The sequence below is a fragment of the Pontibacter sp. YIM B11418 genome (assembly GCF_059278805.1).
The window spans coordinates 57,672-113,573 of record NZ_JCAEMH010000007.1; the positions used below are offsets into that span (position 1 = coordinate 57,672).

General features: G+C 49.6%; 59 protein-coding genes and 1 tRNA gene (2 of these 60 running past the window's edge). 28 read left to right on the top strand and 32 right to left on the bottom strand.

Features of this window, described 5'->3' with window-relative positions:
• From AC4QZR_RS17000 to AC4QZR_RS17015, 4 genes are all read right to left on the bottom strand, one after another.
• Positions 1-1,617, bottom strand: the 5' portion of a protein-coding gene (locus tag AC4QZR_RS17000) for a CHU_0125 family OmpA-like outer membrane integrity protein (protein ID WP_494481999.1). 321 nt of this gene lie to the left of the window's left edge; only the first 1,617 of its 1,938 coding nucleotides appear in the window; its start codon is at positions 1,615-1,617; its stop codon lies beyond the left edge, outside the window.
• A gap of 25 nt (positions 1,618-1,642) precedes the next feature.
• A complete protein-coding gene (locus AC4QZR_RS17005) occupies positions 1,643-2,125 on the bottom strand; it encodes a hypothetical protein (protein ID WP_494482000.1) in 483 nt (160 codons plus the stop codon).
• A gap of 172 nt (positions 2,126-2,297) precedes the next feature.
• Positions 2,298-3,116, bottom strand: coding sequence for a (Fe-S)-binding protein (locus AC4QZR_RS17010; protein WP_494482001.1), 819 nt, complete (start codon positions 3,114-3,116; stop codon positions 2,298-2,300).
• A gap of 105 nt (positions 3,117-3,221) precedes the next feature.
• Positions 3,222-4,595, bottom strand: coding sequence for a 4Fe-4S dicluster domain-containing protein (locus AC4QZR_RS17015; RefSeq protein ID WP_494482002.1), 1,374 nt, complete (start codon positions 4,593-4,595; stop codon positions 3,222-3,224).
• Between the two features lie 167 nt (positions 4,596-4,762).
• Between AC4QZR_RS17015 and AC4QZR_RS17020 the strand changes: the two genes are divergently transcribed.
• Positions 4,763-4,838: transfer RNA gene (locus AC4QZR_RS17020), tRNA-Phe, on the top strand.
• Positions 4,839-5,116: 278 nt separating this feature from the next.
• On the top strand, positions 5,117-5,623 hold the full coding sequence (locus AC4QZR_RS17025; RefSeq protein WP_494482003.1) for a TlpA family protein disulfide reductase: 507 nt from the start codon (positions 5,117-5,119) through the stop codon (positions 5,621-5,623).
• On the opposite strand, the gene AC4QZR_RS17030 is transcribed toward AC4QZR_RS17025, so the two are convergent.
• Positions 5,620-6,717, bottom strand: a complete 1,098-nt coding sequence (locus AC4QZR_RS17030; protein ID WP_494482004.1) for a J domain-containing protein — start codon at positions 6,715-6,717, stop codon at positions 5,620-5,622. The genes AC4QZR_RS17025 and AC4QZR_RS17030 overlap by 4 nt on opposite strands.
• Before the next feature lie 152 nt (positions 6,718-6,869).
• On the opposite strand from AC4QZR_RS17030, the gene AC4QZR_RS17035 reads away from it, so the two are divergent.
• The 3 genes from AC4QZR_RS17035 to AC4QZR_RS17045 are packed head-to-tail and all read left to right on the top strand — an operon-like array spanning position 6,870 to position 8,627.
• A complete protein-coding gene (locus AC4QZR_RS17035; protein WP_116545028.1) occupies positions 6,870-7,244 on the top strand; it encodes a phage holin family protein in 375 nt (124 codons plus the stop codon).
• The gene (locus tag AC4QZR_RS17040) at positions 7,241-7,885 is read left to right on the top strand and encodes a hypothetical protein (RefSeq protein ID WP_494482005.1); all 645 of its coding nucleotides are present in this window, start codon (positions 7,241-7,243) and stop codon (positions 7,883-7,885) included. The genes AC4QZR_RS17035 and AC4QZR_RS17040 overlap by 4 nt, the downstream gene beginning before the upstream one ends.
• On the top strand, positions 7,863-8,627 hold the full coding sequence (locus AC4QZR_RS17045) for a phosphoglycerol geranylgeranyltransferase (RefSeq protein ID WP_494482006.1): 765 nt from the start codon (positions 7,863-7,865) through the stop codon (positions 8,625-8,627). The genes AC4QZR_RS17040 and AC4QZR_RS17045 overlap by 23 nt, the downstream gene beginning before the upstream one ends.
• Here the strand turns inward: AC4QZR_RS17045 and AC4QZR_RS17050 are convergent.
• The 6 genes from AC4QZR_RS17050 to panD all read right to left on the bottom strand — a co-directional run bounded on the left by AC4QZR_RS17050 (position 8,610) and on the right by panD (position 13,590).
• Positions 8,610-9,533: an AraC family transcriptional regulator gene (locus tag AC4QZR_RS17050; protein WP_188500711.1), complete on the bottom strand. Its 924-nt coding sequence runs from the start codon at positions 9,531-9,533 to the stop codon at positions 8,610-8,612. The genes AC4QZR_RS17045 and AC4QZR_RS17050 overlap by 18 nt on opposite strands.
• A gap of 158 nt (positions 9,534-9,691) precedes the next feature.
• Positions 9,692-10,831 (bottom strand): acyl-CoA dehydrogenase, encoded by a 1,140-nt coding sequence (locus tag AC4QZR_RS17055; RefSeq protein ID WP_494482007.1) that lies wholly within the window; start codon positions 10,829-10,831, stop codon positions 9,692-9,694.
• Between the two features lie 192 nt (positions 10,832-11,023).
• Positions 11,024-11,704 (bottom strand): zinc metallopeptidase, encoded by a 681-nt coding sequence (locus AC4QZR_RS17060; RefSeq protein WP_188500713.1) that lies wholly within the window; start codon positions 11,702-11,704, stop codon positions 11,024-11,026.
• Positions 11,705-11,717: 13 nt separating this feature from the next.
• Positions 11,718-12,206 (bottom strand): D-glycero-beta-D-manno-heptose 1-phosphate adenylyltransferase, encoded by a 489-nt coding sequence (gene rfaE2, locus AC4QZR_RS17065; RefSeq protein ID WP_494482008.1) that lies wholly within the window; start codon positions 12,204-12,206, stop codon positions 11,718-11,720.
• Positions 12,190-13,233 (bottom strand): lysylphosphatidylglycerol synthase transmembrane domain-containing protein, encoded by a 1,044-nt coding sequence (locus AC4QZR_RS17070; RefSeq protein ID WP_494482009.1) that lies wholly within the window; start codon positions 13,231-13,233, stop codon positions 12,190-12,192. The genes rfaE2 and AC4QZR_RS17070 overlap by 17 nt, the downstream gene beginning before the upstream one ends.
• A gap of 9 nt (positions 13,234-13,242) precedes the next feature.
• On the bottom strand, positions 13,243-13,590 hold the full coding sequence (gene panD, locus AC4QZR_RS17075; RefSeq protein WP_116545020.1) for an aspartate 1-decarboxylase: 348 nt from the start codon (positions 13,588-13,590) through the stop codon (positions 13,243-13,245).
• 224 nt (positions 13,591-13,814) lie between these two features.
• On the opposite strand from panD, the gene AC4QZR_RS17080 reads away from it, so the two are divergent.
• Positions 13,815-14,399: a hypothetical protein gene (locus AC4QZR_RS17080; protein ID WP_494482010.1), complete on the top strand. Its 585-nt coding sequence runs from the start codon at positions 13,815-13,817 to the stop codon at positions 14,397-14,399.
• A 332-nt stretch (positions 14,400-14,731) separates the two neighbouring features.
• Here AC4QZR_RS17080 and panC read toward each other — a convergent pair whose 3' ends face one another.
• Positions 14,732-15,586 carry a pantoate--beta-alanine ligase gene (gene panC / locus AC4QZR_RS17085; protein ID WP_253401360.1) on the bottom strand — a complete coding sequence of 285 codons (855 nt, stop codon included), beginning with the start codon at positions 15,584-15,586 and terminating at the stop codon, positions 14,732-14,734.
• 137 nt (positions 15,587-15,723) lie between these two features.
• Between panC and AC4QZR_RS17090 the strand changes: the two genes are divergently transcribed.
• From AC4QZR_RS17090 to glmS, 3 genes are all read left to right on the top strand, one after another.
• Entirely contained in the window at positions 15,724-16,539 is an 816-nt protein-coding gene (locus tag AC4QZR_RS17090; protein ID WP_188500717.1) for a glycogen/starch synthase, read from the top strand.
• A complete protein-coding gene (locus AC4QZR_RS17095) occupies positions 16,523-17,902 on the top strand; it encodes a DUF4270 domain-containing protein (RefSeq protein ID WP_494482011.1) in 1,380 nt (459 codons plus the stop codon). Before AC4QZR_RS17090 ends, AC4QZR_RS17095 begins: the two co-directional genes overlap by 17 nt.
• Positions 17,903-17,996: 94 nt before the next feature.
• Positions 17,997-19,832, top strand: a complete 1,836-nt coding sequence (gene glmS, locus AC4QZR_RS17100) for a glutamine--fructose-6-phosphate transaminase (isomerizing) (protein ID WP_253401364.1) — start codon at positions 17,997-17,999, stop codon at positions 19,830-19,832.
• A gap of 53 nt (positions 19,833-19,885) precedes the next feature.
• Here the strand turns inward: glmS and AC4QZR_RS17105 are convergent, their stop codons facing one another.
• Positions 19,886-20,569 carry a 3-hydroxyacyl-CoA dehydrogenase family protein gene (locus AC4QZR_RS17105; RefSeq protein WP_494482012.1) on the bottom strand — a complete coding sequence of 228 codons (684 nt, stop codon included), beginning with the start codon at positions 20,567-20,569 and terminating at the stop codon, positions 19,886-19,888.
• 48 nt (positions 20,570-20,617) lie between these two features.
• On the opposite strand from AC4QZR_RS17105, the gene AC4QZR_RS17110 reads away from it, so the two are divergent.
• The 4 genes from AC4QZR_RS17110 (at position 20,618) to AC4QZR_RS17125 (ending at position 23,185) form a co-directional block, all read left to right on the top strand.
• A complete protein-coding gene (locus tag AC4QZR_RS17110) occupies positions 20,618-20,998 on the top strand; it encodes a RidA family protein (RefSeq protein WP_253401368.1) in 381 nt (126 codons plus the stop codon).
• Positions 20,999-21,327: 329 nt separating this feature from the next.
• Positions 21,328-21,690, top strand: a complete 363-nt coding sequence (locus tag AC4QZR_RS17115) for a hypothetical protein (RefSeq protein WP_494482013.1) — start codon at positions 21,328-21,330, stop codon at positions 21,688-21,690.
• Between the two features lie 185 nt (positions 21,691-21,875).
• Positions 21,876-22,526, top strand: coding sequence for a hypothetical protein (locus tag AC4QZR_RS17120; RefSeq protein ID WP_494482014.1), 651 nt, complete (start codon positions 21,876-21,878; stop codon positions 22,524-22,526).
• 215 nt (positions 22,527-22,741) lie between these two features.
• Positions 22,742-23,185 carry a hypothetical protein gene (locus AC4QZR_RS17125; protein ID WP_494482015.1) on the top strand — a complete coding sequence of 148 codons (444 nt, stop codon included), beginning with the start codon at positions 22,742-22,744 and terminating at the stop codon, positions 23,183-23,185.
• A gap of 301 nt (positions 23,186-23,486) precedes the next feature.
• On the opposite strand, the gene AC4QZR_RS17130 is transcribed toward AC4QZR_RS17125, so the two are convergent.
• Positions 23,487-24,509: a YihY/virulence factor BrkB family protein gene (locus tag AC4QZR_RS17130; RefSeq protein WP_494482016.1), complete on the bottom strand. Its 1,023-nt coding sequence runs from the start codon at positions 24,507-24,509 to the stop codon at positions 23,487-23,489.
• A 165-nt stretch (positions 24,510-24,674) separates the two neighbouring features.
• Here AC4QZR_RS17130 and gltX point away from each other — a divergent pair, with 165 nt between their 5' ends.
• The 5 genes from gltX to AC4QZR_RS17155 all read left to right on the top strand — a co-directional run bounded on the left by gltX (position 24,675) and on the right by AC4QZR_RS17155 (position 28,116).
• A complete protein-coding gene (gltX, locus tag AC4QZR_RS17135) occupies positions 24,675-26,216 on the top strand; it encodes a glutamate--tRNA ligase (RefSeq protein ID WP_494482017.1) in 1,542 nt (513 codons plus the stop codon).
• Positions 26,217-26,350: 134 nt separating this feature from the next.
• The gene (locus AC4QZR_RS17140) at positions 26,351-26,719 is read left to right on the top strand and encodes a hypothetical protein (RefSeq protein ID WP_494482018.1); all 369 of its coding nucleotides are present in this window, start codon (positions 26,351-26,353) and stop codon (positions 26,717-26,719) included.
• Between the two features lie 44 nt (positions 26,720-26,763).
• A complete protein-coding gene (locus AC4QZR_RS17145) occupies positions 26,764-27,531 on the top strand; it encodes a TIGR00266 family protein (protein WP_494482019.1) in 768 nt (255 codons plus the stop codon).
• A gap of 49 nt (positions 27,532-27,580) precedes the next feature.
• Positions 27,581-27,958 (top strand): hypothetical protein, encoded by a 378-nt coding sequence (locus tag AC4QZR_RS17150; RefSeq protein WP_494482020.1) that lies wholly within the window; start codon positions 27,581-27,583, stop codon positions 27,956-27,958.
• A 20-nt stretch (positions 27,959-27,978) separates the two neighbouring features.
• Positions 27,979-28,116: a hypothetical protein gene (locus AC4QZR_RS17155; protein WP_494482021.1), complete on the top strand. Its 138-nt coding sequence runs from the start codon at positions 27,979-27,981 to the stop codon at positions 28,114-28,116.
• A gap of 233 nt (positions 28,117-28,349) precedes the next feature.
• Here the strand turns inward: AC4QZR_RS17155 and AC4QZR_RS17160 are convergent, their stop codons facing one another.
• The 4 genes from AC4QZR_RS17160 to lptB form a co-directional block, all read right to left on the bottom strand.
• Positions 28,350-28,859 (bottom strand): hypothetical protein, encoded by a 510-nt coding sequence (locus tag AC4QZR_RS17160; RefSeq protein ID WP_494482022.1) that lies wholly within the window; start codon positions 28,857-28,859, stop codon positions 28,350-28,352.
• Positions 28,860-29,007: 148 nt separating this feature from the next.
• Positions 29,008-30,525, bottom strand: a complete 1,518-nt coding sequence (locus tag AC4QZR_RS17165; RefSeq protein ID WP_494482023.1) for a GH3 auxin-responsive promoter family protein — start codon at positions 30,523-30,525, stop codon at positions 29,008-29,010.
• 18 nt (positions 30,526-30,543) lie between these two features.
• Positions 30,544-30,849 (bottom strand): four helix bundle protein, encoded by a 306-nt coding sequence (locus AC4QZR_RS17170; RefSeq protein WP_494482162.1) that lies wholly within the window; start codon positions 30,847-30,849, stop codon positions 30,544-30,546.
• A gap of 123 nt (positions 30,850-30,972) precedes the next feature.
• Positions 30,973-31,704: an LPS export ABC transporter ATP-binding protein gene (lptB, locus tag AC4QZR_RS17175; protein WP_253401385.1), complete on the bottom strand. Its 732-nt coding sequence runs from the start codon at positions 31,702-31,704 to the stop codon at positions 30,973-30,975.
• Positions 31,705-31,904: 200 nt separating this feature from the next.
• On the opposite strand from lptB, the gene AC4QZR_RS17180 reads away from it, so the two are divergent.
• The 3 genes from AC4QZR_RS17180 to AC4QZR_RS17190 all read left to right on the top strand — a co-directional run bounded on the left by AC4QZR_RS17180 (position 31,905) and on the right by AC4QZR_RS17190 (position 33,583).
• Complete coding sequence (locus AC4QZR_RS17180) at positions 31,905-32,768, top strand: glycoside hydrolase family 25 protein (protein WP_494482024.1); 864 nt, start codon at positions 31,905-31,907, stop codon at positions 32,766-32,768.
• 87 nt (positions 32,769-32,855) lie between these two features.
• Positions 32,856-33,140 carry a hypothetical protein gene (locus tag AC4QZR_RS17185; protein ID WP_494482025.1) on the top strand — a complete coding sequence of 95 codons (285 nt, stop codon included), beginning with the start codon at positions 32,856-32,858 and terminating at the stop codon, positions 33,138-33,140.
• A 47-nt stretch (positions 33,141-33,187) separates the two neighbouring features.
• Positions 33,188-33,583: a hypothetical protein gene (locus AC4QZR_RS17190; RefSeq protein WP_494482026.1), complete on the top strand. Its 396-nt coding sequence runs from the start codon at positions 33,188-33,190 to the stop codon at positions 33,581-33,583.
• Positions 33,584-33,680: 97 nt separating this feature from the next.
• Here AC4QZR_RS17190 and recJ read toward each other — a convergent pair whose 3' ends face one another.
• From recJ to AC4QZR_RS17245, 11 genes are all read right to left on the bottom strand, one after another.
• Positions 33,681-35,396 carry a single-stranded-DNA-specific exonuclease RecJ gene (recJ, locus tag AC4QZR_RS17195; protein ID WP_494482027.1) on the bottom strand — a complete coding sequence of 572 codons (1,716 nt, stop codon included), beginning with the start codon at positions 35,394-35,396 and terminating at the stop codon, positions 33,681-33,683.
• Between the two features lie 674 nt (positions 35,397-36,070).
• Positions 36,071-37,906: a tetratricopeptide repeat protein gene (locus AC4QZR_RS17200; RefSeq protein ID WP_494482028.1), complete on the bottom strand. Its 1,836-nt coding sequence runs from the start codon at positions 37,904-37,906 to the stop codon at positions 36,071-36,073.
• 140 nt (positions 37,907-38,046) lie between these two features.
• Complete coding sequence (locus AC4QZR_RS17205; protein WP_494482029.1) at positions 38,047-40,152, bottom strand: peptidylprolyl isomerase; 2,106 nt, start codon at positions 40,150-40,152, stop codon at positions 38,047-38,049.
• A gap of 74 nt (positions 40,153-40,226) precedes the next feature.
• Entirely contained in the window at positions 40,227-41,525 is a 1,299-nt protein-coding gene (locus AC4QZR_RS17210) for a hemolysin family protein (RefSeq protein ID WP_494482030.1), read from the bottom strand.
• Positions 41,526-41,538: 13 nt separating this feature from the next.
• Complete coding sequence (locus tag AC4QZR_RS17215) at positions 41,539-41,712, bottom strand: hypothetical protein (protein WP_253401401.1); 174 nt, start codon at positions 41,710-41,712, stop codon at positions 41,539-41,541.
• Positions 41,712-42,248: an LPS export ABC transporter periplasmic protein LptC gene (gene lptC, locus AC4QZR_RS17220; protein ID WP_494482031.1), complete on the bottom strand. Its 537-nt coding sequence runs from the start codon at positions 42,246-42,248 to the stop codon at positions 41,712-41,714. Before lptC ends, AC4QZR_RS17215 begins: the two co-directional genes overlap by 1 nt.
• Before the next feature lie 95 nt (positions 42,249-42,343).
• Entirely contained in the window at positions 42,344-43,639 is a 1,296-nt protein-coding gene (bamG, locus tag AC4QZR_RS17225; RefSeq protein ID WP_494482032.1) for a BamG family beta-barrel-assembly machinery protein, read from the bottom strand.
• Positions 43,632-44,351 (bottom strand): type III pantothenate kinase, encoded by a 720-nt coding sequence (locus AC4QZR_RS17230; protein WP_494482033.1) that lies wholly within the window; start codon positions 44,349-44,351, stop codon positions 43,632-43,634. Before AC4QZR_RS17230 ends, bamG begins: the two co-directional genes overlap by 8 nt.
• Positions 44,352-44,355: 4 nt before the next feature.
• The gene (locus AC4QZR_RS17235) at positions 44,356-46,173 is read right to left on the bottom strand and encodes a pseudouridine synthase (protein WP_494482034.1); all 1,818 of its coding nucleotides are present in this window, start codon (positions 46,171-46,173) and stop codon (positions 44,356-44,358) included.
• A gap of 91 nt (positions 46,174-46,264) precedes the next feature.
• On the bottom strand, positions 46,265-46,825 hold the full coding sequence (gene scpB / locus AC4QZR_RS17240) for an SMC-Scp complex subunit ScpB (RefSeq protein ID WP_494482035.1): 561 nt from the start codon (positions 46,823-46,825) through the stop codon (positions 46,265-46,267).
• Positions 46,826-46,837: 12 nt separating this feature from the next.
• On the bottom strand, positions 46,838-47,227 hold the full coding sequence (locus AC4QZR_RS17245; protein ID WP_188500744.1) for a TraR/DksA family transcriptional regulator: 390 nt from the start codon (positions 47,225-47,227) through the stop codon (positions 46,838-46,840).
• A gap of 343 nt (positions 47,228-47,570) precedes the next feature.
• On the opposite strand from AC4QZR_RS17245, the gene AC4QZR_RS17250 reads away from it, so the two are divergent.
• Positions 47,571-48,167 (top strand): DUF3575 domain-containing protein, encoded by a 597-nt coding sequence (locus tag AC4QZR_RS17250; protein ID WP_494482036.1) that lies wholly within the window; start codon positions 47,571-47,573, stop codon positions 48,165-48,167.
• 94 nt (positions 48,168-48,261) lie between these two features.
• Here the strand turns inward: AC4QZR_RS17250 and ribH are convergent, their stop codons facing one another.
• The 3 genes from ribH to pdhA form a co-directional block, all read right to left on the bottom strand.
• On the bottom strand, positions 48,262-48,738 hold the full coding sequence (gene ribH, locus AC4QZR_RS17255; RefSeq protein ID WP_188500746.1) for a 6,7-dimethyl-8-ribityllumazine synthase: 477 nt from the start codon (positions 48,736-48,738) through the stop codon (positions 48,262-48,264).
• A 173-nt stretch (positions 48,739-48,911) separates the two neighbouring features.
• Entirely contained in the window at positions 48,912-49,631 is a 720-nt protein-coding gene (locus AC4QZR_RS17260; protein ID WP_494482037.1) for a tetratricopeptide repeat protein, read from the bottom strand.
• A gap of 117 nt (positions 49,632-49,748) precedes the next feature.
• The gene (gene pdhA / locus AC4QZR_RS17265) at positions 49,749-50,795 is read right to left on the bottom strand and encodes a pyruvate dehydrogenase (acetyl-transferring) E1 component subunit alpha (RefSeq protein WP_494482038.1); all 1,047 of its coding nucleotides are present in this window, start codon (positions 50,793-50,795) and stop codon (positions 49,749-49,751) included.
• 132 nt (positions 50,796-50,927) lie between these two features.
• Here pdhA and recF point away from each other — a divergent pair, with 132 nt between their 5' ends.
• The 6 genes from recF to AC4QZR_RS17295 all read left to right on the top strand — a co-directional run.
• Positions 50,928-52,034: a DNA replication/repair protein RecF gene (gene recF / locus AC4QZR_RS17270; protein ID WP_494482039.1), complete on the top strand. Its 1,107-nt coding sequence runs from the start codon at positions 50,928-50,930 to the stop codon at positions 52,032-52,034.
• Between the two features lie 370 nt (positions 52,035-52,404).
• Complete coding sequence (sigZ, locus tag AC4QZR_RS17275) at positions 52,405-52,947, top strand: RNA polymerase sigma factor SigZ (RefSeq protein ID WP_494482040.1); 543 nt, start codon at positions 52,405-52,407, stop codon at positions 52,945-52,947.
• Between the two features lie 174 nt (positions 52,948-53,121).
• A complete protein-coding gene (locus tag AC4QZR_RS17280) occupies positions 53,122-53,490 on the top strand; it encodes a DciA family protein (RefSeq protein ID WP_494482041.1) in 369 nt (122 codons plus the stop codon).
• A gap of 22 nt (positions 53,491-53,512) precedes the next feature.
• Positions 53,513-54,169 carry a hypothetical protein gene (locus tag AC4QZR_RS17285; RefSeq protein WP_494482042.1) on the top strand — a complete coding sequence of 219 codons (657 nt, stop codon included), beginning with the start codon at positions 53,513-53,515 and terminating at the stop codon, positions 54,167-54,169.
• 54 nt (positions 54,170-54,223) lie between these two features.
• A complete protein-coding gene (locus tag AC4QZR_RS17290; protein WP_253401428.1) occupies positions 54,224-54,784 on the top strand; it encodes an acyl-CoA thioesterase in 561 nt (186 codons plus the stop codon).
• A gap of 158 nt (positions 54,785-54,942) precedes the next feature.
• Positions 54,943-55,902, top strand: partial view of a M28 family metallopeptidase gene (locus AC4QZR_RS17295; protein ID WP_494482043.1) — the 5' portion only. Its footprint extends 420 nt past the window's final position; 960 of the gene's 1,380 nt are visible here — the first part of the coding sequence; the start codon lies at positions 54,943-54,945; its stop codon lies off the right edge, out of view.

Sequence of the window (55,902 nt, forward strand, 5' to 3'; positions counted from 1 at the left end):
GTAGAAGATGTTCTCGAGCACAATGGCCTTCTCTTTCACGATCTCAGTCAGCAAGAGGTCAGCAGTCAGGCGCACTTCGTTTGGCAACTGGTTCTGCGGTGGCATCTTGCCTACGGTCGTTACGCGCTGGCGGGCAGCGAAGAAGCCGGGTTTCTCTGCCAGCAAAGAGTAAGCTGTTGCGCTGTCGAGCGGGAAGGAAAACTTGCCCTCTGCATCAGCTGTGGTTTCGGCAATTTTCTGTCCCTTACTGTCCTGCAGCACCACCAGTGTGTTCGGTACCGCCGTCTGCTGCTTGTCTTTGTCGCGGCGCTGGTATACCGTACCGTCCACAAAGAAATTCACCAGTTTGCGTGCTGATTTGGCAATAGCATAAATGTCATCGCCCCCTTTGCCACCTTCGCGGTTAGAGGAAATATAGCCCGTAAGAGCATCCTGGAAGAAGATACCAAAATCGTCGCCGCTGGAGTTAACCGGCACGCCCATGTTAACAGGTTTACCCTCTTCTACCTTGAAGACATCGAGCCCGCCCAGTCCTGGCAAACCATCAGAGGCGATGTAGAGCGTACCGTCCGGGCCTACATACACATAGCTCTCGTTGCCCGGCGTGTTAATCGTCGGACCCATATTTTCAGGCGCAGAGAAGCGGCCATTGTCGTCGATGGTAGTTTTGTAAATGTCGTTGCCTCCAAGTCCTCCTTTGCGATCGGAGGAGAAGTAGAGTGTTCTACCATCAGGGGCGAAAGCCGGAGAAGAATCCCAGGCGCGCGGATCGCTGATGCTAATCAGTTTCGGCTCGGTCCAGGCGTTGGAACGGTAAAACGAGATGTACAGGTCTACATTGCGGCGGCCTTTCTTGGTGCCCTCATTGCCGCGCGCAAACACCATGGTGTTGCCTTCGTCAGCAAAAGTAGCCAGCGCATCGTGCAGGTCTTCGGTGTTTACACCTTCCAGCTTGCGCACGGCTGCCCCCAGATTGGCCGAGTCACCCAATGTAGTCGCATACAGGTTCAAAAAGCCTTCACCATTGCCCAGGTATGTTTTGCCTGGTCCTCGGGAGGATGAGAAAACCAGTTCGTTGCCACGCACAAAAGGTGCAAAGTCAGAGCCCTCTGTATTCAGTGCTTCCAGGTTATAGATCTCAAAGCCCGTGTTCTTTTTCAGGATGCCGCTCAACTGGCTCAGCGTTTCAACTTCGCGCAGGGCCAGTGCCTTGAGCTCTGGCTTGCTGCCGATGCGGGCGTAATCCTGCATCTGGCCCAAAGCAGCTTCATACTTGCCATTGGCTTTCAGGGCCATACCATAATAGAAGAAGCCCTCCTCCTTGCGGTAGTTGTTGTCGAGTGCAGCCTTATAATAAGTTTCGGCCTCCGCCAGTCGGTTAGACAGGCGGTACGACTCGGCTATGCGGTAATTGATCTCGCCGGTGTTCTTTGCCCCCTTCAGCGCCTGCTTATAGTACTCGATGGCCCGCTCATACTGCTCTTCTTCAAAGCGCTTCTCGGCCTTGCTCAGGTACATGCCCGCGCCACAGGAGCTGAGCACCACGGCCAGCAGCAGAATGGCTGCTGTAAACTTCAGGTAATGGGCCACTGACTGTGTCGATAGCGTCTGCTGCATGGGGGTAGTTTTTGAATTAGCGGATCTAAAAATACCTGGAGAGCCAGCTTTGCTGCGCCGGCCGTGGCCAGGCATCCTGCAGCTCTCCGTAATTATTTACCAATGTATCAAAATATAAGGTCTGTCCGTCAATCTCGCCGGCGGCCACTTTATTTTTCAGCTCGTTCATGCCCACCACCTGCATCTGGCCGTCTTTCAGGAAAGCCAGTCGGGTACGGTCGAAGAACGAAATACCAAAGCGCTCCTCCAGTTCCCGCACAAAACTCACCGAAGAGTCGATGGAACATCCACTGGCAGAGGTAACGGTTTCGTTGTTGGCCAGCACCAGAAAACGATCGTGCAATAAACTGGCCGACGCCTGTAGCCCCGCGCCATGACTGCTCCAGTCAGTAGCAAAACGCTCCAGCATGGGCTTTATTTCTTCCTGCTCTTCCGCCGTCAACGCCCTGTCAGCCTGGTAGATCCAGAGCCGGGCATGCGGTGGCAATTGGTCAAAAGGAATGTACATTTTTTATTGTTGATTGTTGATTGTTGATTGATTTCTTAAAGGGTAGTCGGCTGGTGATGTAAACTCCGCAAAAGCTATACCTGTTCTCACCTGATTACCTGGCAAAACAGCTATACCCGAACAAGTCCGGGAGTAAAGCAACAATCAGCAATTATCAATCAACAATCAGGTATTACTTACTCAACCCTTCCGCTTGTGCGATCAGCTCGGCAATGTCAAAAACTTTTACGCTTTCTTCCTGCTCCTTGTTTTTCACGCCGTCGCTCATCATCACCATGCAGAACGGGCAGGCAGTTGCGATCACGCCATCGCCTGTACCAAGAGTGGCCAGGGCTTCTTCCGTACGCTCGATGTTGATGTCTTTGTTGCCCGGCTCCGGTTCTTTGAACATCTGGGCACCACCGGCACCGCAGCAAAGTCCGTTGGCACGGCTGCGCTTCATCTCCACCAGGTCGGCATCAAGAGCGGCCAGCACATCGCGCGGGGCTTCGTAGATGTCGTTGGCGCGGCCCAGGTAGCAGGAGTCGTGGAAGGTGATGCGCTTGCCTTTAAAGGGCTCGCCACCCTGTACCTTCACCTTGCCCTCGTTGATGAGTTGCTGCAGGAACGTGGAGTGGTGAATCACTTCGTAGTTGCCACCCAAATCCGGGTATTCGTTTTTGATGGTGTTGAAGCAGTGCGGACAGGCCGTCACGATCTTCTTTATATTGTAAGCGTTGAGCACCTCGATGTTGGTGATGGCCTGCATCTGGAACAGGAACTCGTTGCCGGCGCGCTTGGCGGGCTCGCCGGTGCAGCTTTCTTCGGTGCCCAGTACGGCATATTTTACGCCTACGTGCTCTAAAATTTGTACAAAGGCACGTGTTACGCGCTTATAGCGGTCGTCGAACGAACCGGCACAGCCAACCCAGAACAGCACTTCCGGCTCTTCACCGTTCGCAGCCATTTCCGCCATGGTTGGCACTTTCACTAATCTTTTATTTTCTTCCATCTGTGTATTTGAAAAGGACGAGGGACTGCTTGACGAAAGACAAAGGACATATTTGTGAGTCCAGTATCATAGAGTCTTTTGTCCTTTGTCTAAAAATTCTTTTGTCTAATTTTTTGAAGGCACATACAACTCTTCAGCCCAGTTAAAGCGGTCTGAAGACGGGAAGGCCCACGGCGCGCCGTTGTTTTCGATGTTGGTGAACATAGCGTTGAGCGAGGCCGGAGCCGCCGACTCTTCCAGCACCAAGTAGCGTCGCAGGTCCATAATGGTGGACAGTTGGTCGATGTTCACCGGGCAGGACTCCACACAGGCGTTGCAGGTGGTGCAGGCCCACAGCTCTTCCGGCGTGATGTAGCCACGCAGCAGCGTCTTTTCATCCGTAGTCTTCACGCGCTCCACGCCCAATTCTTTGTAGTGGTTTGGGGCGAAGATAGCCGGATGCTCGCCTTTCTCTTCCATGCGGTCGCGGGTATCCATCACGATCTTGCGCGGAGATAGGAGCTTGCCCGTAATGTTAGCCGGGCACACTGAGGTACAGCGACCACACTCGGTGCAGGTATAGGAATCCATCAGCTGTTTCCAAGTCAGGTCTTCCACATCCTTGGCTCCGAAGCGCTGCACGATCGGATTGCCCTCCGCGTCCATCTCCGGAGCCGGCGGCTGGTAGCTTGGGTCCAGCATGGCTTTGATTTCGTGCGTGATAGCCGGGTTGGTCGTGAACTTACCCTTCGGCCACAGCTTGGAGAAGTACACGTTTGGGAAAGCCATGATGATGTGGAAGTGCTTGGAGCTCGGCAGGTAGTTCATAAAGGCCAGGATACCGATGATGTGGATCCACCAGCCAACGCTTGCGATGGTCGCCAGCGTGCCGGCGTCGTTGCCAAAAATATCCACAAAGGAGCTGCTCACCGGAAAGGTGCCCGGCAAGGTATGGTTATTGAGCGCAGCCAGTTTCAGGTCGGCTATATTGAAGGCAAAGAGGGCAAACATCAACACGATTTCCGTGATCAAAATCACGTTGGCATCCATTTTAGGCCAGGCGCGCATCTCCACGCCGGTTGCCAGGCGCGGCACTTTGGTCACATTACGACGCCACAGGAAGATGACGCAGGCAACAATCACAAGGGCAGCCAGAATCTCGTTTACGGCCATCAGCCCATCATAGAACGGGCCCAGGAAACCGAGTACCCGGTGCGTGCCGAAGATCCCGTCGATCATGATCTCCAGCACCTCGATGTTGATCACCAGGAAGCCAACGTACACAAATAGGTGCAGCACGGCTGGCAGCATGCGCTTAAACATCTTCCGCTGACCAAAAGCCACCAGCAGGGTTTTGTTGATACGCTCCGACGGATTATCGCTCCGGTCGACGTCACGGCCTATCAGAATGTTCTTGCGAATCTTGCGAATCTGCCACACAAACAGGCCGATACCCAGGGCAGCTACTATCAGGAAGATAATGTTCTCGAGTTGAATCACGGTGAATTATTCGTTATACATACCAATTCGTAGATAAAGATAGCAGAATAGTGAGAATAAACGTATACGGAGGCCCTTTTTTAAAATATTTTTGCCCGAAAGTTTGCGTCTTCGAATTTGGTTACTACTTTTGCATACTCTTTCGAAAGAGGGAGTACAACAGAGCTGGTGATGTAGCTCAGTTGGTAGAGCAAAGGACTGAAAATCCTTGTGTCGTTGGTTCGATTCCAATCATCACCACCAGCTTAAACCCTTACCTGTACAGGTAAGGGTTTTTTGTTTTATACCCTTCTCGCGTCTGCTGCCCTACTATACTTCATAATAAGCCACTGGTTGTCTAAATTGTTTTCAGCCTAAAACTTTTCCTGCATTTTAGTAACTTAGCTGTTACAACATCTTTCGCTCTTATGAAAAGAACCTACTGGAGCGCCATTTTTGCAGGTATGTCCGCCGGCATCGGCACGGTCCTCCTGCTTGCGCTCGTTTACATGTACTTCATTCAGAACATCCAAGTCTAAGCCATGACCCGCCGCCAAACCTTCTGGACTGCCTATGCCGTGGGCTTTGCAGTTACGAGCATGATCGCCGTGTTCGCCTTTTACATGCTCAACCAGACTGTACCACAACATGTGAACTGGCAGTCGCTAAAACTCACCAGCCTGCAGGGCGAACCCATCTCCATCGACAAGTATAAGGGAAGAGTGGTGGTGCTGAACGTGTGGGCCACCTGGTGCAAGCCCTGCATCGAAGAGATGCCCTCTATGGACCGCCTCCAGCAGCTGCACCCCGATAAGATTGCCGTGGTTACCGTGTCAGATGAGGAGTTGGAAAAGCTGTTGAAGTTCCGTAGCCGGCAGACGTATTCCTTTACCTACCTCAGGGCTAACACTCCGCTTGCCAACCAGCAACTGACCGTATTCCCGACTACCTACATCCTCAACCCGAAAGGTGAGATAAAAGAGATCTACCTGGGTGGTCATACCTGGGACAGTGAGAAAATGCAGAAAAAGCTGCTAAAGTACTTCTAGCGACAGTTAGCCCGAAGTTCCAGCAGCGCGGCAGAATAGCCCAGCCGGTAGGCTTCGTTAAAGTGGGCACAGGCAGAATCGGGCTGTGCCTGCTCAAGCTCGGTGCGCCCGAGCAGGTAGTATACCCGGCCATTGGCGTTGTCGGCCTGCAGCACCTTGCGGTAGTCGGCTTCTGAAGCAGCATAGTCACCGGTTTTGTAGTAGCCGAAGCCCCTAAATGTCAAAGCGTTTGCCCATGACTCACCTTTAGAGGTATAGCGCAGAAATCTGGTAAAGTCAGCGATGGCCGGCTCGAACTTCTGCAGGTAAAACAGGCGCACTTCCCCCCTGTCCAATTGCGCTGTGTGCAGGGTGCTGTCAAGTGTAAGGGCTATCCCGAAATCCCTTTCAGCCTCAGGATACTTCTCGAGCTTGGCGAGGCTCTTGCCCCGCATCAAAAACACTTCTGCTGAGGGCCTGTCCTGTAGCGCAATCACCTGGTTCAGGTCCTCCACAGCCGCCCGGTAATTTTCATTTACATTCATCGAGATACTCGCCCTTGTCAGGTAGGCATCCGCGTGCTTTGGCCGGAAATAGATGGCATCATTCAACAGGCTGTGCGCACTGCTGTACTTGCCGTGCTCGATGTAGCTGAGGGCCGTTTTATACCTGTCTTCGCCGGTGATGTAGTCCATGGTAGACTTAAGCAGCACACTGAATACAAACATGAAGGCAAAAAAGCCGAGCGTGATGTAGAGGTCCTTGCGCACAAAGCGGCGGCCTTCGCGGCGAGGTATATTCTGGTAATGGCGCTCCGACACAGGTGCAGGAGGCCGGGTTTGCCGGTAGCGGGCGTGGTGGTGCGGCTGGTGCTGGCGTATGGCCTGTCGCTGCTCGCTCAGATACTGCAGGCGCAGGTCATAGCGCGCGCGTTTGCCCGGATCTGACAAAGTCTGGTAAGCGGAGTTGACTACCTTGAACAGCTCCTCAGCTCGCGCATCACCCGGGTTTCGGTCAGGATGATACTTCAAAGCCAGCTGCTTATAAGCCAGTTTGATCTCCTGCGCCGACGCCGTGGGGCTCACGCCCAGAATGCTATATAAGTTATGATCCAAGGAGGCTAATGTAACAAAAAAGGAATACTTAAGTTAAGTAAACACGGACAAGATACTGCAAATTCCGTAGTACAACTTTAACTGATTGCATCTTCCGTACATATTTTAATATACTACCGTATACAGAAAAAGCACTAAAAAAGCTGGGCACTATGAACGACAACGGCACAAGAGAAAAAAGCACCAATCTTATCGAGAACCTCATGGGGTACATTGATACCCGCATAGACATTATACGGCTTGAGATACAGGAAAAGATGAAGGCAGCCATGGTGGGCGCTATCCATGGGGTGTTACTGGGCTTTTTCGGCCTGATGAGTTTTCTGTTTGTGAGCATTTTCCTAGGGCTGCTGCTCAACCACCTGCTCGACAGCTCTTTCTGGGGCTTCGGAATTATTGCCTTGTTCTATGTGGTGGTGCTGGTAATACTGCTAATAGGCCTCGACAAAAAAGTGTTCCAGGGTATGGCCGACAAGGCTTTGGACAATACCATCTATAAAACCGATAAACGAGAAAATCAGATATGAGTGAGATAACAAACCCTTTGTTCGACAATGAACGGGAACTGCTGGAGCGCCAGAAAGAAGAATACAAGAAGGCGCTCATGGGCGATGTGGACCAGATAAAAACACAGGGCCAGCAAATCGGCAAAAAGGTCGCCATAGCGGGCGGTGTGCTGGTGGCAGGACTACTGCTTCGGAGCATGTTCAGCGGCGATAAAAAAAAAGCTAAAACGCTGAAGGGCAGGAAGGCTGCCAAGCAATCGAAGTACGTTGCCCGAGAGGCGGACGCGCTGGGCTTCAACAGGTATGAGTACGAACAGGAAGGCGGCTATACCGCAAGCAATGCAGACATAGCCGGATACGACTCTTTTGTGCATGAGCAAGAGGACGCCTATACCTTATCTTCAGAGCGTATGCCGTACGCGCAACGTGAACCGAAGCAACAAACCGGTGTTTCCAAAAGCTTCGTAAGCCCCGAACTGATGCAGGTCATCAGCCAGCAGGTAATGGCCCTACTCCTTGTATACCTTACGAAAAAGGTGGAGGAATACTTAAGCACTGTTTCTAAAAATAGCGATATTGCAGCAGCACCTATAGAGGTGACTGAAATAGAGACCATTGCTTATACCATTCCAGAAGAGGATGCCATTCAACAACCTTTGTAACAGACAGCAGCATGAGCCAGGCAGAAAGCACTTCGCCCTCCTGATCGATCCCGATAATCTGGACGAAGCTTCCTGCCTGAACCTGCTCTCTTTAAGCGAAACTCACCAGGTAGATTTTTTCTTTGTCGGCGGCAGCCTTATCACCACCGACAACCAAGCCGCCATCATCCGGCTCATCAAAGAGAACAGCACTATACCTGTCATCCTTTTTCCGAGCAACAGCCTGCACATCGACAAACAGGCAGACGGCATTCTGCTTCTTTCCCTTATTTCGGGCCGCAACCCCGACTTCTTGATCGGCCAGCATGTACTTTCGGCCCCCATCCTCAAAGCCAGCGCGCTACAGGTATACCCTACTGGCTACATACTCGTTGAATCCGGCCGCCAGACCACCGCTTCTTACATGAGTGGCACCACGCCTATACCTCATGACAAGCCGGCCATTGCTGCCTGCACTGCCATGGCCGGTGAACTCTTGGGCCTGCGCTACATATACCTGGACGGCGGCAGCGGTGCACTACATCCTGTTAGTTCTGATATGATCAAAGCTGTGCGACAGTCGGTAGAGACCCCTATTATTGTAGGAGGTGGTATCGATACGGCGGCTAAGGCAAAGGCAGCACTGGAGGCTGGCGCCGACGTGATTGTGGTAGGCAACCACATAGAAAAAAACCCCGGCTTTCTGGCCGAGGTTTCTCATACTATAGCTTCTTATAATCTAGCCTTAGATGTTCATCGCTGATTCGCGACGACGCATCTTACCGGCAGGTATACCGAACATCATCTTGAAGCGACGGCAGAAATAAGCTGTATCTTTGTAGCCCACGTCCTTACCGATTTCGCGGATGCTCTTCTTCGTGGTACGAAGCAGGAACACGGCGCGCTCCATACGCTGGTATTCAATGTAATCCTGTGGGTTTATACCTGTCAGCATTTTGAAGTACTGACCTACATAGTCCTCAGAAACGTTGGCAACGTTAGAAAGCACTTTGTTAGACAAGTCGCCGCCCAGGTTCTCCTTGATGTAGTTGAACAGGTCGATGAGGCGAGGGTCTTTGAAGTACGTGCTGTTGGTAGCCAACTGCTCCACAAACATTTTGTTGCGCAGAATATGGCGAACAATCTCTACCACGATATTCTCGGTGTAGATGCTGATCAGGCGCTCCTTGCCAGGCAGGTCCTGCATGTTCTCTTCCACCACTTTGATCACCAGGTTAGCCAGCTTGTTGTTTCCTGAGATCAGGAAGGCAGGCAGGTCCAGCGATGCAAAGAAGTTTACAGAATCAAACACTTTCGCTTCGAAGCTCACATAGCTGTGGCTCTCTTCAGCGTCGCCGATCAGGTCGAGGTCGTTGTTGCTCTTAAAGAACTTCTCTCTATTGGTGATCAGATCATCATTTGTGATGGAGCGGCCGTCAGTGGAACCATAGGTTACCTTTGTGCTGCGCCCACCCGGTATAAAGAGCAATTCGCCCTCTTCTACCATCTGTTCCTCCTCACCAAAGAAAATTGTACCTTTATGAAGCAGAATCAGGTTGTTGCCTACATCGTAGTAGTTGCGAACCGAGAACGGCTGCTGCAACACCAGATTTTTCGCTTTAATGAATCGCACCCCAAGCGACTCAATAATCTTATTGTAATCTTCCATGTGTGTTACCAACTAACTTTTATACTATAAACCCTTTAATTTTGTCCTAAAGCTAGGCTAATCCTTATAAAATTCAAAATATTTTAAATATTTAATTTTAATTCAATAAACCATATCCTTAGCCTAAATAACACAGCAACAAAGGTTTAAGTGCCAAATTACTTTAGTAATTCTCTTGAAATTACTATTTTCTGGATCTCAGAAGTACCCTCATAGATTTGTGTGATTTTAGCATCACGCATCAAACGCTCCACATGGTACTCTTTCACGAAACCATATCCGCCGTGCACCTGCACTGCTTCAACGGTTGTGTCCATGGCCACTTTTGAGGCAAACAGCTTGGCCATTGCGCCGGACATGCCGTAATCCTGGTGTGTGTCTTTGTGATAGGCAGCCTTCAGGCAAAGCATGCGGGCAGCCTCAATGTTGGTTGCCATGTCAGCCAGCTTGAACTGGATGGCCTGATGCTTGGCGATCTCCACTCCAAATGCCTTGCGCTCTTTTGAGTACTTCAAAGCCAGCTCGAAAGCGCCTGAGGCTATACCTAAAGCCTGCGCCGCTATACCGATGCGGCCGCCTGCCAGCGTGGACATGGCGAACTTAAAGCCGAAGCCGTCTTCGCCGATGCGGTTCTCCTTTGGTACTTTCACGTCTGTGAACATCAAAGAGTGCGTGTCAGAGCCACGGATGCCCAGCTTGTTTTCCTTCAGGCCTACCTGGAAGCCTTCCATGCCGCGCTCCACGATAAAGGCGTTAATGCCACGGTGCTTCTTCTCAGGGTCTGTCTGCGCGATCACCAGGTATACGGAGGCCGTGCTACCGTTTGTGATCCAGTTCTTGGTGCCGTTCAGCAGGTAGTAGTCGCCTTTGTCTTCGGCGGTGGTGCGCTGCGAAGTGGCGTCAGAACCAGCTTCCGGTTCCGAAAGACAGAAGGCACCGATGATCTCGCCTGTTGCCAAACGGGTCAGGTATTTCTGCTTTTGCTCTTCCGTGCCGTATTTCTCCAGGCCCCAGCATACCAGCGAGTTGTTCACCGACATCACCACAGAGGCAGAAGCGTCTACTTTAGAGATCTCTTCCATGGCCAGCACATAGGAGATGGTATCCATGCCGCCGCCGTTGTACTTCGGGTCCACCATCATACCCAGGAAGCCTAGCTCTCCCATTTTCTTGATCTGCTCAGCCGGGAACTTCTGGTGCTCATCGCGCTCGATTACGCCAGGCAGCAATTCTGTTTGTGCAAATTCACGGGCAGCAGCCTGCACCGCCAAATGTTCTTCAGTTAATTGAAAATTCATGCTTTTATATATAAAAGGACAGCGATTAATAGATTATAGTACAAAACTATGAAATTTGGTAATATCTGTGTAACCCTCCTAACGAATATTTGTTAGGCTACCGTTTTAATTAGTGCAATAACACAAAAGCGCCATCCGCTCTGAACGAACGGATGGCGCTTTGTTTATTTTATAAGTTGCATAATGCCCAGCTTAGTCGCGGCGGCCCATCAGCAGCGATACATAGTACAACAGCGTAGCCAGTGAACCAAGTGCTGCGACCACATAGGTTAGGGCGGCCCACTTCAGCGCGTCTTTCGACATGGCCAGTTCCTGCTGCGTTACTATGTTGTTGGAACTGATCCAGGCCAGGGCCCGCTTACTCGCGTCGAACTCGACAGGCAATGTCACAAAGCTGAAGATGGTCGTCAGGCCGAAAAGGGCCACACCGATCGTCAACGGAATAGGCGTGGTCTGTAGCATCAGGATACCGATCAGGATGATCCACTGCATGTAGCGCGAGGCGATGCTCAGCGCCGGCACCATGGCCGAGCGGAACTTCAGGAAGCTGTACGCTTTGGCGTGCTGCACGGCGTGACCGCATTCGTGTGCCGCCACCGCTGCCGCAGCCGCGCTGCGTGCTTCGTACACATACTCACTCAGGTTCACGGTCTTGTCAGCCGGATTGTAATGGTCCGTCAGGCGGCCTGCCACCGATATCACTTTCACATCGTGTATGCCATTGTCGGCCAGCATCATTTCGGCAATCTCGCGGCCTGTGTAGCCCGATTGCAACGGAATCTCCGAATATTTTTTGAATTTGCTCTTCAGTCTCCAGCTTACCCACATGCTGATGCCCATGAAGAGAATACCTATTAAATATATTCCAGCCATAGCTTTCTCCTAATTATAACTTATTTTGGTTTTCAATCTTTTTAACAACATTCGTGGTGGAGTAGCCTTTCACGAGCGGCACGGTCTTCACCTCGCCCCCTCTTGCAGTAACGACATCCTGCCCCACAATATTTTCGATGGTATAATCGTCGCCCTTTACCAGTATATCGGGCTGCACGGCCTTGATCAGTTCGAGCGGCGTATCTTCATCGAAGAATACTACGACATCCACAAACAAAAGCGATGCCATGACGCGCGCGCGTGACATTTCGTCCTGCAGCGGACGGCTTGGACCTTTTATACGGCTTATTGACGCATCTGTATTAAGTCCGAGCACCAGTTTATCGCCAAGTTGTCGTGCTTTCTCGAGGTAATCGACGTGACCCAGGTGAAGAATATCAAAGCAACCATTGGTGAAAACGATCTTCTGCCCCTGGTTGCGCCAGGCCTGCACTTGCTCCTGCATGTCGGACAGCGACAGGATTTTATCTTTCGAGTTCATGTATAGGTGGGTTTGCCTCCGCGAGCTCATCAGCTACGGCAGGCTTTTGCAACATTCCTGTCATAAAACTAAGTACTCCCATGGCAACTACCAAAAGTGTTTGCGATGTATGTGCCACCAGGGCGTAAGCCATACCTGCCTCCTTAGGTATACCATAAAGTAATAGCACAGTCTGTACCAGCAGGTGGTATACCCCTACTCCGCCCTGCACTGGCGCTGCCATACCGAGCGTGCCGATCACGAGCACCGAGAGCCCGGCTATTGGTGTCAGCTGCGATGTGGCAGGTATAGCATAGAACACCACAAGGCTCATGCCGTAATACATGGCCCACACAAACAAGGTATGCCCCCAGAAAGCCCCCTGGTTTTCAATTTTAGTGATGCTGAACACGCCCTGCAGCATGCCGCGCACGAAGGTGACGGTTTTTATGAAGAAGGTGTTTTGCCGCAGCCTGTTCAGGTATAGCAGCCCCAGCACCAGGAATACGAAACCGACCGCCATGACAAGTCCGACCAACAGGTATAGCGACCCGAAGCTTTGCTCCAGGCTGGCATACTTATCCGTGAAAAGACCGAAGAGAAAATCGCGGAGGCGGTTGACCTCCAGCAGAAAAGTGAGCCCCAGAAACAGGAGCAGCATGATCATGTCGATGAAGCGCTCGGCGATGACCGTGCCAAAGGCTTTGTTGACAGGTATACCATCGCTGCGGCGGAGCATGCTGCAGCGCACCACCTCGCCCATGCGGGGCAGCACAAGGTTGGCCACATAGCCCACCATCATGGCATTGTAGGTATTCCGAAAGGAAGGGGTATAGCCTGTAGGCCGTATTTGCATGTACCAGCGGTACGCCCGGCTCAGGTAGGCGGACAGGCCCATCATTAAAGAGAGCGCCAGCCAGCTGTAATTGATGTTCTGAAGCTCAGCCCACAGTTTTTCGAAGTCGAGCTCTTTTAGGGCATACCACATCAGAAATGCGGAAAGCCCCAGAAGCAGGCTGTACTTCAGAAAAGAGAGCAGTTTTCTCATGCAATGGTATTACACCAATCGGTTATGCTGATCTGGGAACACGAGCGTTGGCTGGTGGCTTTTGGCGTCTTCGAACTTGATGGAGCAGTAAGAAATCACGATCACGATATCGCCTACTTGCACCTTGCGGGCAGCCGGTCCGTTCAGGCAAACCGTGCCTGTGCCGCGCTCGCCTTTGATCACGTAGGTCTCGAAGCGTTCGCCGTTGTTGATGTTCACAATCTGCACTTTCTCGTTCTCCACCACGTTGGCGGCATCCATCAGGTCTTCATCAATGGTGATGCTCCCTACATAGTGTAATTCCGCCTGTGTTACTCGGCAACGGTGAATCTTTGATTTTAAAACCTCAATATACATGGTTTATTTTTGTAATAGGGCGCAAAGTTATGCATTTAGCTGCAGATAAACTACCAGCACGCATGCATCACCTTTAAAAGTCCTGGAGTAGGACAAGCCACGACAGTAAAAGAGCGGCTGGGGGAAAGCACATAATAATATTACTTTTATATTATATTATCGTATCTTAGAAAGAACAAATAAGAGGACAGTGATTTTATGAAAAACTTAAAAAAACAGAAATCATGAAAAAAATATTGCCTAAATTTTCACTACTTGCGCTTTTTATCATCACTCTTGCGGTTTTTATAGGCTGTACAAAGGAGGAGGAGGAGTTTGTGCCTGATCAACTTTCTATAGAAAGCAAGACTTCGGAGCTTCATCTTACTTCTCCAAATGGATTTAGGATTGCTAAAAGCAAGCAGGATATTCTTAAATCGCTCTCTAAGATCAACGGCTTAAGCACTGATTCAATTGAAATCGTTGATATAAAATATATGGAATCCAAAGTAGCCTCTGCTGCATTTGTTTCTTACAAAGTTAAAGGCAACGAATTTGTAAAGAATATAGCTATAGGGAAAGGTAAAATAGAGTTTTCTACAAACAAGCTGCAAGTACATTCTAACAATACAAGGACGTTAAAAGCTGATGGCGAGTCTTCTGCAGTAATGACTGCTTCCGAAGAAGGTCCAGGGCCAACGGTATCTTGTCATGGTTGTACTAATTGCAGAGTTGGTGGCTCGATTGAACCTAATGGCACAATTCACTTTAAATGTGAAAGCTCTTGCTGTTCAATGACTATAACATATCCAACTCCTGCTCCTGAATAATTTAAGAGTAATTTAATACTGTGTCAGCTCCGTCTCACACGCTGCCCTCTTCTTATATTAACAATTGAGCTGTTACTGCCTAGAGAGAGGATATGTATCTTCTCTCTAGTTTTTTTTAATTTAGTCAAGCTTAAAATGTAATGCAGAATGAGCATTCCCTTATGCAGCTAAAAGCATCTTTTCTTCCTTTTATTATAGACCTGATACTTAAAATCAGTTTTCGCGATATAGCGCACGAGGCCACTGTGAGATGCAAGTGCCCTCTTGTTACTGCACTTTTTTGTCGGCTGTAAGTTTTTCCAACATATAGGCTTCCCATAAGTGGTAACAACCTATATTTCGTTTAGATTCACGATCATGTTATCGATAAGGCGTACCTCGCCCACAAAGGCGGCAATGCAAATGGCTACTTCTTCCTGCGCCTGCACATCGGTTACGGGCTGCAAGGTATAGGCGTCCACTATCTCGAAGTACTCCAGCTGCAATTCGTCTACCTGGCCCAGGTAGGCGGCCACTTCGGCTTTGATGTCAGGTATAGCCTTGTGTTTCAGGTCGGCGGCTGCCATCTGCAGGGCCTTATATAGCTGCGTGGCGTGCTGGCGCTGCGTTGCCGTTAGCCGCTTATTGCGCGACGACATGGCCAGGCCGTCGGCCTCGCGCACGGTATGGTAGCACACCAGTTCCAGGTCGAAGCTCAGCGTCTGTACCAGCTGCCGCACGATGGCCACCTGCTGCAGATCCTTCTGCCCGAAATAGGCCTTGTGCGGCTGCACGATATGGAACAACTTGCTCACCACAATGGCCACCCCATTGAAGTGCCCTGGCCGGTGCTCACCCTCCATCACGGCTTCCAACGCACCGAAACTAAACTGCAGCACCGACTGTTGTGGGTATACCTCCTCCGCACTCGGCGCGAACAGGTAGTCGCAGCCGACGGTTTGCAGCAGGCTGATGTCCTGCTCGAGCGTGCGGGGGTATAGTTTATAATCAGAGGCGTTGTTGAATTGAGTCGGATTCACGAACACACTACAAATCGTAATGTCATTCTCGCGGGCCGAGGCACGCAGGAGTTGCAGGTGCCCTTCGTGCAGGGCGCCCATGGTAGGCACAAAACCAATGCGCTTGCCGCTGCATCGCAGCGCTGTCACAATGGCTCTCAGGGCTGACACCCGCTCTATAACTTCCATATTAATAGGTATAAAAGATGCAATTGCTGAAAGTCGGCAAAAGTAGGTTATAGAACATTAAATTGAAAATTAGAATAAAAAGTGCTAATTTTGCACGTCCCATTACTGTTGCTCATTAATTTTTTAATTACATACCCATGTCTAAATTGCGAATCCTGTACGCCGCCACCGAAATCCTTCCTTTCCTCCAAACCACTAAAGTAGCAGAATTTCTGAACACGCTGCCGCAGAGTATGCAGGAAAGAGGTATGGAGATCCGCATCTTCGTGCCAAAGTTCGGTATAATAAACGAGCGTAAAAACCGTTTGCATGAGGTAGTTCGCCTGTCGGGCATCAATATCGCCGTCGGTGATGACGAGAAACCGCTTGTTATAAAGGTAGCTTCTATTCCGAATGCCAAGCTGCAGGTATATTTTATCGATAACGAAGACTATTTCCAGCGCAAGTCCGTTTTTGTGGATAAGAACAACAACTTCCACCAGGACAACGACGAGCGTGCCATCTTCTTCTGCAAGGGCGTGCTCGAAACAGTGAAAAAACTGGGCTGGCAGCCGGACATCGTGCATTGCAACGACTGGATGACCGGTCTGATTCCGCTTTACCTGAAAACTACTTACAAAAAAGACCCGATCTTTAAGGATTCGAAGTCTATCTTTACGGTTTACAACCACGAGTACAAGCACAAGTTTGAAGGCGACCTGCTCGAGAAAGTAAAAATGCTTGATATCGACAACAGCATGCTGGCCTCATTGCAGGAAGCAGACCTGGACAGCTTTATCAAGGTGGGCATGGAATACGCTGACTCTGTGATCAAGACGAACGAGAACTTCAGCGAGAACATCAATGCCCTGTTCAGCGAATTCGTTGAGACAAATAAAAACATCAATACCATCAGTGCCGACGACAACCTGTGTGATTCATACTTCAACCTATATAATGAACTCAGCCGCTAGAAGATTATTCCTTTTCTTCTTTTCATTTGCCGCCCTCACAGCCTGCGAAGACCCAAAAGACATCGGACTCGAACTTCAGGACGAAAACCTGATAGGCACGGAGTTCACAGACACCCTTACCATCCGGACCGGAACCGTTTTCCAGGGGGACTCGATCCCTGCGTTCCGCTCACAGCCGCCTCTGCTGGGGCAGTATGTTGATCCGGTGCTGGGCAAGGTGCGTGCCAGCACGATCACGGAGGTAGCCCTTAACGGCAGCAGCCTCAACTTTGGCGCGGGCGCCAAAGCAGATTCGCTGGTGCTCACGCTGGACTATTCGTTTAAGTATGCGGACACCCTGAAAGCAATGCAGGTAAACGTGCACCGCCTGACCGGCTCTTTTGATGAAAGAACGTCCTACTTTACGACCACTCCTTTTCCTTATGATGCCACCCCGATTGGTTCGAAGGCTTTTCTGCCTCGTATAGACACTGAAAAGAAGGAGAATGTAACCACCAAAACCACAAGACTGCTTAAGATAAAGCTGAGCCCTGAGCTGGCAAACGAGTTTATGGCCCAGTCTGGCCAGGCAGGATTAGCCGACCAGGCTGGCTTCCGGAACTTCTTCAAAGGACTTGCGCTGACAGTGCCAGAGGATGCGAATGCAAGTGTAGTGGGCCTGACCCTGAGCAGCACCAACTCCAGCCTGGCATTGCATTATACAACGGCGGAAGGCACGGCCAAGCAGCATAACTTTTTGATGGGCACCGGAAATTACTTCACGCAGTTATCATCTGATCGCACGGGCACTGCTGTTGCGACGCTGCAGACTAACGGCAGCTTTATACCTGCCACCGATACGGGCGGAGATTCTTATGTACAGGCAGGCACGCAGTTACTCAGCAAGATCACTTTCCCTTATCTGGATAAACTCAAGGACCTTCCGGGTAACCTGATCATCAACCGGGCAGAACTGATCATACCTGTCAAAGCAGCTTCATCGACCAACAACCTGCCGAGACCACCGCAATTGGCTTTGTATGAAACTAATAGCGCAAACGAGTTCTTAAAAGACATTTCCGGCACCGTGCGTACCGTACAGGTAGATGGTGTTAATCCATTGTTTACCAACTATCCGGCCCTGGTAGCCAGCAGCCGCAAAAATGGCGTAGACTACTATACCATGAATGTAACCAGCTACCTGCAGGGCGTGATGATGGGTATCAAGTCAAATGATGGCCTGATGCTGGGTGCTGTAAGCGCCGTATCGCAGTCGAACGGGGCAGCCACTATAAGCCCTGAGGTGCGTCCATACCGCGCCATCGTTACTAACAATGAGGCAAATCCGGTGAGGCTGCTGATATATTATTCTAAGCTGCAGTAGGAAGTCCTAAATTTTAGTTAGAAATTTTATACATATTATAGAAAAGGGTACCTTTGCAGGTACCCTTTATTTTTTTAATGAAATTTTATACTATATGTGCGGAATTGTAGCATACGTAGGGCACAGAGAAGCTTGCCCTATAGTCCTAAAAGGCTTGAAACGACTTGAGTACAGAGGCTATGACAGCGCAGGAATAGCCCTGATGAACGGAGGTTTAAACATCTTCAAAAGAAAAGGCAAGGTAAGCGACCTTGAAGAGTTTATTGCAGACAAAGATGTGCACGGCCACATCGGCATGGGCCACACCCGCTGGGCTACCCACGGCGAGCCTAACGATGTAAATGCACACCCGCACTACTCTAGCTCCAAGAACATTGCTATCATCCACAACGGCATTATCGAGAACTATGCTTCCCTGAAGCAGCTCCTGATCGAGAAAGGCCATACTTTCCAGTCTGAAACAGACTCGGAGGTTTTCATTAACCTGATCGAAGACATTAAGCAGAACAGCAACTGTACGCTGGCCGAAGCCGTGCGCCTAGCCCTGCACGAAGTAGTAGGTGCTTATGCCATTGTAGTGCTTTCTAAAGATGATCAGAACCAACTCATCGCGGCTCGTAAAGGCAGCCCGCTGGTGGTAGGTATAGGCGAAGGTGAATACTTCCTCGCTTCTGATGCTACCCCGATTATTGAGTATACCAACGATGTAGTGTATATAAATGACTACGAACTGGTGGTGATCAAAAACGGTGAGTTGGAGATCCGTACCAAAGAGGACGTGGTGCAAACACCTTACGTACAGCGCCTTGAAATGGCCCTGGAGTCGATCGAGAAAGGTGGTTACCCACACTTTATGCTGAAGGAAATTTTTGAGCAGCCACGCTCTATCCTCGACAGCATGCGCGGACGAATGATCGCTGAGAGCGACCATATGATGATGGGCGGCATCCGTGAGTTCGAAAACAAATTCGTGAACGCAGAGCGCATTATCATCGTGGCTTGCGGCACTTCCTGGCACGCCGGTTTGGTGGCCGAATATCTCATTGAAGACCTCGCCCGCATCCCTGTGGAAGTGGAATACGCTTCTGAGTTCCGCTACCGCAACCCGATCCTGAGCGAGCGCGACATTGTGGTGGCCATCTCGCAGTCTGGTGAGACGGCCGACACACTGGCTGCGCTGGAACTGGCTAAGTCAAAGGGTGCTACCATCTTCGGTATCTGCAACGTAGTAGGCTCTTCTATAGCACGTGCTACAGACGCGGGTGCTTATACCCACGCAGGTCCTGAGATTGGTGTGGCTTCTACCAAAGCCTTTACGGCACAGGTAACGGTACTTTCGCTGATTGCCATGATATTGGGCAGCAAGCGCGGCACCCTGGAAACAACCAAGCTGCGCCAACTGATGGTCGAGCTGGAAAGTATTCCGGCCAAAGTAGAGAAAGCGCTGGAGCTGAACGACCAGATCGTCCGAATTTCTGAGCAGTACAAAGACGCTACTAACTTCCTATACCTGGGACGTGGTTACAACTTCCCGGTTGCACTGGAAGGTGCCCTGAAGCTGAAAGAGATTTCTTACATACACGCCGAGGGTTACCCAGCTGCTGAGATGAAGCACGGCCCGATCGCGTTGATCGACCAGCACATGCCGGTGGTAGTGATCGCTACGAAAGACAGCTCTTACGAGAAGATCGTGTCGAACATACAGGAGGTGAAGGCTCGCAAAGGAAAGATCATTGCTGTTGTAACAGAAGGTGACACGACTATACCTGCCATGGCAGACCACGTGATCGAGATTCCGGAGACAAGCGAGCACCTGGTGCCGTTGTTGTCTGTTATTCCGCTGCAGCTGTTGTCGTATCACATTGCAGTGATGCGCGGCTGTAACGTAGACCAGCCTCGTAATTTGGCAAAGTCTGTAACGGTTGAGTAACCAACGAAAAGATAGAATAAAAAAGGGGAAGCTGATTGGCTTCCCCTTTTTATTTACAGCTCGAACTTTTCTCCTCTCAGATACTTCGTCCTGAGCAGCGGGCAGATCTTGTAGCGTTCTTCTTTGGTGTCTTCGTACATCGCCTCCAGCACTTTATAGACATTGGCTATACCTATGGCGTTGGCCCACTCAAATGGTCCGTGCGGGTAGTTAGTGCCGAGTTTCATACCTAAGTCTATGTCCTGGATAGAGGCGGTGCCCTCCTGCAAGGTATAGCAGGCTTCGTTGATGATCATGCACAGAATGCGCGGCGTGGCCATACCTGCGCGGTCATCCACTACCTGATACTCCGTTCCGAGCTGCTCACAGACCTGGTGCAACTTTTCGGCATCGCTTTGTTTGTAAAGGCTCACCTCCAGCACTGGCCGGTTGAGCATGGTCGGCAGCCCGTTGAAGCCGAACAGTGTGCAGGTAGTCTCTAAGCATGATTCGTGCACGAGTGCAGCCAACTGCTTCGTTGCTGCCTGGCAAAACACAACCTGGTCTGGTGCATAATGGCACAGGCGCTCGGGTTCCTCATGCAGCAGGAAGTCAAATACGATATCGGAAGGCTTCAGCTGTTCATCAGTCAGGTGGCGGCTGTGCAGGAAGGTATAGGTATTGCCGTTGCTTCCTTCGGGAAACTTCTGTCGAAACTCAGCGGCCATTTCATCGCCAGACAAAACAAGTATGTGCATATTTCTGTACTTTTGATCATAAAGATACACATTAAAATAAATCAGACTATGAATCATAGCATCATCACTTCGACCAATGCGCCAGCCGCAATAGGGCCTTACAGCCAGGCAACGCTTCACAACGGCACCATGTATGTTTCAGGACAAATTCCACTGGACCCACAAACCGGCGAGCTGGTAAGCGGCACCATAGAAGAGGAAACACACCAGGTCATGAAGAACCTGTTTGCCATTCTGCAAGAGGCTGGTATGGGCTTCGACAATGTACTCAAATGCTCCATCTTCGTGAAAGACCTAGGCAACTTCGGCAAAATAAACGAGGTATACGGCAGCTACTTCACCGCCAACCCTCCTGCCCGCGAGACAGTGGAGGTAAGCCGCCTGCCAAAAGATGTGAATGTGGAGATTTCCTGTATTGCTGCTTTGTAGGGAGCAATGAACCTTAAGTGCTATACCTGTAGCCTTGTTCATGGGATAAGGCTATAGGTATAGTTTAGTTATTATATAGCATATCCGTAAATCCAGTTAAGTATGGCTATCTTTTTAAATCGACAAAAAATGGGATGTTTATTCCGTTTATACAGTAGTTGTACCACATTTAAAATTATAGAAAAGGAATATGCCTATGAGTTACGATAGATTTCAACCATTTATGCGCTTAAACAAAACCGCGATTACATTTAAGCCTAGTCTTTACAGTTTGGAAAGGAGGAAAACAAGTAGATGGCGGTCCTATCCATGAGGATGACACTATTGCAATGCTTTACGATGAATCAGATAGTATAGACTTTTTGGTTAATAAGAACAATTATGATGTTCAAATGGGAGTTGTCGGCAGACTAAATGACTATGTAGCACAACGATTTAAATTAGATTATTCATTTACTATGGCAGACCGATGGGCTCATGTGAAAACTGTTAGAGAACAGAAAGGAGATTCACCAGGAATGGTCTGGGCAAGAGAGATAATTGGGATTACTGATTATGATAATTTTTTGTCTTCAAACGAACCATATATGATAGCATGGTATTTTGAATCTGAACAAATAACGAAGATTTCTTTTCATTTTAACAATCCGGAGATACTTATTGAAGTTGAAGGTAAGGGAGATTTATTATAATTTCTCTAGAACAAAATCATTTGTTTAGTATAAAATCTGATTTTGAACTCTTTTGTTAATTTAACTCTTAAAGTCACAAAGAAATAACAGAGTACAATTCAGCACTGCCTATGTTCTCACTGAACTTTGAACTTAAGCAGTACAAAACCATTTGTGGTAATTTTAATAAATCAAAAAAATAATATATGAATTTTATTGAATATAGTTCTGGTTGTAGAAGTTGCTTTACTGGAGCATCAATGAATTCCTCTCTTGGGGTTTATGATGAAAACATGGATGAGTTCATTGAAAAGAATGAGTATGAATTGACTCAAATATTAGAGAGCATAAGGAAAGAACAAGGTAAACACTGTGAAAATTGTGGGTCGTACAATATGGAAGTATTGGATGTTAAAATAAATGGCCGCCCAGTTTATGACTTTTATGAACTTCAAGATCAATATGACAACGACGAGGATGACTATAATTTTGATGATAATGACGATTCTGAGGATGATTTAGATGAGGAAGAAGATAATAATTTTAGATATATATTAGCAATTAATGTATCAAAAAATGATGATGAACTATCAATTACAATTACTGGTTCAGAAAAGGTAGACACACATACAGCTAGTGAAATATTCAAAAAATTAACGGATGAATTTTCACGACTTTCTAATGAAAAGTTTATTTCTCATTCAAATGGAAACCTTTTTGTTTGTATAACTGGAGAATACGACTTTATGAATGGTAATATTACAACAATAATTCATCGTTTTAGGACAATTGGAATATCCAGAGAAGAGGCTAAACATGTAATAAAGATTTTAACTAGAAAATACCAGATTAGTTAATCTGGTATTTCATGTGATTATTGGAGAATCTAAGAAAACCAACTCTCAACATTGTATAAATGTTATGGTTGATGAATTAGAATTTTGGTAGAAATTATAAAAGCCATGACATTAGAAGAAGCAAAATTAATTTATAATTCACATAATGAATCTTTAAAATGATATTAATAACTGCATTTGTGGAAAAATAATGGAGCTTGTATTCGAGTAATAAGATGTACGGTACTGAATTAATAGAAAAATATTTTTCACATCATCCTAATAAAGATTTTGATGAGGAATTTAGAAGCCTAGCTGGATTTTTTTGTGGTTATAAAAATACAATTTATAAATATGAAAAATTGGCTGATAATAACATAAAGGTTTATTACAGAGACGTAACAGAATTACGCAATGTACCCTTAATAGAAAACGGCGTAAGAGTTGGTCATTATCGTCTAGATGAACCTCATACCACTTTCACTCGTGAAGCCTCTTTTTTGTGCGTAAATATATTTGAAATCGTAGAAAAAGAACCAGTAAAACGTTGGCGGTTTAAAGATGTAAAAATCAAAAATAAGTTTTGGAGCAAAAATCTAATTATACATATTGACAATGAAAATTTAAACTTAAAAATTGAGTGTCAATCTATTATGCCAGATTCATTTGTATCTAATTGAAAGCTTTTAAAAAATCACTTCTGCCAAACAACTAAGCCTTCCTTGGGTACGGAGTGCCCACAATAAAGCCGTGGTTGCACTTTACCGATTTGCCTATACTATATAATGGATTTTACGTTTCTCTGGAATTCATTACAAATTGTTTATAATCAATGCCTTATTCTTATTTATTGACATATTCTGATGTATTCCAACAAAGAACACTGTGTTTATATATAATTTACCGAATATTTAGTGCAACTTATTACAGGCACCACTTTCGGTTAATACCTCACCCACAGCTTGTAAAGGACCTTTCCCCTCAAATCCCCTCCCCCGCTGACTTATCATGCTCATCGGACTTAGCGGCCTCCTTCGCTTCCTCTTCTCCATAAATATCTTTGGTGAACTTACCTGGCTCGGCGTTCACGGCCGTGTGGCCTACTTCTATTTCCTGTCGGATGAAGCGCACGGCATACTCAGCGGGGTAGATGTTGAAGCCATACTTGCGGGAGTAGACGAACGTGAACACGGCACCGAAAAAAATGATCTGGGAGGTATAGAACACCCACAACAAAATCACGATAACCGAACCGGCCGCCCCGTAGATGGAGGTGATGTTGCTGGTGCCCAGGTATAGCCCGATAATCTCACGGCCAATCGCAAAGAGCGCCGACGTCACGAGAGCGCCTACCCACACATCGCGCCACTTGATCTTGGCATCGGGCAGAAAACGGTAGATGCAGCCGAACATAAAAGTCATCAGCACAAAGCCCGACACCAGGTTAACGCCCCGCATAACATATACAATCCAGCCAGCCAGTCGGGCCGTCAGGAAATCGCCGATAGCGACCAGAATCGTGTTGGCCAGCAGCGACACGATCAGCAGAATGGCAATGGCCAGAATCATGGCGAAGGACAGGAAGCGGTCGAGGATCAGCTTGACGTAGCCACGTTTGGGGGCGGGCCGCACATACCATACTTCATTGAGCGAATCCTGCAGCGACACAAAAACACCCGTAGCCGCAATAAAAAGCGTGACAACAATGATGACGGTAGCGAGGTTAAAGGAGGTGATATCGTTGATGCTCTCCACCATGCGCTGCACCGCAAAAGCCGCCTCCGAGCCGATCGTTTCCCGGATCTGGTAGTATACCTCTCCTGACACCGCCTGTTCCCCAAAAAAATAGCCGGTGGCGTTGATGATGATCAGCAGAATAGGCGGCAGCGCGAAAATGGTATAATAGGCCAGCGCCGCCCCTTTTTGAAAGGAGTTGTTCTCGATGAACTCAAGGCCAGCCTCCTGGAGCAGGCACCATATCTTTTTCAGCGTCTTGCGGGGCATGGGGAGGTAAGGGATATTATTCTAAAACTGATACGCAGATGAAAGGTTATGTTTATACCTGCGCCTCGTACAGGTATAGTTTACAGCACGCAACCCTTACCGAAACGAAAATTTATTTTGTACCTTTGTGGCTTCATTTGCAATGCCATTTTGAAATAACCATACATGGAAAGAGAAGTTAGAGTACGCTTTGCCCCGAGCCCGACAGGGCCTCTCCATATCGGCGGTGTTCGCACAGCCCTTTACAACTTTTTGCTGGCCAAGAAAACAGGCGGCAAAATGATTTTGCGCATCGAGGACACAGACCAGAACCGCTTTGTGCCTGGCGCCGAAGATTACATCCGCGAATCGCTGGAGTGGTGCGGCATCGAACTGGACGAGAGCCCATGGGACGGTGGCCCCTACGCACCATACCGCCAGTCGGAGCGCAAGCCAATGTACATGCAGTACGCCATGCAACTGATCGAGAGCGGTCATGCTTACTACGCTTTCGATACGGCTGAGGAGCTGGACGAAATGCGCGAGCGCCTGAAAGCTGCTAAAGTAGCCACGCCGCAGTACAACGCCATCACCCGCATGACGATGAAAAACTCGCTCACGCTGCCGGAAGATGAAGTGAAGAAGCGTCTGGACTCTGGTGATCCGTACGTGATCCGCCTGAAAGTGCCGCGCAAGGAAGAGGTTCGTTTAAAGGACTTGATCCGTGGTTGGGTAATGGTGCACTCTTCTGCCATCGACGATAAAGTTTTGATGAAGTCAGACGGTATGCCGACTTACCACCTGGCAAACATCGTAGACGACCACCTGATGAAAATCACGCACGTGATCCGTGGGGAGGAGTGGTTGCCATCGGCGCCGCTGCACGTGTTGCTATACCGCTACCTGGGTTGGGAAGACACTATGCCGGAGTTTGCGCACTTGCCGCTTTTGCTTAAGCCAGACGGCAACGGCAAACTGAGCAAGCGCGACGGCGATAAGCTGGGCTTCCCGGTATTCCCGCTGCGTTGGGTAGATCCGTTTACAAGCGAAGTTTCCTCCGGCTACCGCGAGGCAGGCTACATTCCGGAGGCATTCATTAACTTCCTTGCCTTTTTGGGCTGGAACCCGGGCACGCAGCAGGAAATCTTCTCTATGGAGGAGCTGGCAAATGAATTCTCTATCGAGCGTATCGGCAAGTCTGGTACCCGATTTGACATACAGAAAGCACGTTGGTTCAACGAGCAGTATTTGCGCGCCAAGCCAGACGCTGAATTGGCAGGCTACCTGCTGAAAGCACTGGAAGAGCAAAATATTACGTGCTCGCCTGAGAAAGCCGAGAAAATTGCCGGCCTGATGAAGGAGCGTGTGAGCTTTCCGCAGGAGTTCTGGCGCGAGGCGGCTTACTTCTTTGTGGCTCCTACCGAGTACAGCGAGAAGGTAGCTTCCAAGAAGTGGAACAGTCAGGCAGTGGCCGTTTTCACCGACTTCCGCAACGAGCTCTCTTCTCTGAGTGACTTCAATGCTGACACAGTAAAAGATTTGCTGGTAAACATTCTGGAGCGCCACGGCATGAAAATCGGCATGGTGATGCAGGCACTTCGCCTAGCTGTAACCGGTGCCGAGGCTGGTCCTGACCTGATGCAGATCATCGAGGTGATAGGCCGCGAGGAGACCGCAAACCGCATAGACGCTGCTATTAGCGCACTAAGCCAGTACGCAACAGCATAGGCTATACCTTATACCTGACAAAGCGGCTACTCCGGAAACGGGGTAGCCGCTTTTTTATACCTGCCCGCTATACCTGTCTGAAACTATTTGGCCGTTTCGCCTTATACTTCAGTGAGAACAACAAGCACCAGACTATGACTAAGAATAAAAAAGAGAACAAAAGCTCCAAAAAGAAAACCCGTGTACACAAAGATCTTGAAGGCTTTGAAATTAAGGTAAACCAGCAGGGCGAAATCAAATCGAACTACTCCATTGACCAGATAAACGAGTTCCTGAACAAAAACGTGGAAGACAAAAAACTCGTGAAACGCGACGCCGCCGAGCGGGCCAAGAAAGAGGAAGAAGAGTTTCATATTGAGGAGGGCGAAGAGGTGGAAGAAACCGACGAGGATTTCGTGAAAGGTACCAGTTCTGTGTCGGATGACGAGGATGACAAGGACCTGCCGAAGGCCCGACGAAAAAAAGGCCACAGTGATGAGGACGAAGACGATGAAGAGGATTAGATAATTTACTATCTTGTCTGTCTGAACACTAAGTCCTAAAAACTATGAGAAACGCACACGAGATAGACTTCCGCATTTTCGGTAACGACATTCAAGTACTCGAAATAGAACTCGACCCTAACGAAACGGTGATTGCCGAAGCTGGCGCCATGGTTTACATGGAAGAGGGCATCGACTTCCAGACCAAAATGGGTGACGGCTCCAACCCCAGCCAGGGCTTTCTGGGCAAACTGGTTTCGATGGGCAGCCGCCTGATCACGGGCGAGTCGTTGTTTATGACGCACTTTACGCACCGTGGCCATGGCAAGAGCCGGGTCGCTTTCTCGGCCCCCTACCCTGGCACCATCTTACCCATCGACCTGCAGCAGCTCACCGGCAACACACTTATTGCGCAGCGCGACGCTTTTCTGGCGGCAGCATTGGGCACTAAACTGGCCATGCACTTCAATCAGAAACTAGGCTCCGGCCTGTTCGGAGGCGAGGGCTTTATCCTGCAGAAGCTCACCGGCGACGGACTGGCTTTTCTGCATGCGGGCGGCACTATTGTAGAGAAAGAACTCAATAACGAAACCCTGCGCGTGGACACAGGCTGTGTGGTAGCCTTTGAGCTAGGTATAGACTTTAGCATACAGCAGGCCGGCGGACTCAAATCCATGATCTTTGGCGGGGAAGGTATATTTCTAGCTACGCTGCGCGGTACCGGCAAGGTATGGCTGCAATCCATGCCAGTGAAGAAACTGATCCAGGCCCTGGTGCCACACGGTGAGAATGCGAAGAAGGAAGGCGGCTTTATGAGTAGCTTTTTGGAGTAATGCTGTCTAGTTTTCTGGTCAAAAAAATATCAACCTGAAGTAAGTACAGATGAAAGGATACGACCGATTGCGCTATTATGGAAGTGGCAAAGCACTACCCTATACCTACTTCATTGGATTGGCCGCATTTTGGTTCTTCGGAGATTTATTGGCCATACAGAACTTCAGTTTTGTTGCCTTTGGCATAATGGCCGCTCTTACTATTCAAGCCGTATGGCAGAATAAAGTAGCAGGAACCTGCTTGGGCGTGTTCACTACGGCCATTAGCTTCGTAGCTTTTTTGGCAGTTCTGTCAGAATTTAGCGATTTTGAAGTTGTTAATGGGAGTGCGATAGAGTTGATCGCTGTTGGCTCAATCCTTTCACTGGTCGGGCTCGCCATGGGGCTTGTGTTGACCATAACGAACATGCGAAAGCTGGCTATTTAAGTATAAAATAAACCTATACGATGACTTTAGAAATCAAGAATACCTGGAACGCTATCAACAGAGTGTTGACTATTATGAATCTATTTCTGTTCATGGTGCTGAATGGCCAGGGCTTTGATTACACTAAAGTGAAAGGCAAGACGGTACCTGTGTATTAGAATGTGGTTCTACTGTTGGTCTTGGGTTTTGCAGTATTTATAACTCTTTACGGCTTGTTTAGCTGATCGCTATACCTGCGGTAGGCTTCAAAAACAGAAATGCCCGGCAATTTATACCTGCCGGGCATTTTTTATGTTCTCCCCAATGCTGGTGAGAAATCAGAAAAATCGATTTGTTGCAGACCAACACAGATTTCTCGCTACCGCTCAAAATGACACGTTGAGCCGATGCTCTACTTCACTATCTCGATATACCTTGGCCCTTTTCCGTCCCACACCAATTCATTGTTATACCATACCCTGGTTACGGCAACAGACTGGTTACCTTTCCCCCACCTTTTTAAAGTACAGGATATCGTATCGGTATCTGTTTCATTGAGCTTGATGTACGTCTGGGTTCGCATATTCTCTTCATGGAGGTTAGGGAAAAGCCGCATTACATGTTGGGTACCCGCTTTAAAGACAACGAAATGCTTCGGATAATCTAAGCTACCATCCAGTGCGAGCTTTCTTTCTCCGTCGATTAAGTAATACAGCTCTATTTTTTCCTGTGAGAAGGCACTGGGCGTCGCGGGATCCAATAAATCTTTGCCAGCCGCATCTGTGAACCTCAACTCTATGGCCGTATCGACGATCACTTCTCCCTCCTCCTTTTCGCAGGATGAAAACGCCATACCCAGTGCGGCCAGCAACACCAGCTTTACTATCCCATACCGACCGGATGCTAGGCCTTTTGTCTTCATATTATTACAAATCAATTAGTTAGTCTATACATGAAATATCGAGAAAAAGCGGTGTAAGTGAAAATGGTATTATCCTTTAATTTGCATCAGCGATAAAAAAGCCCCTCCAGCTATACCTGCAGGGGCTTCAAATACTTCTCTCTAATTTTTAACTCTCCACTAAATTTAGGATTTCCTCCAGATACTCTCTGGAATTGCTCAGCCTCGGTACTTTGTGCTGACCGCCAAGCTTGCCTTTTTTGCTGAGCCAGTTCATGAAAGTACCTTTCGGGGCAGCGTGCACGATTGGTTCCTGCAGGGCTATGTCGTTCTGCCGCTTGGCGTCGTAGTCGGAGTTCACTTCGCGCAGAGTTTCATCGAGTACCTGGGTGAAACGGGGGAGACTATCAGGTTCTTTCTCAAACTCAATCAGCCATTCGTGCCCGCCACGCTTGCCGCTCTCCATATACACAGGTGCGGCCGTGAAGTTGGAGATGATCGCGCCAGTGACTTCACAGGCCTTAATAATAGCTGCTTCGGCATTCTCCACGATCACTTCTTCGCCAAAAGCGTTGATGAAGTGCTTCGTGCGACCGGATATCTTGATGCGGTATGGACTGAGGTTGGTGAAGCGCACCGTATCGCCAATTTTGTAGCGCCACAGGCCGGCGTTGGTCGAGATCACGATTGCGTAATTTTTACCCAATTCTACCTGATCCAGCGTGAGGGTTTCGGGTTTCTCCTCGTCAAACTGATCCATCGGGATGAACTCGTAATATACGCCGTAGTCCAGCATCAGGAGCATTTCGTCCTCAGTATCGCGCTGGTCCTGTATCCCAAAGAAGCCCTCCGAGGCATTGTATACCTCCAGGTAGCGCATCTTGTCGGAAGGGATGATATCCCTGAACAGCTGCCGGTAAGGCCCAAAGGCCACAGCCCCGTGCGTGAAGAGCTCCAGGTTCGGCCATACCTCCAGGATGTTCTTTTTGCCCGTCACTTCCAGAATGCGTTTCAGGAGAACATAAGTCCAGGTAGGCACGCCGCTCAGACTGGTCACGTTCTCGGGTACGGTCACCTCTACCATCTTCTCGATCTTCTCCTCCCATTTGTCCATAAGGGCTACTTTGAGCGGCGGTGTGCGCATGGCCTCCGCCCAGATAGGCAGGTTCTGCATGATTACTGCCGACACGTCGCCGCAGGAAGTCTTAGCGTTGAACTCATTGGGATGATGGCTGCCGCCAATGGACAGGCCCTTGCCTGTGAAAAGCTTGGTCTCAGGGTAGTTGTTAACGTAGAGAGAGAGCATGTCCTTGCCGCCCTTGTAGTGGCAGTCCTCCAGCGACTCCGGGCTGACAGGTATAAACTTGCTACGGGCATTGGTGGTACCCGACGACTTGGCAAACCACTCGATCTTGCTTGGCCACAGGATATTCTGCTCGCCCTTCATCACCCGCTCAATGTAAGGGTACAGGTCTTCGTAAGCAGCAATCGGCACCCGCTCCTGAAACGTCTTCACCGACTTCATATCGCCGAAGCCATACTTCTTGCCAAACTCCGTGTTCTTCGCCGTGCTGATCAGGTCCTGAAACAGCTCGTTCTGCACTTCATGCGGGTACTTCCGAAACAGATCAATGTCATGAATCCGCTTCTTCATCACCCACGTCACGATTGAGTTTATTATTTCCAAAGGTTGAAGGCTAAATTGTTAAATGGTTAAATTGTTGTTTGTCCATTTTATTAGGCTATTGACTGCTATTGGCAGCTTCTTCAACTCGCCTAATATGTATAGGTATTGCTCTTCTGTGATCAGTTTACGTACTCTTGCTTTCTCAGTCCAATTAAATGACTCGTACATAGAGCCCTGCGCATAGCGATAAAACTTTATTTTATCTTTCTTTCCATACCTCCCAAACCCTTCAGCAATATTTGCAGATATACTATCAGCAGCAGTCGTATACTGTTGACCTACAGTGTTTTGGGGAAATGGCTCCAGTTTATCACAAGATCCCAGATATGATTACTTAATGCGAAGCTGATCTTATAGGCTTCAATGTCGTTCAATTTAAGATATTTTTTCTCTTCCATTTATCTCTCCGAACAACAATTCAACCATTTAGCAATTAAACAATTTAACCTAAACCTTCCTCTTCAACTCGAAGTGCTTGCCCAGGTATACGCGGCGCACCTGTTCGTCGGCGGCGAGTTCCTCTGCGGTGCCAGACTTCAGGATTTTACCTTCGAAAAGCAGGTAGGCGCGGTCGGTGATGGAAAGGGTTTCGTTTACGTTGTGGTCGGTGATCAGGATGCCAATATTTTTGCTCTTGAGCTTGGCCACGATGCTCTGGATCTCTTCCACGGCAATCGGATCCACACCAGCGAAGGGCTCGTCGAGCAGCACGAATTTAGGATCAACTGCCAGGGCACGGGCAATCTCGGTACGGCGGCGCTCACCACCTGACAACACGATGCCTTTGTTCTTCCGCACATGCGTGAGCGAGAACTCTTCCAGCAGTTCCTCCACTTTTTCGAGTTGCTCTTTCTTGGAGCGGTTGGTCATCTCGAGCGGGGCCAGGATGTTTTCCTCTACCGTCAGCTGCCGGAATACCGAAGCCTCCTGCGCCAGGTAGCCTACGCCACGCTTGGCACGCTGGTACATGGGCAGGTCGGTTATGTCCTCTTTGTCGAGGAAAATACGGCCTTGGTTGGGCTTCACCAGTCCCACGATCATGTAAAACGAAGTGGTTTTACCGGCCCCGTTCGGCCCCAGCAGACCCACAATCTCGCCTTGGTTCACTTCCACGCTCACGTCGTTCACGACCATGCGCGACTTATATTTTTTATATAGATGTTCGGCTCTTAATATCATCGGGCTAATTTACGCATTCTAGTTCCGTCCTGCAATGCAGTAATCCTGCCAAGTTTTACACCTATACCTGGCAGGCATAACACCAGATATAGCTTCGTCTATATTCAGAAAATCTAATTTTAAAAATGAAATTATTCCGGGTACACTGTTGTTAGTGTCGCGTCTTCTTATTAGTTTGGAATTCCGATTAACCAGCCTTTATGATGTTTTCTTTACTTTACCTGGCCGTTCACAAGGTGGCTTACTCCGGCTTATTGCTTTCGTTCCTGTTTGCCGGGCTTTCTTCCGGAAATTCTGATAATGCAAAAAACAACGGCACGACTGCTAAAAGTACGGGCGCCACTACGAAGACAACTCTGATCACTTCATCGAGCCTGAAAGGTATAGACGTATCCAAATGGCAGAAAGAGGTGGATTGGGATCAGATACGGGACGCAGACGTGACGTTTGCGTTCGTAAAGGCAACGCAGGACGATTACAGACTGGACCCATACTTTGCCCGTAACTGGGCAGAAACAAAGCGCGTGGGCATCAAGCGGGGCGCTTATCATTTCTTTATACCTGCCGCCCCGGTGCAGGGCCAGATTGAGATGTTCATCAACACCGTGGAACTTCATGAAGGCGATCTGCCACCCGTGCTGGATGTGGAAGTGATCGAAAAGCACACCTCCCCTGCCGATATGCGGAAAAACATGCGCATCTGGCTGGAGGCCGTTACAGCGCACTATGGCGTGAAGCCCATCATCTACACTAACCAGAACTTCTACCGCCGCTGGCTGCAAGGGCACTTCAAGGACTATCATTTCTGGATTGCCCGTTACAATACCATCGAGCCCGACATTCACTACGAAGACAAATGGCTCTTTTGGCAATATACCGATACCGGCCGGTTGGCTGGCGTCAATGCCGCTATCGATCTTAACTACTTTGCCGGCGACCTCAACAGCCTGAACCTGATGTGTGTACCACCGAAGCTCATACCATACCCAGAGAAAATAATCCTGGCGGAACTAGAGCAATTGCCTGCCGTAAAGCTTTTGGCGAGCAACAGCGAACAGCCATAAGATATCCTAAACGAAATAAACGAAGCGAGCCCTGCAACTGTAGGGCTCGCTTCGTTTATTTTGCTCGTTATGCGTAATATTAGGTATATGAAAATGGGATTCGCTTCTGTATTGATCGGCCTGGCAGGACTCGTAGTGATCACTTATTTCTACTCTCAGCTAGAAGAAAGCTATGTGGACTTAGGTGATGTACAGCATACTGTATCAAGCTATCCTATGAGCCAACCTATACTGATCTCCCTGTTTACGCTGGAAGCGCTTGGTATCTTACTCGGCTATCTCGCTTTCAGGCACCGACATATAAAGCTTGGGCTATTAGGTATAGGATTGTGCGCGCTTTGTCTGATCCTGCTATATGGGTATGGTTTTTAGAGTTGGGCTAACCCTGTTTATACCTACGTTGAGTAAAAAGTAAAAGAATGAAAGTAAATGAATTACCCGTGGAAATCCTTCAGGTGAATTACCTTGATGAATATGAAGGTACAATCACCTTTAAAACCGAGCCAGGTAATACATATGAAGCTTTTTTTTGGGGCATTCCTTTTAAAGAAGGTGAAAAGAGAACAGTAGAACTCAATCACCTGAACTTACACTTTGACTGGGAAACGACCTTTAGCTTAAATTCCTCTAAAGAAAAGAGATTAGAAAAGCTTCGAGAGGATTGGGAGTATATTGGCTATGGACAGATTGAACAGATAAATCCAGTTATAGCATGCTTTGGGGATGTTTGGCTTGATTTAGGTAACTGGACGAGTGACGAGAGAGTAATTGGAGAATACATTTACTGGCGAATTGACCGATTAGAAGTTATTTGAAAAATTCCCTGCCTAACCAAGTATATAAGCAAAGTTCCAGGTGCGCCTTGCTCACCTCAATGTACGAGTAACGTTGGGATACAGTGCTCCCCTGTTACTACTTCAGCATCCGGATGTCCTTGATGCGCAGCTGTAGCGTTACGTTTCCCCTGTACTCGTTCTCTTCTATGGTATAGCACACATCAAACGGTATACCTTTGGAGATGTGCTTGAAAAAGTCGCTAAAGCCAAAACCGATAGCATCAATGTCATAAAACCCGTCCTGCGTCAGGCGTAGCTTCAGGTGACTGTCACCGACTACGCGCACAGAGCCCGTATCGTACACGCATTCCGAAACGAACACAGGCTTCATGTTGCCCGGCCCAAAAGGCTCCATCTGTTTTATAATCTTGTAGAAGTTCTGCGTGATCTGGTTGAGCCTGATCTTGGCGTCTACTTCTATCTGCGGGATTTTCTGATCCTCGGTAATGGTGCGGGCAACCACCTCTTCAAAGCGCTGCCTGAAAGCAGGTACGTTTTCTACAGGCAACGTAAGACCTGCCGCATACATATGGCCTCCGAACTGGTCGAGCAAGTCGGAGCAGCTCTCAATGGCGTCGTGCACGTTGAAGCCATGCACTGAGCGGGCCGAGCCAGAGGCCTTGCCGTTTGACTGCGTGAGAATGATCGTGGGGCGGTAGTAATGATCAATGCAGCGCGATGCCACAATGCCAATTACGCCTTTATGCCAGTTTTCTTTGAAGAGGACTGTTGAGTTGGCATTGCGCAGAAAGTCATCCTCGGCAATCATCTGCAGCGCCTCTTTGGTAATGTTGGAGTCTTTGTCGCGGCGCTCTTTGTTGGACTCATTGATGATATCAGCCATCTCAAAAGCCTCCACCTTCGTCTGGGCCAGTAGCATGCGCACAGAGCGCTTCGCATCGCCCATACGCCCTGCCGCGTTAATGCGTGGCGCAAAGCCGAACACCACGCTGGTAATGTCCATCTCGCCTGTTATACCTGCCAGTTCCTTCAGTGCTTCGAGCCCCGGACGCAACGGGCCTGGTCCGTTGATCTGCTGGAGACCATAATAAGCCAGGATGCGGTTCTCCCCTGTAATCGGCACGATGTCGGCGGCGATGCTCACCACCAGCAGGTCCAACAGCTTAAAAGTTTCTTCTTGCGGGATGCCCTGTTGAATACAAAAAGCCTGCGCCAGCTTAAAGCCCACGCCACAGCCCGAAAGCTCTTTATAAGGGTATAGGCAATCGATCTGCTTTGGATCGAGTACAGCCACTGCCTGCGGAATGTCCTCGTCGGGTAAGTGGTGGTCGCAGATGATGAAATCTATACCTAGTGATTTGGCATAAGCTACTTTATCGGCCGACTTAATGCCGCAGTCGAGACTGATGATGAGCGAAAAACCCTGCTCTTTGGCGTAGTCTATACCTTGCGTGGATACGCCATAGCCCTCCTTATATCTGTCCGGGATATAATACTCGAGTTGGTCGGGTTGGGTGAATGGTTGCAGGAAGCTATACATGAGCGCTACCGAGGTGGTGCCGTCTACGTCGTAGTCGCCGTATACCAGTATCTTCTCGGAGCCGTGCAGTGCTTCAGCCAGTCGGTCGACGGCGCGGTGCATGTCCTTCATCAGGAAAGGGTCGTGCAGGTGGTGCAGGCTGGGGCGGAAAAAGTCTTTAGCTTCCTCGAACGTGCAGATAGCGCGCTGGCACAGCACATCGGCTAGTGTAGTGCTGATCCGGAGCGATTCGGCCAGTTGATTGATTGCCTCTGGCGCTACGCTTTCGTTATATACCCACCTTTTCTCCATATGCTGCTTCACAAATAAACCCGAGTGCAAAGGTAGTCAATTTACGTAGGATTTGGGTTTGCTGCAGCCCATTACGCAGCACCTTTGCGCTATTTTTTGTAATTTGCAGCCATACAATTCACCAGATCATGAAACGCATTAAAGAAATTTATGAGCAGTATAAGAACTACTCGCTCGACCTGATCATGTATGGATTTTTCCTTCTCTTCATCCTGATCCTGTTCCTTTTCTTCTCCTAGGATTTAGAGCAGTATACAGTTTATACCTCTCGCAAAGATTTTTACAGCATGACCCATTAGGCGCACATCGCGCAGATGGGAGTTTACTGGCCTATGGACCCGGGCTAAACAGCAGGAAGTATTACACTTACGACTGAGCGCTTTATCCAATGCCGTCAACTAAAGAAATTTTTAAAGCTGATTTGTGTGTATATAGCTGATTTGGATATATTTATCCGAATCTTACTAGAGGGCCCCTACCCCCAACTGTTGCGTGTCTCCTGATCCACGTATACTAACATACGGGAATTAGGAAATCCACTACAGCCAACTTTCGGATTGGTAAATCTGAAAGAGCCATTGTAGTTCCTGGCTCAAAACTCTCTGTCGCCAACAGTGCTGCCGTTGTTCCCCTTGGTCTGGTACAGGTATAGCGTAAGAACTTTTGCTTAGATATTAGTTTACCACAGGCGCATCGCCGCGTAGTTTGCGGAAGCGCTTGCGGGCCTCGGCCACGTAAATGCTGCCCTGATGCTTTACCAGAAACTCGTTGTATAGCTCTTGTGCCTTCTGGGTGTCTTTCAGGTTCTCTTCGTAGATGTAGGCCATCTTATACAGCGCATCATCACTCAGAATATCGGCGGGAGCACTCACCACTTTCTCCAGACTGGCAATGGCTTTGTCAAATGCGCCGATACGCTCGTAGATGCTGGCTTTCTGGAAGTAGATTTCGTCGGTCAGGCTGTGGCCCGGGAATTTCTGCAGCATGGCATCTAACCTGTTTTGCGCCTCGTCCAGCTTGTTCTGGAAAATCAGCAGGTCAATGGCTGCATACTCCTCCATTGCGACGGTAGAAGTATCCAAACCCGTGTTGTCGGTGATAAGCAGACTCAGGTCCATGGCGTCGTTAGCGATCTCGCGGCTGGTGGCCAGCTTGAGAATGTCGAGGTGAGCCTGCGCTAGCTCGAAGTCGCCTTTGTAGTAGTTGAGCCGGGCATTGCGCAGTTTGGCTTCGTGTCCGATTGGTGTTTCCTTGTGCGATTTTTCTACCTGCGAATACAGCAGCGTCGATTCCCATGGCTCCCCTTTCAGTAGGTATATATCGCCCAGCGTAAGTTTACTCTCGGCTACAAAGTCGGCCTTGGCGCGTGGCGTTGCAATCGCCTCCTGCAACAAGGCAATGGCTTTATCTTTTTCATCCAGGTGAAAGGCATATAAATTGGCCATGTGTTGCAGCACCTCCACGGTCTGGGCATTGCGCCCCACTTCAGCCAACAGCGCGTCGTAGTCAGTTATCAGCGTTCTGATCTTGTCCAGGTCAACTGGGAAAGTGTTCTCTACCTGCTCTTCACGGGCGTGAATCAATCGCTGCCGTGCAATCAGGTAGTAAGGTCCGTCAGGATATTCTTTGATGATATATTCGTAGGCTTCGATGGCGCCCTGGTAGTCCTGGTTGCGGGCACTGATGGCGCCCAGTTCCATCACGCGGGTACCGCCACTACGGGTGCGCTTGTCCACGGAGCGGGCCTGCAGCAGGGCGCTGTAGAAGTCGCGGCGCTGGATGTAAAGCCAGATCAATAGTTCGTTGTAGGCCAGCAGGTCGGGGTTTTGCTGCACCCGGGTGATCAGTTCTTTTTCCAGCGCATCAATCGTCTTTTCGTCCTGCATGCTGTTCTGCAGCATGTTCTGCACATAAATCAACTCACTTTCATTTTCCTGCAGCAGGTTAAGCGCCTCTCCTATTAAACTCTCGTGCTTCTGCCGGAAGGTATAGAGCGCGATGAGCGATCGGTTGTGCTCATAGGGATTTTTGCTGAGCTCGCGGCCACGTAGGTAGGCTCTCTCGGCATAGTCAAACAACTCGTGCTGCACAAATACGCTGGCTGCTACTATCACCTCCTCCGGCTTTAACTGCGCGATCAATTTGTCGAAGTGCTTCTCGGCCGCTGCTTTGTCCCCGGCTGCCTGGTACACTATACCTAAGTCAACGTTGTAGCTAAACTGACCGGGGTAGCGCTTGATGGTGCGCTTCACCAGCTTCTCGGCATCTTTGTGGTTGTTCTGCGCCAGCAGGGTTTTCAGGTAGTCGGGGTACACGACGGAGAAAAGACGCTGGTCGTCGATGAGCTTGCTGTAGATGGTCTCCGCCTTCTGGTATTCGCCCTTGCTGAAGTACTCGCGTGCCAGCTCCAATTCCTGGTTTTGCGCCATGGCGCCAGGTATAGCCAGCAGTAGCAGGGCCAGTGTCAGCAGCAGGTAGGTATAGCAGGTCTTCACAGGTATAGGCATCATCTCTTAAAACGTGTATGCGGGCTTTTTGATATGGACTTATCACTCGAAAATGAAGATAGCCAATAATTTTGATTTGGCCATTAACAACAAAGGGCTGCTTCTTCCGAAACAGCCCTTTGCACTTATACCTTCTGTAAGTCTTAGAAGAATCTTACGCGGTTGTCTTTAATATCGGCTTTCTCTTTGATCGCCTCGAATGCGTTGGTTTCTACACGCGAAGAGCGGGTGTTGGCCAGCTGTGCTTTCACACCAGAAAGGTCTTGTGCTTCCGGAGCTTTGGTCACGCTGGTCAGCTCTGCTATCACCACACCACCCTGTCCTTCAATAGGAGCGGTACGGCTGCCAGGCTTCAGGCCAAATGCGCTGCCGATAGCCACTGGCTCCAGGCCCAGGCCAGGTATAGCACCAGAAGCAAGCGATACATCTGCAGCATCTCTTACAATCGCATCCGGACCATAGTTAGCCGCGATCTGATCGATTGAACCTGTGGCACCTTTCAGCTTGGCGATGATCTGCTGTGCTTTTACCTCGTTACGAACGGCTGCAGTCAGCTCTTCTTTCACATCCTCCAGCTTAGCATAACCAGCCTCACGCTTGCCTGTCAGGGTAGCGATCACGTACTGGTCGTTGATCTCGAACACAGGCGATACGTCACCCACCGAAGTGTCTTTGGAGTAAGCCCAGCGCACCAGTTCTCTGGCGTTGCTCAGGTTACCTACCAGCACGTTGTTTTTACCTACGTTTGGCGCTTCTTCAACAGAAAGTGCCTCGTTTTTCTTCACGTTCTCTCTGAACTCCTGGGTTGAACCGCTTGTGCCAGCCAGCTCATCAGCCATGGCATAGGCCTGATCGCGGGTGGCGTCGCTGGCGTCCAGTGAGCGCTGCACGGCAGCCACTTTGTAAGTACGCTTCGACTTAGGAGCTGTTATTTTAATGATGTGGTAGCCATACTCTGTTTCAACAGGAGCAGGCAGCAAGCCTTCGGCAGTAGCACCGAATACTGCTTTCTCAAAAGCTGGCACCATGCGGCCTTCCGTGAAGTAACCCAGGTCACCACCTACTGACGCAGTACCGTCCGAACCATGCTGTGCCGCCATTGCACCGAAATCAGCGCCATTTTTGATCTGTGCCTGAATGTCTTTTGCTTTGGCAAGGGCTGCCTGCTTCGCCTCCGGCGTGTCGTTCTCTGGCTTGATCAGTATGTGGCTGGCACGGGCTGTGTTCACGCTGCCGTCCTTGATGTCCATGATCTTATACAAAGCATAGGTTTCGCCTTCATTATAAGGGCCGTATACCTTGCCTTCTTCCAGTGGCGCGATTTTATGCAGTTGCTCAGGCAATTCTGCTGTGTGCAGGTACGTGCCGTCGTATGGTACGTCTGAGTGCGTGTTTACAAAAGCAGAATCGTTAGTTGATGTCGCGAACTGCTCAGTCAAATCTTTCAGCTCTTCCTGGAAGTAGTTCATGTCGTCAGTAGAAGCAGCAACCGGAATAGTCACAAACTCCACTGTACGGCCATCCTCTACTTTGTAGAGCTCCTTATTGCGATTATAGTAGTCTTTCAACTGGGCGTCTGTTACGCTAACAGTAGAGTCAGCAATCGAGAAGTAAGGGATGTACAACACTTTCATGTTGGCAATCATGTTCTGCGCATCGAAGTGCTTCTTCGCTTCAGCCCCTGTTACGTACACCGACTTGGTCAGCAGGTTGCTATACTTGGTCTGGATGCGGTCGTTGAGGATACTCTGCTCGAAGTTAACCCACATCGGACGGCCACCAGTCTGGTCCAGGTTCTGCAGGTACTGAACAACCTGCGCACGGTCAAACTCGCCTGTTTGCGGGTTAGTGAATGCCTGACGAACCGATGGGTGGATGTTGTTACCCTGTACCATGTCGGCCAGTTCTTCTTCTGACACCTGAATGCCCAGGCGGTCGTACTCTTTCTGCAAGGCTATCTGGAAGATTAGCTGGTTCCAGGCTTGCTCGCGCATCATGGCCATTTCGCTCTCGGTGGCAGCACGCTGTACCTGTCCTTCGTACTGGGCTTTTATCTGCTGGAACACCATATCGAAGCGCTGGTAGTCAATTTCCTCACCGGCTATTTCGCCTACGGTAGTCGCATCGTTACCCAAAAGTCTGGAGTTTGGCCCTAATAGGTCGCCGCCTACTACAAATACGCCAAGTCCAATGGCGATAGCGCCAACAGCCCAACCCGACTTCTCTCTAATCTTGTTAATTAATGCCATGTGTTATACGAATGATAAAGGATGTGCAAAATAAGGTTAATCGCGCAAAAATTCAAAATTTTGTGTGCATCTGTTTAAAATACGCCATCTGCCTGTAAGTCTGGATCTTTGAAGAGCTTCACGGCATTGATGCGGTTATCGTCCATCGACAGGATGGTAATAGTGAAAGGACGCAGCTCCACCACATCGCCCGGCTTCGGTATTTCACCCAGCACCGAGAAAATAAGGCCGCCCAGTGTCTCGTAATCCCCTTCGGGCAGGTTGAGCTCGTATTTGTCGTTGAGGTAATCGATCTCGTGGCGGGCGCTCAGCAGGTATAGGTGCTTGGCCGGGAACGCCTGCTCGAGCAGGGCCTCGTAATCGTACTCGTCCTGTATCTCCCCCACAATCTCTTCGATTACGTCCTCTACCGTTACAATGCCCGAAGTTCCACCGAACTCGTCTACCACCACGGCCACGGTGCGATGCTCCGTGCCGAAACGCAGAAATAGCTCACTGGCCAACATACTTTCCGGCACCAGGCTCACAGGCGACAGGATTTCCCGGATCTGGCGTGGTTGCTGGAACATGTCCAGTTGGTGACAGTACCCGATGATGTTGTCAATCGAGTCTTCGTACACCAGTATTTTAGAATGCCCCGTTTTGATAAAGGCGTCACGCAGCAGCTCTACCGGTTCGTTCACCTCCACCGCCTTCACCTCCGTGCGCGGCACCATGCATTCCTTCACACGCACTTTCTTAAACTCGAGCGCATTATGGAATATCTCCTGGTTTACTTCCGGGGCTCCCTCCTCTACCGGGTGGTAGAGCCTGTTTTTGATGAACGCGTTCAGGTCCGTTACCCCAAACACCGGGTACTCGTCCGAGAACTCGATCTTAAGCACATGCTCAACAATCCATTTGCTTAGTCTCATCAACAGGATGACAACAGGGTACAGCAGGTAATACAGCACCAGCATCGGTATAGCCAGCATGTCGAGCATGCGGTTGGGATTGATGGCAAAGAGGCTGCGGGGAAGAAACTCGGCGGTGAGCAGCACGAAAACCGAAGCCACCAGTACCTGTAGTACCAGAATAAGCGGGGCCAGCTGCAAAGAGTTTGGCAGGTACGCCTGGAACAAGGTATAGAGGATGCCCGCTATCACGAAGCCGTAAAGCACCAGCGAGAGAACGTAACCAACCAGGGTAGTGCCCATCAGGTGGGCAGGTTGACGAAGCAGATGCGTGAGGATGCGCCCGGAAAGGACGTTGTTTTTCTCATCGAGCTCTATCTGCAGTTTATTCGCTGCCATAAAAGCGATCTCCATACCTGCGAAAAAGGCACAGGACAGCAACGCAACAAATAGCAGCAGTATCTGGTCGGGGTCTATCATAAGATACTACAGACTACTCGGTCTGTTTCTTCTTGCGGTAATGGTACACGATGTACAGCATAAAGCCGATCATGTAGATCCAGTAATTGCCAGCTATATCAGACTCCTGAATGCTTCTGTGCACGCCGATGACCATGGCTACGAAAGCCAGCGACAATAAAATAGTATTAACCAGTTTTTGGCTCATTATTCTTTCAGGCTGAATACGCCCGTTACTTTTTTGATTCTATAATTGCTAAAGTCCTGGTTCGCCTCCAGGCCGTGCCCCATCAGGATTTCCTCGGGAGTCGTGATCTTCACAAACTTGTCTGTGTAGATCTGCGCTTTGGCTTTGTTCCAGTAAAGTTCTTCGGTTTCGAGCTTTTCCTGCTTCTGCAGATTGTGCACGATCACGTTGCCCCGCACCAGGTATAGGTCCTTGTTGCGCTCCTGCTTGCCGTAGTTGGCCCGCAGCGTGGACGTTACCGTCTCTCCTTTCTCCAGAAACTCTACATCAATTCCATCCGGAAAAACCACATCGCCATTTTCGTAGTCTTCCTGCATCGGGGTCTGCAGCCTGACCATCACCTTGGCAGAGTCGCTGTAGAGGGTCAGCACATTGGCTGTTTCCCGGAAGGGGCCTTCATATTTTTTTTCCTGGTCCGGGTCTTTCAGCTCTGTTCCGCAGCCTGCTGCCAAGATGGCCAGTAAGGCGATCAGCACTGAAAAAATAGATCTCGGCATGCTTTTTATCCTTATCGAAAGTGAAGATACTAAAAATTAAAAAAGACCGTCGTCAGAACGGCCTGTTTTAATAATGCTTTTAAAGTCGGAATAGTTTACTCTATTCTGCGTTTTACAAACCAGCGGCTGTTGATGGTCACACCTGCACCGAACTGGAAGTAGTTTTCAGCGATCAGGCCATTGTCAGTCGTACCCCGCTTGCCATAGCCCATCATCACGTTAAGCTGGAAAGGAGGCTCAAAGTAATTCCCACGTCCTATTGGAAACGTTGCGCCTCCTGTAACGGCCATGTCCTTGATGTTCTCGCCGTTAATGCTGTACGGACTTTGACCATAGCGCAGGCCGCCCCGGTATGTAACACGTTTGAAATAACTGTCGATGGAGGTTGGATTGGGCGTGTACTCGGTACCGAAACCGATCTTGTAGCTTTTGCCCAGTTCCTGCTCTCCGTCCAGGTTGCGGTAGTCTGACCAGTCCTGCGTCATGAACTCTGTAGCAATGGTCAGGTTAGAGCCGTTGTCGTAGCTGATGGAGGCGTTTAGGCTTGGCGGAACATTCACGGAAGATTCTACACTGTCAGGCAGCATAGGCGCTCCCTTGAGGGCATCCCCCAGGTCGCGGCGCTCGTAGGCGGTGCTGCGCTTGGCATTCAGGTCGGTGCCCAGGGTATAAACTGCTCCCGCGCTTATATAGGACTTGTCAGCTATTTTCTTGCGGTAGTTGGCTCCACCTCTGAATATAAAATCTGTATAGCGGGTTCGCTCTACGTAGGCCACCCGCTCCAGCGACGCGTTGCTGATCGTCGTATCCGCCACGATAGAGGAAGACTCCTGTGAAATAGTGCCGAACAGGTATGAGGCGCTGGCGCCAATTGTCAGGCCGTCAGCTATTCTAACCCCGTGTCCGAAGTATAGTTCCGAAATGCCGCCTTCGCCGCTGTATTCGCTGATTACCACAGCTTCCTGCCTGTTCGGCAAAGAACCCATGTTAGTGATGTTATATTCAACTGAGCTATAAGGCCTTAGGCTAAGAGCAGAACTCCAGCGCTTGGTAATAGGTACGCCCAGGGTCAGATAAGTGAGGTTGGCATCGCCGTCACGTTGCGACTGGGTGGCATTTTTCAGTGTTTTATACCTGCCTGCTATACCTACATCAAACACCGTGATGCTATTGTAATACAGAAGTGCCGGGTTGGCGGTGTTGGAATGAAAGCTGTTTCCAGTGCTTGCGCCTACATCGCCCATTGCTGCCGTTCGCAGGTTGCCTAAGTTTGTGTTGAGTTCTCCTAATCCGTAGCGGGAGTAAGGCGAGTTACCGATGCTTTGCGCCTGCACGCCCTGCGCCAGGCACAGTACGGATGCGCAAATAAGTAAACGGAGCGTTTTATACATTATGTCTTAATATTCTTTGCAGTCCAATCAGGACCAGTTCAGGAATCACAAAGATGGGGTGTTTTACGGTACTTTCAAAAAATCCTGCGTCTCCTCCACAAAGTATAACCACCAGTTTATCTGATTTTTGGCGATACGCGCTGATAATTCCCTCTACCTCTGCCACACTACCGCCCAGCACACCGCTCTCCAGCGACTCCTGCGTGGTCTGCCCGATCAAAGGAAAATTTTCGTGGATTCCTTGTACTAACGGAAGGCGGCCCGTAAAATTATGCAGGGCTTTAAATTTCATCTGGATGCCAGGTGCTATACCTCCGCCCTGGTAATGGCCGCGCTCATCTATAAAGTCGTAGGTGATGGCTGTGCCGGCATCAATCGTCAGGCAGTTGCGCCCGGGAAAGAAATAGTGGGCTGCCACGGCAGCTGCAATCCGGTCGGCACCCAGTGTTGCGGGAGTCTTGTAATCGTTGGAAACAGGCAGGGCTGTCTGCGCCGAAAGCATGATAATGCTTCCGGATACTGACAGCCCTGTTTGAATTTTTGCCGCGTCGCCACTCACTGACGCAATAATGGCGTGGTCAAAAGTCTGGGAGGCTACCGCTTGCGGTAGTCCCTCCTGTTCTTTAAAACTGCCTTGCGAGACAAGGGCGTCCTCTTCGAAGACTCCATACTTACCTCCTGTATTGCCTATGTCGATGGCGATGCTGCGCATATGCTTACATAAAGTATTTCAGACGAATCACTTCTTTTTCGGACAGGTAGCGCCACTCGCCGCGTGGCAGATCTTTCTTAGTCAGGCCAGCGTACTGCACACGGTCCAGCGTTACCACATCATAGCCCAAGTGCTCAAAAATACGGCGCACGATGCGGTTACGCCCGATGTGGATTTCCAATCCGAGAAACTTCTTCGAATCGCCCAACATGGCCACGTCGTCTACCATCGCTTTGCCGTCTTCCAGCTCCACGCCTTCCACTACTTTCTGAAAATCGTCTTTGGTGATCGGCTTGTCCAACTCCACCTGGTAGATTTTCTTGATCTCGTTTGACGGGTGCGTCAGTTTCTGGGCCAGCTCACCATCGTTGGTGAACAACAGCAGACCAGTCGTATTGCGGTCCAGGCGGCCAACCGGGAAGATACGCTCTTTCGAGGATTTCTCCACGAGGCTCATCACGGTCTTGCGACCCTCCGGATCCTCTGTCGTCGTGATAAAGTCTTTTGGCTTGTTGAGCAGCACGTATACCATCTTCTCGCGGCTTAGCACTTTCTTACCGTATGTCACGGTATCAGAAGGCTGTACTTTGAAGCCCATTTCGGTTACTGCTTCGCCATTCACCTTGATCTCGCCTGACAGGATCAGCTCATCCGCCTCACGGCGGGAACATACCCCTGCATTGGCAATGTAACGGTTCAGACGGATGCTTCCGTCCTCGTCTTCGCCTTTGCGATTGGTTTTCTTGATGCGCGGATTGTCTTTGTAGCGGCGCAGGTCGTAGTTTGGTGTCTCTGGATTGTGCTCTGAATCGGAGCTGCTGTCGAAACTGCGGCCACGGCGCTCTTCGCCACCTTTGCTGAAGCTGTCTTTGCGGTCAAACGATTTTCGCTCGCCGCCTTCGCGTCGATCACCAAAGCTGCGTCTTTCGCCGCCTTCTCTGCGATCGTCCCCGAAAGAACGTTTCTCGCCACGGTCACCACCTTCACGACGGTCACCAAAGCTGCGACGCTCGCCACGTTCTTCTCTTTCACCGCCTTCTCTGCGGTCGCCATAAGGCTTGCGTTCGCGATCGCCACCGAAAGATCGGCCTCCACCACTCTCTCTTCTATCACTGTATGGCTTGCGCTCGCCGCCTTCGCGGCGATCGCCATACGATTTGCGTTCTCTATCGCCACCGTAAGATCTGCGTTCTCCGCCTTCGCTACGGTCATTGCCATATGAACGGCGTTCACCTCTTTCTTCACGGTTTTCACCGAACGAACGACGCTCGGCTCCTTCTTCTCTATTGTCGCGGCTAAAGGATTTTCTCTCGCCACGCTCTGAGTCAAAGCGACGCTCACCACCTTCTTTGCGTTCACCACCCTCGCGGCGATCGCCATAGGATCTGCGTTCGCCTCCCTCGTTGCGGTCGCCATAAGGCTTGCGCTCCCGGTCACCCCCGGAAGAACGTCTTTCACCGCCTTCTTTGCGGTCACCATATGATTTGCGTTCGCGATCGCCACCGAAAGAACGGCCTTCGCCGCCTTCTCTGCGATCTCCGTACGACTTTCTTTCTCCGCCTTCGCGGCGCTCTCTGTCGCCTCCGAAGCTGCGGCGCTCACCACCTTCGCGGCGGTCGCCGTAGGATTTGCGGTCTCCGCGGTCGTCTCTTCTATCGTTTCCGTAAGAGCGGCGCTCTCCGCCATCTCTTCCTTCGCCTTTATCTCTTCTGTTAAATATCTTCTTTTCGCCGCGGTCGTTGTACGGTCTGCCTGACTCGTTTCTGTCAGACGATCTTCTGCCTTCGCCGTCGCGTGAAGGTCTTTCGTTTTCTGTTGCCATTGTCTAATAATTATCGATGCAGTATCGCTACTGTACCCTTTGTGTGCAGTATATGTAAGAATAGTATACTCTAATGAATGATGGGGGTTCGCTAATCGGCTATCTCGCCAATCATGTTTTCTTCTGAGGCGAAATCCTTTAGCTGTGGAAGGTCCTTGATGTGGTTAATACCGAAGTAGTCCATGAACTTTTGAGACGTGCCGTACAGTACGGGTCTCCCAATGGTTTCGGCTTTACCCTTAATCTCGATAAGTTCTTTCTCTAATAGTTTGTGAATGGCATAGTCGCAGCCCACGCCGCGAATCTGCTCTACGGCCGAGCGGGTGATCGGCTGTTTGTAGGCAATAATTGCCAGCGTCTCCAGAGAAGACGCTGACAATTTCTTTTTTGACTTATGTTTCAGGTACGTGCTGACCGTTTCCTGGTACTCCGGTTTGGTCAGGAATTGGTAGCCGCCTCCTATAGCATATATCTGAAAGGCAAAACCTGACTCAGCCAGCTGCTGATTGATATTCTCAATAGCTTCCAGCACATCACTTACCAGCACCTCCATTTGCAGCGACTCCGTGAGGCAGCGCTGCACCTCTTCGATGCTTATGGGCGATAGGGCACAAAATACCAGTGCCTGAATATGGTTCTGCAGTATATTCAAAGTATAAATTGACTAGTCTTTACGCTGAAGCTTGGCTTCGATGGTATGCTGTGTGTGTGGCACGGCACGCAGTCTCTCTTTCGGGATCAGCTTGTCCGTCACGATGCACACACCGTAAGTACCGTTTTTAATGCGGATCAGCGCATTTTCCAGCTGCTGGATAAACTTCATCTGACGCGACGCCAGTTGGTTCAGGCTTTCCTTCTCCGCTGTGTCTGCACCGTCTTCCAATACTTTGGTTGGAGATGCCGTGTTATCGGTGCCCGAGTCGTTTTTGCGGCTCAAGGTCTCTTTTATAAAAGACACCTCCTTGCGTGCGTTCGTCAGCTTCTCCTGAATGATTGCTTCAAATTCTGCCAATTCCTCACGGGAATACCGCTGTTTCTCTTCGTTTGTGTTCATTATACTATCTTAGAACTAGGTTATAGCTTTTGTCTTGCTTCTTAAAAAACTACTCCTTGGTTGTGTTAGCGCTTGTGCCTACTCAACAGCAAAGGGGAAGTTTTAGTTTACTGCTTCAAACTTATGCCAAAAACTGAACCACACTGATGTTCAGATTATTATTTAAGCTAAATTTCGTGCAAAAATAGAAGTTATATCTATAATTTGCTACCCGCCTTCTTTATTTTAATTTTAATTTTGTCTTTCCGCTCTTTTATCCAGCTCGCTGCAATACTGGAATGGAACTTGCTGATAGCCTGAACATGATCTGCTTAACTTAGGTTCGATATACGCTCATTAATATATGAAAAACAGAATAATACTCGCTTTTGCTGCTGCTACACTCTTTTTTATACCTTTCCAGCAGGTTCATGCTCAGGCACAACAGCCCAGTAGAGCAGTGATAAAGGTAAATCCCTTGAGTGCTTTCGCGCTTACGGGATCCGGTTTTCTGGAGTATGCCATTACTGATAACCTGAGTGCGCAGCTGGGCGCTTCCGTTTCGGGCATCTCTGTTTCTGATGTCAAGTTCAGGGGGTATGGCTTTACGCCTGAGCTGCGCTATTACTTCTCTGAAAACAAAACGGCGCCCATGGGGCCTTATGTGGCAGGCTATGGCCGCATCAGGAGCTTTAAACTGACAATGGATAAGCAGGATGAAGAAGGCCGGGACTACAGCGCCACTTACAAACCTGTAGGTGCTGGCGTGGCCATCGGTAACCAGTGGATCTTTAACAGCGGCTTTACTTTTGATGTGTTTCTGGGAGCCGGCTACAATGGCGGCAACCTGAAGGTGAACGTGGGGACAGAAGAAGACTTTGATGCCGGTATAATCGGCGACATGCTTTTGGGAGGTGGTTTTGCCGTTCGGCCAGGTATAGCAATCGGCTATAATTTTTAACCTTCCTATACCTGTATTCCCTTGTATAAAATCAGAAAGGCCCTTGCTACAACTAGCAAGGGCCTTTTTTTATACCTCTATACCTGCTCCTAGTCTAGAAGCTTAGCATGTGGATGGCCGCTGCGGCTGCCTCTACGCCTTTGTTGCCGTGCTTACCGCCGGCTCTGTCCAGGGCCTGCTCCAGGTTATTGGTCGTGACCAGGCCAAACGACACGGGCTTGTTGAACTTGAGTGACACATTGGTGAGTCCATTTGCTACCGCGTGGTTAATGTAGTCGTCATGCTTGGTATCGCCTTTGATCACTACGCCGATACAGATCACCGCGTCGATCTCTTCCTGCAGTGCCAGGAACTGTGCACCCAGTGTTAGCTCGAAGCTGCCAGGCACCGTATTCCGGAAGATGTTCTCCTTTTTGGCACCGTGCTGCAGCAAAGTATCAATAGCACCTGCACACAGTACATCGGTTATCTCGTGGTGCCAGTCGGCCACTACAATGCCAAATCTCTTTTCAGATATATCGCCGAAGCCCTCTTTCTTGTAGTCGTTCAGGTTTTTGAGAGAAGTAGCCATATGTTTAATCGTTGATTGTTAAATTGTTGATGGTTGAGCTCGCAGGTATAGGTATAGCACCAGGCTCCGTACAGGTATAGCTCCTGTGTTATACCTCACCAGCTTAAAAAAAGAAGCGCTTTTGCCGGAAAGACAAAAGCGCTTTTTATATCCAGGCCTTCGCCTATCGGATCTTAGTTGGCAGCAGCTGTACCGGCCAGTGACTCAGCAAGTGCCTTGTACTTCTTGGCATCAGTTACTTCAGCTGACGAAGCATAATCCTTGATGATTTTGTCATACATGCTAACGGCAGACTTGAAGTCGTTGGCAGCTTCGTAAGCTACGGCAGCCTTCATCAGGTACAGTGGTGAGAAGAATGCATTGCTGTTGTGGTTAGCAGCTTTGTTATACAGGTCAGCTGCCTCCTTGTACTTGCCCTGCTCAGAGAGTGCATCGCCTGTCAGGCTGTAAGCACGTGCCTGCATCAGGTAGTCATCTGACTTAAAGCCTTCGAGGTGAGACTGTGCTTCGGCAAAGCTTCCCTGCTTCAGTAAAGCAACACCAGCATAGAACTTGGCCAGGTTGCCAGCCTCTGTTCCGCTATACTCATCAGAGATCTTCAACAGACCATCGTACTGACCGTCGCCGTTCAGAGCTTTGTTAAGCGAATCGGCTTCGAAGTAGTATACTGCCTGGAACATGGCTTCGTGGGCCTCCTGGTTCTGGGTAGTGCGGTGGTTATAGTACAGGAAACCTGCAACAACAATAGCAGCAATGGCGGCAAACACACCGAGCAGCTTGGTCTTGTTTTTCTTCACAAAGTCCTCCGAATGCGCCAGGCGTTCAGCCAACACCTCCGGACTCTCTACCAGCTCCTCAAACTCGCTGTGCTTCTTTACTGTCTCTTTTGCCATTAGTTTAATTGAAATAAGAACTCAAAAATAGAAATTAAAAGCGATTCGTTCCAAATCTCATAAGACCAGAACATCAAATTTATGTTTTTTAATTCCTAATCTTTAAATATTTAGACTTTAGTCCATTATATATGGATAGTTCGGCTCCACATAAATGTCGGTATACAGCTCAGAAGGATCCGGGTATGGAGACTCTTCGGCAAATTTCACAGCATCGGCTACGATCTGCTTCTGCTGCTCGTCGATCTCCTCCAGTTCCTCTTCAGTCGCCCAACCGTTTTTCAGGATAGTGGCTTTTACAGACTCTATCGAGTCGCGGCCTTTGTAGTCTTCGAGTTCTTCTTTGGTTCTATACTTGGCAGGGTCAGACATAGAGTGACCTTTGTAGCGGTAAGTTCTGAACTCCAGCAGGGTTGGTCCTTCTCCGGCACGGGCACGCTCGGCGGCTCTTGCCACAGCCTCGTGCACATTCTCCACGCTCATAGCCTCTATTGGCTCCGAAGGCATGTCGAACGCAAGGCCCAGTTTATAAAGCTCTGTCACGTTAGACGTACGCGTTACGGATGTACCCATTGCGTAACCGTTGTTCTCGATTACGAAAATCACTGGCAGTTTCCAGGTCATGGCCATGTTCAGGGCCTCGTGGAACGCACCTTGACGTACGGCACCGTCGCCCATGTAGCAGATGCACACGTTGCCGGTCTTGTTATACTTCTCGGCAAAGGCTATACCTGCGCCCAGTGGCACCTGGCCACCCACAATACCGTGACCGCCCATGAAGTTCACCTCTTTGTCGAACATGTGCATCGAGCCGCCTTTGCCTTTGGAGCAACCGGTCACCTTTGCAAACATTTCGGCCATAATCGCACCTGGCGACGAGCCCAGCGCCAGCGGGTGTGCGTGGTCGCGGTAAGCAGTGATCCACTTATCGTCTTTGGTGAGCGCTGTAGCAGCACCGGCCACACAGGCCTCCTGGCCAATGTAGAGGTGGCAGAAGCCTTTAATCTTCTGCTGGCCATACAGCTGACCAGACTTTTCTTCAAAACGGCGCATGAGTTTCATCGACTCGTACCACCGCATGTAGGTCTCTTTTGAAAATGATGGTTCAGCCTGTACCTTTGCTTTCTGCGACTTCGCTTTTGCCTTTTCTTTCGTATCAGCCATGAGTATTTGTGTAACGTTATTGTTGTGCCTACAGCTTTTTTAGCGAGATTCGGCCCAAAATGGACGGCAAATCGGCTTACTGTCGGGTTTTAGCATGCGAAATTAAGGAAAAAGAAATCAAAGACGAAACTAATGCTCCTCGAAAATCTAAGTCTGCTGTTTTTCAAGAACTACGACGACGCTAACATTAGTTTCTCGCCGCACATAAACTGCTTTATCGGCGACAACGGCAGCGGCAAGACCAACCTGCTCGACGCCATCCATTACCTCTCCATGACGCGCAGCGCTTTCAACAGCTCCGATGCCCTCAATATCAAGCAGGGCGAGGAGTACTTTATGGTAAAAGGGCGCTTTAAGATAGAGGAAGAGAAGCACACCGTAACCTGCAGTCTGAAGCAAGGCCAGAAGAAAACGGTGCTTCATAATAAGGTGGCGTATGAGAAGATGAGCGACCACATCGGCCGCTTTCCGGTGGTGCTGATCTCGCCCTACGATACTGATTTGATCCGCGAGGGCAGCGAGGAGCGCCGCAAGTACTTCGACAGCCTGATCTCGCAGCTCAACCATACCTACTTGGAGCAGCTCATCCAGTACAACTACGTCCTCAAGCAGCGCAACTCGCTGCTCAAGCAGTTTGCCGAGCGCCGCTACTACGACCGCGACTACCTGCACATCCTCAACGAGCGGTTGGTGCCGCTGGGTGAGCAACTGGCACAGGAGCGTATAGCCTTTCTGGAGAGTTTTGAGCCGGTTTTCCAGAAGCACTACCGCCACATCTCAGACAGCCACGAAACCGTGACGCTCACTTACAAAAGCCAGCTCCCCGGCGCCAGCTTTGCGCAGCTGCTGGAGCAGGCCGAGCAGAAGGACCGCGCCCTGCAGCGCACCACCGTGGGCACGCACAAAGACGACTTTGTGTTCCTGATGGACGGCAACCCCGTGAAGAGCTTCGGCTCGCAGGGCCAGCAGAAGAGCTATGTGATCGCCCTGAAGCTGGCGCACTTCGAGGTGATGTCCGAGCGCCAGCACCACAAGCCCCTCCTCCTCCTCGACGACATCTTCGACCGCCTCGACGAGAAACGCATCACTAAACTTATGCAAATGGTCGCCGCCCATACCTTCGGCCAGATCTTCCTGACCGATACACACCTGGAGCGGACAGATAAGATCCTGGAAAACCTGTCGGAGCAGATCCGCAGGTTTGAGGTAAAGGAGGGAACGGTGAAGTTGATCGAGTAATGGTTGGTTGTTGGATTCAACTTTATCCTTCGCCTTGATGTTACCAGGTAGAGCGGTATTTCATCGTACTCCGGGCAGTAGCATTTTTATACCTCCGAAACTTTGAATCCTTTTGGAGCTTTCGCAGTCTACAGCACAGATAATTTAAAATTCAATCTTATGAAGACGATCATGCTGTTAAACGAAGAAACTGAAAAGAAGCAAGGAGGCTGTACCTGCCCTGATTGCAATTGTGCCAACTGCGATTGTGGAAATTGTGCCGATAGCCAGTGCACGTGCGAAAAATGCGAATGTGAAAACTGCGTAAATTGTTGTTAACAAGGTATAAAGTGAGGAGGGGCAATCTCTCCTCACCTTAAAATTACACCAAATGCAGAAAGACACTTTACATATCTGGAATGGTCTGAAAGAGAACCTCTACCGCTTTATTCTGAAAAGAGTCAGGAGCCAGGCGGAGGCAGAAGATATTCTGCAGGAAGTTTTCATTAAGATCCACCTCAACCTGCCCCAACTTAAAGATCATTCCCGCGTGCAGGCCTGGGCCTACCAAATCACCAGGAACCAGATTGTAGACTTTTATAAGCAAAACAGGCAGTCGGTTGAACTACAGGATACGACGCTTGAAAGGTTGTCGGAGCCAGAGAGTAGGGACATGTACTGCTGTTTCGAATCCTTCATCCATGAACTTCCTCAAAAGTATAGGAACGTGCTGGAGTTGATTAACCTGGAAGGCAAAAAGCAACAGGAGGTGGCCAAACTGCTGGGGGTTTCGCTTGCCAATACCAAGTCGAGGGTACACCGCGCGAAAGAAATGCTGAAGGAGAAGTTTGTGGCATGCTGCCAGTTTACAATAGATGCGCAAGGCAAGCTGAAGGGAGAGCAGAATTGCCAACGCTGTGGCTTCGAAAGTTAGTAGAAGCGGGCTGCTTTTTAACTCGGTGCCGTTACTGTATAACTTATAACCAGCGCATAAGCTATAACTCTGCAGCTTTATGATTACTTTTGCCTGAGCTTTACGAGAGGAAATTAAAAGCCAAACGGAAAGCCCCCGGAAGTTTTTCAGAAGTCAGCAATTTGCCTGAAATGCATGCTTCTGTTAAAACCAACCCGCTCATTCAAAAACCAACCACCCGTGCGCTACTACAAGAAGAAAGAGGAGATTGCGAAGCGAAAGGCTGACGTGCAGACCATCGGCGACAGCATCAAAGGGTTGCTGAAGGCCTACCGGCTGCAGGGCAAGCTCAATGAGGTGGACCTGGTGCAGCGTTGGGAGGAAATCATGGGCAAGCCCATCGCCATGAAAACGAAGGAACTCTATTTCCGGGATCAGAAATTGTTTGTGCGCCTCACCTCCGCCCCCCTCAAGCACGAGCTCAACATGTCGAAAAGCAAAGTGGCAGAATTGCTCAACCGCGCCATGGGAGACGAAGTGGTGAAAGAAGTAGTATTTTTGTAGGCGCTATACCTGCTGCTTTTTTATGAGAAACCTTGCGTTTTTAATTCCATCGGTGCTGTTTTTGAGCATGAGTTTTGGTTGTGAGCAAAGTAAACGAAGCCTGACAGAAGCTGACGGCGTTACAATCGAGTCGGCAGAAGAAACAATAACGGATGCACCCGTTATGGAAGTTTCCTCTGAACCTGAACCCGAAGAACAGACAGCAACTGAAAGCACGGCCACTGCGTGCGAGGAAAAAGACGAAGACAATCCGGGCTCCGAAGATCCGATCATCGTCAGAACCTGCACTTACCAAAATTATAGATCGGTGGCTACCGGCATGCCCGACTACAAAGGTCGCTACAGCTGGGAGTACGCCCTGTACAAGTTGGACAATGAGGAATCTGTGCCGATTAAAAACGAACTCCTCTTCAACGAAAAACGAGACGATTTGCTCCGGCAAATCAACCAACGGATTCAAGCGGAGTACCAGCTCTTCTCAGGTGACCCTGACTTTAGTGACTGCTTTGCTATGGTGGAGTCTATACCTGCGTTTGGTTTCGATGAGCTGAGTATCGGCTTTGAAGATGACCTGCTCGTTTTTCATGCCTCGCTTGGCCTACCTGAAGCATGCCTGTCGATAGATGGCGCTTCTGTTTCTTTTAAGCTCTCCGAAGTAGCTCCTTATTTGCAGCAATAGCGTACCCCCGCTTTTGCCGGTCCCGTATACCTTGCCATAATCGATAAACAGAACATGGCTATACCTGCATTCCGACCTGTCTCCTATTCCCGCACCACCCTTACCGAACTCATGATCCCGAGCTACGCCAACTTCGGCGGCAAGATACACGGTGGCATTCTACTCTCGCTCATGGACAAAGTGGCTTACGCCTGCTCCGCTAAGCATGCCGGCAATTATTGCGTGACTGTAACAGTAGATGGAGTACATTTTCTGCAACCCGTGGAGGTGGGAGAACTGGTATCCCTGCTGGCTTCGGTAAACTACGTGGGCAATACTTCGCTGATGGTAGGTATAAAAGTGATCGCCGAGAACGTGAAAACAGGTATAGTCAAACATACCAACACCTCATACTTTACCATGGTAGCCAAAGGCGACGATGACAAACCGACGCAGGTGCCCGGCCTCACGCTGGAAAGCCGCGAAGATGCCCGGCGTTTTCTGGAAGCTATCAAGCGCCGTGAACTGGCGCAGCGCTACCAAACAGAACTTACCGAGGCCAAACATGGCATTGCCGTTGAGGCGGAACTCTACAAACTCGAAGGCGAGCGCTGCCAGCTGAACTATACACCCTGAGTTTGCCCCGGAGTTTACACCTCAGCCTTGATTTCTCTGTTATACCTGCGCTTGCCTATACTTTGGCTCAGCCTTTCTTTTCATTCTTTCCTGAAGCTGCTTATATTTAGAATCTAAATCTAAACAACTAAGCACTTAACCGACCTCACCTAACACAAATGACTTACAGAACAAAGTTCACCCGACTGCTGGCGCTCTTCATGCTGGCAGGACTATACCTTAGCCAAACCGTAGCGGCACAGGCCCCAGCCACACACGACGAAGAAATCAAGCAAATGGTCAATGAAGTGTCGGCAGACAACCTGCGGTCGCTCGTCGATAAAATGGTCTCTTTTGAAACCCGGCACTCCCTGAGCTCAACCACTGACAAGAAAAGAGGTATAAGCGCTGCCCGCGAATGGGTAAAATCAGAATTTGAGAAATACGCCAAAGCCTCCAACGGCCGCATGACCGTGGACATGGATCGTTATACCGTAAAGAGCGACGGCCGCCGTATACCGCAAGATGTGGAGATGGCCAATGTAGTCGCCACTCTCAAAGGTGCTGACCCGAATGACAATCGCGTAATCATCGTAGCCGGCCACCTCGATTCCCGCGCTACCGACGTGATGGACGCTAAAAGCAAGGCCCCCGGTGCTAACGACGATGCCTCCGGTGTGGCCATTGTGATGGAGATGGCCCGCGTGATGGCTTCGCGTCAGTTCCCGGCTACCCTTGTGTTTGTGGCTTTTCAGGGTGAAGAGCAAGGCTTGTACGGCTCCCGCCACATGGCAGAACGCGTGAAGAAAGAGGGCTGGAACCTGGTGGCTGTTCTCAACAACGACATTGTAGGCAACTCCTACTCCGCTGAAATGGGCATCCACGACAACACCCGCGTGCGTGTTTTCAGCGAAGCCACTCCTTCCAACGAAACGGAAGAACAAGCGAGACTTCGCCGTACATTGGGTTCCGAAAACGATGGCCCAAGCCGCAATCTGGCCCGCTACATGAAAATGACTGGCGAGGCGTATGTAGACCAGATTGAGGTAGTGCTCGGTTACCGTCCAGACCGTTTTCTGCGTGGTGGTGATCATACGCCATTCAATCAGCAGGGCTATGCTGCGGTGCGCATGAGCGAG

Coding starts and splice junctions, on each gene's coding strand:
- AC4QZR_RS17140 (WP_494482018.1), top strand. CDS start 26,351: ATGACTAAGAATAAAAAAGAGAACAAAAGCTCCAAAAAGAAAACCCGT.
- AC4QZR_RS17180 (WP_494482024.1), top strand. CDS start 31,905: ATGATGTTTTCTTTACTTTACCTGGCCGTTCACAAGGTGGCTTACTCC.
- AC4QZR_RS17105 (WP_494482012.1), bottom strand. CDS start 20,569: ATGCACATACTTGTTTTGTCTGGCGATGAAATGGCCGCTGAGTTTCGA.
- AC4QZR_RS17040 (WP_494482005.1), top strand. CDS start 7,241: ATGAGTGAGATAACAAACCCTTTGTTCGACAATGAACGGGAACTGCTG.
- AC4QZR_RS17260 (WP_494482037.1), bottom strand. CDS start 49,631: ATGGCAAAAGAGACAGTAAAGAAGCACAGCGAGTTTGAGGAGCTGGTA.
- gltX (WP_494482017.1), top strand. CDS start 24,675: ATGGAAAGAGAAGTTAGAGTACGCTTTGCCCCGAGCCCGACAGGGCCT.
- AC4QZR_RS17045 (WP_494482006.1), top strand. CDS start 7,863: ATGCCATTCAACAACCTTTGTAACAGACAGCAGCATGAGCCAGGCAGA.
- AC4QZR_RS17010 (WP_494482001.1), bottom strand. CDS start 3,116: ATGGAAGAAAATAAAAGATTAGTGAAAGTGCCAACCATGGCGGAAATG.
- glmS (WP_253401364.1), top strand. CDS start 17,997: ATGTGCGGAATTGTAGCATACGTAGGGCACAGAGAAGCTTGCCCTATA.
- AC4QZR_RS17150 (WP_494482020.1), top strand. CDS start 27,581: ATGAAAGGATACGACCGATTGCGCTATTATGGAAGTGGCAAAGCACTA.
- AC4QZR_RS17290 (WP_253401428.1), top strand. CDS start 54,224: ATGGCTATACCTGCATTCCGACCTGTCTCCTATTCCCGCACCACCCTT.
- sigZ (WP_494482040.1), top strand. CDS start 52,405: ATGCAGAAAGACACTTTACATATCTGGAATGGTCTGAAAGAGAACCTC.
- recJ (WP_494482027.1), bottom strand. CDS start 35,396: ATGGAGAAAAGGTGGGTATATAACGAAAGCGTAGCGCCAGAGGCAATC.
- lptC (WP_494482031.1), bottom strand. CDS start 42,248: ATGCCGAGATCTATTTTTTCAGTGCTGATCGCCTTACTGGCCATCTTG.
- AC4QZR_RS17120 (WP_494482014.1), top strand. CDS start 21,876: ATGAATTTTATTGAATATAGTTCTGGTTGTAGAAGTTGCTTTACTGGA.
- AC4QZR_RS17095 (WP_494482011.1), top strand. CDS start 16,523: ATGAACTCAGCCGCTAGAAGATTATTCCTTTTCTTCTTTTCATTTGCC.
- AC4QZR_RS17080 (WP_494482010.1), top strand. CDS start 13,815: ATGAAAAAAATATTGCCTAAATTTTCACTACTTGCGCTTTTTATCATC.
- bamG (WP_494482032.1), bottom strand. CDS start 43,639: ATGTATAAAACGCTCCGTTTACTTATTTGCGCATCCGTACTGTGCCTG.
- pdhA (WP_494482038.1), bottom strand. CDS start 50,795: ATGGCTGATACGAAAGAAAAGGCAAAAGCGAAGTCGCAGAAAGCAAAG.
- AC4QZR_RS17055 (WP_494482007.1), bottom strand. CDS start 10,831: ATGAATTTTCAATTAACTGAAGAACATTTGGCGGTGCAGGCTGCTGCC.
- AC4QZR_RS17060 (WP_188500713.1), bottom strand. CDS start 11,704: ATGGCTGGAATATATTTAATAGGTATTCTCTTCATGGGCATCAGCATG.
- recF (WP_494482039.1), top strand. CDS start 50,928: ATGCTCCTCGAAAATCTAAGTCTGCTGTTTTTCAAGAACTACGACGAC.
- AC4QZR_RS17110 (WP_253401368.1), top strand. CDS start 20,618: ATGAATCATAGCATCATCACTTCGACCAATGCGCCAGCCGCAATAGGG.
- panC (WP_253401360.1), bottom strand. CDS start 15,586: ATGGAAGTTATAGAGCGGGTGTCAGCCCTGAGAGCCATTGTGACAGCG.
- AC4QZR_RS17200 (WP_494482028.1), bottom strand. CDS start 37,906: ATGATGCCTATACCTGTGAAGACCTGCTATACCTACCTGCTGCTGACA.
- AC4QZR_RS17210 (WP_494482030.1), bottom strand. CDS start 41,525: ATGATAGACCCCGACCAGATACTGCTGCTATTTGTTGCGTTGCTGTCC.
- AC4QZR_RS17215 (WP_253401401.1), bottom strand. CDS start 41,712: ATGAGCCAAAAACTGGTTAATACTATTTTATTGTCGCTGGCTTTCGTA.
- AC4QZR_RS17250 (WP_494482036.1), top strand. CDS start 47,571: ATGAAAAACAGAATAATACTCGCTTTTGCTGCTGCTACACTCTTTTTT.
- AC4QZR_RS17070 (WP_494482009.1), bottom strand. CDS start 13,233: ATGAGAAAACTGCTCTCTTTTCTGAAGTACAGCCTGCTTCTGGGGCTT.
- AC4QZR_RS17205 (WP_494482029.1), bottom strand. CDS start 40,152: ATGGCATTAATTAACAAGATTAGAGAGAAGTCGGGTTGGGCTGTTGGC.
- AC4QZR_RS17035 (WP_116545028.1), top strand. CDS start 6,870: ATGAACGACAACGGCACAAGAGAAAAAAGCACCAATCTTATCGAGAAC.
- AC4QZR_RS17115 (WP_494482013.1), top strand. CDS start 21,328: ATGCTTTACGATGAATCAGATAGTATAGACTTTTTGGTTAATAAGAAC.
- AC4QZR_RS17130 (WP_494482016.1), bottom strand. CDS start 24,509: ATGCCCCGCAAGACGCTGAAAAAGATATGGTGCCTGCTCCAGGAGGCT.
- AC4QZR_RS17090 (WP_188500717.1), top strand. CDS start 15,724: ATGTCTAAATTGCGAATCCTGTACGCCGCCACCGAAATCCTTCCTTTC.
- AC4QZR_RS17145 (WP_494482019.1), top strand. CDS start 26,764: ATGAGAAACGCACACGAGATAGACTTCCGCATTTTCGGTAACGACATT.
- AC4QZR_RS17280 (WP_494482041.1), top strand. CDS start 53,122: ATGCTTCTGTTAAAACCAACCCGCTCATTCAAAAACCAACCACCCGTG.
- AC4QZR_RS17160 (WP_494482022.1), bottom strand. CDS start 28,859: ATGAAGACAAAAGGCCTAGCATCCGGTCGGTATGGGATAGTAAAGCTG.
- AC4QZR_RS17005 (WP_494482000.1), bottom strand. CDS start 2,125: ATGTACATTCCTTTTGACCAATTGCCACCGCATGCCCGGCTCTGGATC.
- ribH (WP_188500746.1), bottom strand. CDS start 48,738: ATGGCTACTTCTCTCAAAAACCTGAACGACTACAAGAAAGAGGGCTTC.
- AC4QZR_RS17285 (WP_494482042.1), top strand. CDS start 53,513: ATGAGAAACCTTGCGTTTTTAATTCCATCGGTGCTGTTTTTGAGCATG.
- lptB (WP_253401385.1), bottom strand. CDS start 31,704: ATGATATTAAGAGCCGAACATCTATATAAAAAATATAAGTCGCGCATG.
- AC4QZR_RS17235 (WP_494482034.1), bottom strand. CDS start 46,173: ATGGCAACAGAAAACGAAAGACCTTCACGCGACGGCGAAGGCAGAAGA.
- AC4QZR_RS17185 (WP_494482025.1), top strand. CDS start 32,856: ATGAAAATGGGATTCGCTTCTGTATTGATCGGCCTGGCAGGACTCGTA.
- AC4QZR_RS17125 (WP_494482015.1), top strand. CDS start 22,742: ATGTACGGTACTGAATTAATAGAAAAATATTTTTCACATCATCCTAAT.
- panD (WP_116545020.1), bottom strand. CDS start 13,590: ATGTATATTGAGGTTTTAAAATCAAAGATTCACCGTTGCCGAGTAACA.
- AC4QZR_RS17155 (WP_494482021.1), top strand. CDS start 27,979: ATGACTTTAGAAATCAAGAATACCTGGAACGCTATCAACAGAGTGTTG.
- AC4QZR_RS17025 (WP_494482003.1), top strand. CDS start 5,117: ATGACCCGCCGCCAAACCTTCTGGACTGCCTATGCCGTGGGCTTTGCA.
- AC4QZR_RS17050 (WP_188500711.1), bottom strand. CDS start 9,533: ATGGAAGATTACAATAAGATTATTGAGTCGCTTGGGGTGCGATTCATT.
- AC4QZR_RS17245 (WP_188500744.1), bottom strand. CDS start 47,227: ATGAACACAAACGAAGAGAAACAGCGGTATTCCCGTGAGGAATTGGCA.
- rfaE2 (WP_494482008.1), bottom strand. CDS start 12,206: ATGAACTCGAAAGATAAAATCCTGTCGCTGTCCGACATGCAGGAGCAA.
- AC4QZR_RS17230 (WP_494482033.1), bottom strand. CDS start 44,351: ATGCGCAGCATCGCCATCGACATAGGCAATACAGGAGGTAAGTATGGA.
- AC4QZR_RS17190 (WP_494482026.1), top strand. CDS start 33,188: ATGAAAGTAAATGAATTACCCGTGGAAATCCTTCAGGTGAATTACCTT.